Raw genomic sequence first — 47,832 nt, forward strand, 5'->3', positions numbered from 1 at the left:
TTCGTTCATGAGTTTCCGTTCTGATCGCCGTTCTTCCGGCGATGGCCGTCCCTTTAGTGGCGGTCGTCCTTCCGGTGCAGGACGTCCAGGGGGTGCATCTCGCTCCTCCGCTGGAGGCAGGCCATTTCGTGGGCGTTCCGATCGTGATCGTCGTGTCGACCGCGATGGTGGTGCTGAGCGTGATGGCCGATCTCCACGCGGGGATCGCTTTGATCGTGGTAATCGCTTTGATCAAGGAGAACGACCCCAGCGAGAGGGACGCTTTAACAGGGATGGCCGCTTCAATCAGGAGGCCCGCTCGGAGCGCAGTTCCGACGTCGGTGGTCGCTCTCGATTTGATCGTTTTGACCGCAAGGCAGCTCCTGGCCGGCCTGGTCGCGTCGAGCGAAACGGACGCTTTGATCGCAAGGATCGCTTTGAAGGCAAGGAGCGTTTTGATCGCCGCGACCGTGGCCCCAGTGAGCGTGGCCCCGGTGAGCGCTCTTCCTCTGACCGCTTGTCCAGCGACCGTCCCTCACGCGACCGGTTTTCCGGCGATCGTGGTCCCCGCGACCGTTACCCCAGTAATCGTTCTGAGCGTTCCAACCAACGCTTCTCCTCCAGGCCTGAGCGTGGATCGTCATCGAGTTCGGAGCGATTCAGAGGGCGCCAAGGCTTCAGAAGTGGCTCCCGTCGTGGTGGCTGGGCTCGAGACACCTCACCGAATCAGTTTGATCAGGCCCAGCGGCAGGGTGAGGAACTAGCCCATTCCCCCGATGCCCAGGCTGATGACATGCTCTGGGGACGCCATGCCACCCAGGCAGCCCTTGAGGCCGGGCGTCCGATTCACCGGATTTGGTGCACCGCTGAGCTGCGCAGCTCACCGAAATTCCTTCAATTGCTCAGGGATGCCAAGGCCTCTGGTGTGTTGGTCGAGGAGGTCACTTGGGCCCGACTCGGTCAGCTCAGCGGCGGTGCTGTGCATCAGGGCATTGCTCTGCAGACCGCTTCTGCTGAAACGCTTGATCTGCATACCTTGGTGGAGGGTTGCGCTGCCCTTGGTGAGCCGCCTCTGCTGTTGGCCCTGGATGGCCTCACCGATCCCCATAATCTCGGCGCCATTGTCCGTTCCGCTGAAGCCCTCGGTGCCCACGGCGTTGTTTTGCCTCAGCGGCGCAGTGCTGGGCTTACCGGCTCTGTGGCCAAGGTTGCCGCCGGTGCTTTGGAGCATCTACCGGTGGCCAGAGTCGTCAATCTCAACCGCTCTCTGGAAACCCTTAAAGATGCTGGTTATCGCGTGGTTGGCTTGGCGGAAGAAGGTGATGTGACCTTGCCGGAAGCCGATCTGGAGGGGCCGCTTGTGGTGGTCACCGGTTCAGAAGGCAACGGTTTGTCGTTGCTCACACGCCGCCACTGCGACCAGTTGATCCGCATCCCACTGCGGGGCATTACGCCAAGCCTGAATGCCTCTGTGGCGACGGCGATGTGTCTGTATGAAGTCGCTAGACGCGGCTGGATGAAGGATCTCAAGGGCCAGGCACCTTCTCCTCCGATCATTCGCCCCCGCTGCGCTGGTTTGGATTCAGACCCGATCGCCACCCTCAAGACGGACGAGGCCGCTGGAACAGACGAGGCGCTTGAGACTGCTGCTGGATCTGAGACAGTTGTTGGATCTGAGACTGTTGGAGTCTCTGAGATCGCTTTAGAGCCTGAGGCGATTGCTGCTGCTGAGGCTTCGCCTCAGCCTCCTTACGAGGATGCACCTGTTGCATCACCTGAGGTTGCGCTGAATCCTGACGACATCGCACCGGCTCTCGAGGCTGTGTCGCAGCGTCCTTCGGAGGTTGAACTCGAATTCGAGCGAGATGAACAGAGTGCAGCACAGGTGGATGTTGTTCCCTTCCAGGACAGCGTGGAACTCTGATCCTCTGCTCGACTCCCCTGATCAAGTGCAGCCAGGCGTTAGGAAGCAGTGCAGAATGGAACTGTTCTGCTTCCTTCGTTGATGGGCCTCCTGAATAGGCCGCTGCGCAGTTTTGCCAACGGTCTTGGATTGGCTTGGTGGGCTCGGGTTGAGACCCAGGGCCCTGATGTCTCTTATTGGTTCGGACCGTTCGTCACCCGCGCCAGCCTCCAGAAGCAGCTGCCTGCTTTCCTCGAGGATGTGGCCTCTGAGTCACCGTCTGATATCAGCCATACCCTTCTGCGCTGTCGTCGTGGTGAGCCGTTCACCATCAGCGCTGACGACGGCTGATAGCGTCGCAGCTGTGTAGCAGTCCATCACGATGGCGATCGCCGAGTGGCGTCAGCAACTGGTGAGCGGTGAGATGTCGGCCCGTGAACTCACGGACCAACATCTTGCGCGTATCGCCGCCGTTGAACCCAGCCTCAACGCCTATCTCGAGGTGACGGCTGACCGTGCCCGAGCCGATGCCGATCGCATCGACCAGGCCCGCAGTGCCGGTGAGGACCTGCCTCCATTGGCGGGCGTTCCTCTTGCAATTAAGGACAACCTCTGCACCAAAGGGGTTCCGACCACTTGTGCCAGTCGCATGCTTGCTGGCTTCGTGCCCCCTTACGAGTCCACGGTCACTGGCCGACTCTGGGATGCAGGAGCAGTGTTGCTGGGCAAGACCAACCTCGATGAATTCGCCATGGGCGGCTCCACCGAGACCTCAGCGTTCGGCCCTACGGCCAATCCATGGAACGTTGACCACGTGCCGGGCGGCAGTTCAGGCGGGAGTGCCGCTGCCCTCGCTGCGGGTGCGTGCATGGCTTCACTTGGCTCCGATACGGGTGGCTCGATTCGTCAACCCGCCTCCTTCTGTGGCGTCGTCGGTCTCAAGCCCACGTATGGGCGCATTAGTCGTTACGGCCTGGTGGCCTTTGCCAGCTCCCTCGACCAGGTCGGACCGTTCAGCTCCAGCGTCGCCGATACAGCCGCGTTACTGCAGGTGATGGCGGGTTACGACCCTCGTGATTCCACCTCCCTGAAGGTGCCTGTTCCTGATTACAGCGCTGATCTGGAGAAGCCGATTAAGGGCCTGAGGGTTGGCCTTGTGCGTGAGTGTTTCGAGCAGGACGGACTCTCTGCTGAGGTCAAGGCCTCTGTGCTCGCTGCAGCTGAACAGCTTCAGGCCCTCGGAGCCGAATTGGTGGATGTCAGCTGCCCACGCTTTACCGACGGCATCGCCACCTATTACGTCATTGCGCCGTCGGAGGCCTCCGCCAATCTGGCCCGCTACGACGGCGTGAAGTATGGCTTCCGGGCCGAAGATGCTGACAGTCTTGCTGCCATGACATCCCGCAGCCGTGCTGAGGGTTTTGGCAGTGAGGTGCAGCGCCGCATCCTGATTGGCACCTATGCCCTCTCGGCTGGATATGTCGACGCCTATTACAAAAAGGCCCAACAGGTGCGCACCTTGATTCGCCGTGACTTCGACGCTGCGTACCAGACGGTGGATGTTCTGCTGACGCCCACAGCGCCGACCACCTCCTTCCGCAATGGCGCCCACGCTGATGATCCCCTGGCCATGTACCTGGCGGATCTGCTCACCATCCCCGCCAATTTGGCTGGCCTGCCAGCGATCAGCGTGCCTTGCGGTTTCGACAGTGCAGGCCTTCCCATCGGCCTGCAGCTGATCGGGAATGTTCTGGAGGAGTCCCGCCTGCTTCAGGTGGCCCATCAGTACGAGCAGTCAGCCCAGGTGATGGCGACATCTCCGCAGGGGGCTCTGATTCCTGCGTGACCCTGATCTCGACCCATGCCCCCTAGATCTGGGGTCATGTGCTCGGCTGGCACCCTCCATCTTGCGTTGCCTCTTAGGCTGGGGGCATGGCATTCGTCCCTCTCCACAACCACAGTGATTACAGCCTCCTGGATGGGGCATCACAGTTGCCGCAGATGGTGGAGCGGGCCAAGGCCTTGGGGATGCCCGCCTTGGCACTCACCGATCATGGGGTGATGTATGGCGCTGTGGAGCTGTTGAAGCTCTGCAAGGGGGCTGGCATCAAGCCGATCATCGGCAATGAGATGTATGTGGTGAACGGATCGATCGATGATCCGCAGCAGAAGAAGGAGCGTCGCTATCACCTGGTCGTTCTCGCCAAGAACGCCACCGGCTATCGCAATCTGGTCAAACTCACCAGCATCAGTCACCTGCGCGGCATGCGGGGCCGCGGCATCTTTTCCAGGGCTTGCATTGATAAGCACCTGTTGCAGCAGTACAGCGAAGGTTTGATCATCGCCACTGCCTGTCTCGGCGGCGAAATTCCTCAGGCGATTTTGCGGGGTCGTCCGGAAGTGGCCCGGGATGTGGCTCGTTGGTATCAAAGCGTGTTCGGCGACGATTTTTATCTGGAGATACAGGACCACGGCTCTCAGGAAGACCGGATCGTCAATGTGGAGATCGCTCGGATTGCCAAGGAACTGGGAATCGGTCTGATCGCTACCAACGACGCCCACTACCTCACACGTCATGACGTGGAAGCGCACGATGCCCTCTTGTGCGTGCTCACCGGCAAGCTGATCTCCGACGAGAAACGGCTGCGATACACCGGCACGGAGTTCATTCGCAGCGAAGAGGAGATGGGGCGGTTGTTCGCCGATCATCTCGAACCCGAGATCGTCCAGGAAGCGATTGCCACCACATCCCTCGTGGCCGACAAGGTTGAGGACTATGACATCCTGGGCCGCTATCAAATGCCCCGTTTTCCGATACCGGAGGGGCATAGTCCGGTGAGCTACCTCAAAGAGGTGACCGATCAGGGGCTTCGGGATCGTTTGGGTCTTGCTGCCGATGCATCGATCGATGCCGACTACGGCGAACGCCTGACCTACGAGCTCGGAATTATGGAGCAGATGGGCTTCCCCACCTACTTTCTCGTGGTTTGGGACTACATCCGCTTTGCCAGAGAACAGGGGATTCCTGTGGGGCCTGGGCGTGGCTCGGCAGCCGGCTCCTTAGTGGCCTATGCCCTCGGAATCACCAACATCGATCCAGTCAGCAACGGTTTGCTCTTTGAGCGTTTTCTCAATCCAGAGCGCAAGTCGATGCCTGATATCGACACCGACTTCTGCATCGAGCGCCGCGGTGAGGTGATCGATTACGTCACCCGTCGCTACGGCGAAGACAAGGTGGCCCAGATCATCACCTTCAACCGCATGACCTCAAAGGCCGTGCTCAAGGATGTGGCACGCGTGTTGGATATTCCCTATGGCGATGCCGATCGTCTGGCCAAGCTGATCCCTGTGGCCCGCGGCAAGCCAGCCAAGTTGGCGGCAATGATCGGCGATGAATCGCCCAATCCCGATTTCCGCGAGAAGTATCAGAAGGATCCGGTAGTGAAACGATGGGTCGACATGGCAATGCGGATCGAGGGCACCAACAAGACCTTTGGTGTGCATGCCGCAGGTGTGGTGATTGCAGCCGATCCCCTCGACGAATTGGTGCCGTTACAGCGCAACAACGACGGTCAGGTGATCACTCAATACTTCATGGAAGACGTTGAGTCGATGGGGTTGCTCAAGATGGACTTCCTGGGGTTGAAGAACCTCACGATGATCGACAAGACCCTGGAACTGGTGGAATCGAATTTTGGTGAGCGCATCGATCCCGACAAGCTTCCTCCCCAAGACCCCGACACGTTCGCTCTTCTGGCCCGTGGCGACCTGGAGGGCATCTTCCAGCTTGAATCCAGCGGCATGCGCCAGATCGTGCGCGACCTAAGGCCTTCGTCCCTGGAGGACATTTCCTCGATTCTTGCCCTCTATCGACCTGGGCCTCTGGATGCCGGCTTAATCCCCAAGTTCATCAACCGGAAGCACGGGCGTGAGGCGATTGACTTTGCTCATCAGGCCTTGGAGCCGATTCTCCAGGAGACCTACGGGATCATGGTGTATCAGGAGCAGATCATGAAGATCGCTCAGGATCTGGCGGGCTATTCCCTTGGTGAAGCCGACCTACTCCGCCGTGCGATGGGAAAGAAAAAGGTGTCCGAGATGCAGAAGCATCGCGGCATCTTTGTGAAGGGTGCCAGCGAGCGTGGGGTAGCCGAGAAGGTCGCCGACGAACTCTTCGATCAGATGGTTCTGTTTGCTGAGTATTGCTTCAACAAGAGCCATTCCACCGCCTACGGCGCAGTCACTTACCAGACAGCTTTCCTCAAGGCCCACTACCCGGTGGCTTACATGGCGGCTCTGCTCACGGTGAATGCCGGAGCGAGTGACAAGGTGCAGCGCTACATCTCCAATTGCAATGCCATGGGGATTGAAGTGATGCCTCCCGATGTGAATGCTTCAGGCATCGATTTCACCCCAACGGGGCAGCGCATCCTGTTTGGCCTCTCCGCTGTTCGCAATCTTGGCGATGGCGCCATCCGTCATCTGATTGCCAGCCGGGAGGCCGACGGTCCGTTCCAATCCCTGCCTGATCTGTGTGATCGCCTGCCTTCCTCGGTGCTCAATCGTCGCAGCCTCGAATCGCTCATTCACTGCGGCGCTCTTGATGCTCTTGAGCTCAATGCCAACCGTGCGCAGTTGATGGCGGATCTTGATCTGCTGCTTGATTGGGCCTCCTCCAGGGCAAAGGATCGGCAGAGCGGCCAGGGCAATCTGTTTGATTTGATGGCTGCCGCCACCTCGACTGAAGGCGAGACGGGCAACGATCTGAGCCTGGCTCCGAAGGCCTCCCCTGTGCCTGATTACCACCCCACTGAGAAGCTCAGACTTGAGAAGGAACTGGTGGGTTTTTATCTCTCCGATCACCCCCTCAAGCAACTCACCGCCCCGGCCAAACTCCTAGCGCCGATCGGTCTAGGCAGCCTTGAGGAGCAGGCCGACAAGGCCAAGGTGAGTGCGATCGCCATGGTGAGTGAATATCGCCAGGTGACAACGCGAAAGGGAGACCGTATGGCGGTTCTCACCCTGGAAGATCTCACCGGCAGCTGCGAAGCCGTTGTGTTTCCCAAGAGCTACGCCCGTCTTTCAGATCATCTGATGGCGGAAGCACGCTTGCTGGTTTGGGCAGTGGTTGATCGCAGGGATGAACGCGTGCAACTGATCGTCGATGACTGTCGGGCGATCGATGATCTGCATCTTCTCTTGGTTGAGCTTCAACCCGATCAGGCCAGTGATGTGGCTGTGCAGCACAAACTCCGGGAATGTCTGCATGCCCATCGTCCGGAACAGGACGAACTTGGCGTGCGTGTTCCCGTGGTTGCCGCAGTGCGCAACGGGGGCGACGTGCGTTATGTGCGCTTGGGATCCCAATTCTGCGTCAAAAATGCCCAGCTGGCGGCCAGTTACCTTAAGGAACAGGCCTTTGAAGCCAGCACCAAAGCTCTGTTTAGTGGGGCCCCACCCGCCTGATTGTCCTGCCCTGGAATGCCTTAAGGATTTGGCCCTTTAGGTCTTGCTGTTCTGTGCCTTCATCGATGAGCGCAGTCGTTGCAAGTTGGGTTTGATGTGCTCAATGCCCAGCAGACTTCCTGGCTGCGGTTCCCAGCTTGCAGACAGCACTCCATAACTTAAGCCCAGGAGGCCCAACAAGAAGCAGGCGCCAGAGCTGATCAGGGTGACGCCTGGTGGAATATCGAGGATCTGACGACTCACCAGCAGATAGCTGATCACAAACACCGCCATGCCCATCACGGAGGGCACACCCGTCGCAATGGCGACACGACGCGCCATCCGATTCGCCACCGCTTTGGGGATGGGTTCGGATGACGTTTTTGCCGATCCGCGGCCTGTGCTGCCGCTGTTGTCGTCGGCTGACCTGCGGGGTTCAAACGGCAAGGGTTTGCGCTGGTCGACCATGGCAGAAAGCTGGCTGGTGCGGCGAATCAGCCGCGGATGCCCAGTTTGCCAATCAGATTGCTGTAGCGCTGCTCGCTCTTGTCACGCACATAGCTCAGCAGACGCTTGCGGCGACCGATCATCTTGAGCAGACCCTGACGGGAGGAGAAGTCGTGGATGTTCTGCTGCAGGTGGCTGCTGAGCTTCGAGATGCGCTCGGTCAGCATGGCTACCTGAACCTCAGCCGAACCGGTATCGGTGGCGTGGGTCTGGTGCGTGTTGATCAGTTGCTGCTTCTGAGTGGTATCGAGCGACATGCGCGGCGTCTGGCCCTAACAGTGCAAACACCCAATTTACCCCCTCGCCTGCCCCTAAGCCGATGATCGGCTCAGCCAACGCAGGCTTTCGCGCAGCCAGCCATCGGTGTCAGTTGTTGCTGGTGGTTCAGCCCCTGATGCAACGGCGCGCATCGCCCGGCGGATTTCCAAGTCTTCGTAGCCGAGTGTTTCTAGGGTCTGCTGCAACTCCTGGAGGGGGTCCCCCTGAATCGGGAGCGCTTTGAGATCGCTGCGATCCACCAACGACAAGCTGTCTGCGGCTGGTGTTTTCCATTCGCTGAGGCGATCACGCAATTCCACGGCCAGCCGTTCAGCTGTGCGTTTCCCCACACCTTGAGCCTGGCTGAGACGGCGTAGATCCCCATCCACAATCGCCTCCACTAGAGCCTCGGCACCACAGCATTCGAGCAGGGCCAGAGCCATCTGAGGTCCGACACCATTGACGCTGATCAATGTTCGGAAGAGATCCCGCTCGCGTCGCTCAATAAATCCAAACAGACTGCAGCCGTCCTCGCGCTGCACCTGATGGATCCATGCCGTGCAGCGACGTTCACTTTCCAGTTTGATGCGATGTCCAGATGTGAACTGAACCTCGTAACCCACTCCACCGCAGGCGATGACGAGTCCCTGACGCCCACCCTGAGACCAGGTGTCGATGCGATCCCCTTGCAGCCAGCCGATCATGGGGTTGCTCCTGATCTGCCCATGCTGCCTGACCTGTCGAGTCTTTCACCCCTGGTTCTCCGTCTGAGACGGTGGATGCAAAGAGGTTTTGCCTTGATTTGTGTGGTTGTGCTCGGCTTGGGCATGACGGCTTGTACGGGTGTGAATCAGCCTCCTCGCTCTGTTCTGCTGAAAGCTCTGGGTTTGCAGATCGAACTCACCCAGTCCGCCATCGCCAGCTCCCTCGATCTCGATGCAGCGGGTGCCCCTGAAGTCAGCCGGGTCAGGGTGGAGTCACAAGAGGCGATGACATTGGCTGACCATCCGGGTTTGCATCTCAGCGGGCGCTTCGATTGGCGTCTGCCTGGTGACAGGGTGAGAGTCGATAGTCCGTTCGAACTGTTCTTGGAGCGTGGAGAGCGCGGCGAGAGCTGGCGTCTGGCTCAACCGGCTGGCAGCAGTGACGGTGGACACCAGGACTGGCTCACCTTCCCACTGCCGATTGATGCTGGCTGAGCGCAGGGCTGATCAGCCTGGCTGACGGGCGCTGAGGCTGATCAGTGTTGCTCCAAGCACGCAAGCCGCACCGACCACCATGGTGCTCGTGATCGGCTCAGCAAAAAACATCACGCCCCAGAGGGCGGCGAAGACCACCTGCACGTAATTGATCGAGGTGGCTCGCGCCGCCGGCAGCGTTGCCAAGCCTTCCGTGAGCCACACCTGGCCGAGCTGGGTGAACACTCCCACACCCACAAGCCAAAACAATTGCACGCTGCTGGGCCAGATCGCGTCTCCCCAGAGGAACGGAAGCGTGGCCGGTACCGACACCAATGGGAAATAGAACACGATCACCAGCGGGTGTTCGCGCACTGACAATTTTCGGACGCTCACGTAGGCCAGAGCGGTGAGTAAGGCGCCAGCCAAGCCAATTGCCACCGCCACGGCCGGTAAGGCTGCCGTTGATGGGGCCAAGCTCGGTGTGCTTGAGCCTGTTAGTGAGCCCAGCACGGGGCTTCCGATCCATTCAGGCTGAACCACGAGCATGACACCCGCTAAGCCGAGCAGCACCGCGAGGCCGATCCGCCGCCTGATCCGTTCTCCAAGCCAAACCCAGGCGCTGAGAGCGGTCAGTGTGGGGTAGGTGTATTGCAGCAGGGTGGCAGCTGCCAGGGGGAGACGGGCCAGGGCCTCAAAAAAACAGAGCAGTGCCGTGGTGCCTAGGGCGCCACGCAGCAGCAGCAGGCTTCGCTGCTGACCCCAGGGGGAGACCTGGGCTTGTTTCAGCATTACCAGGGTGATCAGGATGCTGATCAATGAGCGAACCAGCACGATCTCTGCGACAGGCAGCTCACCACCGAGTTGCTTCACGCAAACGGTCATCACACTGAACGCCAGCGCGCAAAGAATCAGCAGTGCGCAGGCACGCCATTCTTTCGGCGACTGACTGCCTCGGATTGCATTCAACAGAGGGTGCATCCGTGGCCGTTGTTGATCACGGGCCAACCTTCGCACCGCACGCTGCCGCACCGATGTGCGCAAGGTCTCGCAGAATGGGGCCATGGCGATGCCCCGTCTTCACCCCCGCACCATCGACGCCGTCAAGGAACGGGCCGACATTGTTGATGTGGTCGGTGAGCACGTCGTTCTCAAGAAGAAGGGGCGGGAGTTCGTCGGCATCTGTCCGTTCCATGACGACAGCAAACCGTCGATGACGGTGTCGCCTGCCAAGCAGTTCTATTACTGCTTTTCTTGCGGTGCAGGCGGGAACTCCATCAAGTTTCTGATGGAACTGCAGCGGCAGAGCTTCAGCGACGTTGTGCTCGAGCTGGCACGCAAATATCAGTTGCCTGTGGAGACCGTCGACGGTCCGCAGCAGGAACGTCTGCGGCAGCAGCTCTCACGGCGAGAGAAATTGCATCGGGCCTTGGCTTTGGCTTCGGGCTGGTTCCGCACTCAGTTGCGCAGTGAGGCTGGCCAGGGTGCTCTGCAGTATCTGCGCGAGGGCCGGGGGCTCAGTGAGGCCACTCTTGATGCCTTTGAACTCGGTTATGCCCCGGAACAGTGGGATGGCCTGCTGAAGCACCTCCAGGCGGTCGAAGGCTTGGCCCCGGAACTGCTCGAGGCGGCCGGTCTTGTGGTGCCGCGCAAGGGTGGCAATGGTTTTTATGACCGTTTTCGCCATCGGGTGATGGTGCCGATCCGAGACCGTCAAGGTCGGGTGATCGGTTTCGGTGGTCGCAGTCTGGATGGAGGCGAGCCGAAATACCTCAACTCCCCGGAAACGGAGGTATTCGAGAAGGGTAAGCATCTGTTTGGTCTCGACCGAGCCGCCAACGCCATTCGCAAGGACGACCGGGCTGTTGTCGTGGAAGGCTATTTCGATGTGATCGCTCTTCATGCCGCCGGCATCACCAATGCGGTGGCAGCCCTTGGCACTGCCCTGAGTGGGCAGCAGATCACTCAGCTCTGTCGATGTAGTGACGGTAAGCGCATCGTTCTCAACTTCGACGCCGATGGTGCCGGGGTGCGTGCCGCCAACCGTGCCATTGGTGAGGTGGAACAGTTGGCGCTTCAGGGCCAGCTGGAGTTGCGGGTGCTCCACTTGCCTTCGGGCAAGGATCCCGATGACTACCTCAAGGAGCACGGCTCCGGCGATTACCGCGCCCTCTTGGATCAGGCGCCGCTTTGGCTCGATTGGCAGATCGAGCAGGTGCTTGAAGGCCGCGATCTGGCGAAAGCGGATCAGTTCCAGCAGGGCGTCAGTGCCTTGGTGGCCCTGCTGGGCAAGCTGCCCCAATCAGCGATTCGCACCCATTACCTCCAACGGGTCGCGGAACGACTCAGTGGTGGGCAGGGACGACTGGCATTGCAGCTTGAGGAGGATCTCCGCCAGCAGGTGAAGGGTCAGCGCTGGCATGGTCGATCGGCCCGGTTCGAACAGCCCGGGGAATCCAGCCAACGGGAGCGTTCTGAGGCCGAGATCCTGCGCCTGTATCTCCACTGCCCCTCCTATCGCAGTGTGATTCGGCGGGAACTGCGTCAGCGGGAATTAGAAGATTTCGCGCTGCAACATCACCGTCTGCTCTGGGCCACTCTCACCGATCTGGAGGAAACCAACATCGGCTCCGGCCGGCTTGAGGCCGTCAGTCGTGGTCAGGACAGCGGCGAAGAACTGGCAGACCTCGATTTGCCCCGTCTGCTCACGGATCAGCTTCTGCTTGAGAACAGTGCGTTGGTGTCGCGGCTCACTCCTTTGCTCGAACCGGGTGAACTTCAGCGACTTGCCCTGAGTAACCCGTTGCAGCATCTGCGTGGCACAGCTGCCGTTCTCGAACGTCAGAAAAGTCTGAAGCGTTGTCGCCATCTGCTTGAGGCCTGGGGTGGGCAACGCCTGCAGACGCTTGAACGTTGCATCGCATCGCTGATCGCCCAGGAGCAGGATCAGCCGCAGGCACTGGCCAACATCGATATGGAGCAGCGCATCCACGCCCTGTTTGAAGACCTCAATGCCGACGCTCTGCGCTTCCAGGAGCTCTATTACTGCGAGCGGAAACACATTGCCCACCTCGATGAACAGCGTTGCGCCGGTTATGCCAATCCCAATGAGGTTGTCAAAGACGACGTTCCTCCTGCGGCTTGAGTGCAGCCACGTGTTGTCGGTTGCTTGGTCAGCTCAAGCCCACTAGTGCCTGATTGAGCGCCTGATCATCCATCCGTTCCAGCGCCAGGGCGTGCCAGTCCTGTCGCCAGATCTCAATCCAGGTGTGTAGACGATCTTGAAAATGCGCGGTCAATTCTTGCGGGCCCAGCCCTGCAGCGATCCCATTGCGAAGCACCTCAGCGGCCAGGGCACCGCTTTCCAGGGCTCGGTCGATGCCGTGGCCTTGGTGAGGATCGACCAGGGAGGCAGCGTCTCCGGTGAGCAGTACCCCCGCAGGTGGCTGCAGTTGATCAATGGGATGCAACACCGGAATCGCCATGGTCCTGATCGCCCGAGGGGATGAGGCACTCGCATCGTGCCTTTTGACCGCTCCCTGGCCATCCAGTTGGCAAAGTAGATGGTCGATCCAGAGGCGTGTGCGCTGGATCAGCTCCTTTCCCCGTAAAGCAACGCCGCCTTCGGGTGTCGGCATCGCCGCAACTCCGCAGTTGTAGCCGCCAGGCACAGCAAAGGCCCAGGCATAGGTGGCTTCTCCAGGCCAGCGGTAGTCAATGCGTGAGATCGGCTCGCCTGAGCCACCATCTGAGCGTGCCATGGCCTCGTCTCCCAGATAACAGCGGCTGGCCAAGGCAAGCAGAGGTCGACCCTGCGACAGACGGCAGTGTCGTTGGATCATCGACCCGGCGCCATCGCAGCCCACCACGAGCTCTGCCTTGATCGCAAACTGACCCGTTCGTTGTCCGGCTGGATCGTGAATGCTGCCGCTCACCGTCCAACGCTGCTCATTGGCGTCCCAGTTCAGCCTTTCCCCCTGCCATCCGAATTGCATCGCGAGCTGGTGATCGTTGCAGCGTTGCATCAGCCAGTGGTCAAGGTCGCGGCGGCGAACGGTTTGCATGCATGCTGTTCCCGACAGAATTCCATTGCCGTGCCTATGCCAGCCCCCATGGCTGTTTCTGTTGCTGTACTGCCTGGCTCTGACACTTCCCTGCTCCTTCAGGAAACTCCGTTTCTGCAGTTGTGGTGATTGTGCGTTCAGTCCCAGCTCCTGAATCAAGGTCTGGCTATAGAGGGGCAGGGCATCACCGCAGATCTTGTCGCGGGGGAAATGGGCTCGGTCGATGGCCAGCACATCCAATCCGCTGCCAGCAAGCCCAAGGCCACAGGCGGAACCTGCAGGGCCGAGCCCCACGATCAACACCCTGACCTGACGGTGTTGGCAATCCCCTTGTGATTGCTCCTCGGTTATGGACATGGCGTCAGTGGTTGATCCAAGCGGTTGTGCGTGAGCACGTGCAGGAGCTGCATCGAGTCCTCTGGCAGCTCCTTGCGCTGCAGCATGGCTTCGAGTTCCCGGGCCCGCTGCATCACCATCCCGCAGGCGTCGCGATGGTGATCTGTAGCCAGCTCCTGGAGGTAGACATGAGCACGGGCATCGTCACGGAGGTCACCTGCATCACTGCATCCGAGCCCGAGGCGAAACAGCTCAGCGTTAAACCAGCCCATGGCTGCAAGCATCCCCAGGGCATCGGCGATCAGTTCATCAAACAGGTTGATGCGCATCTCCCCTACCAGGCACTTGCAGGCGATGTGGGTCAGTTCATGTTCCAAGCGCCAGCACATCGACCGTTCGATCCAATCTTCATCACTGAGTTGTCCCGGCACAACAGTGCTTGTGAGGGAGCTGTAGGGCGCCCGGTGCAGGATCAGTACCTGGGAACGTTGATCTCTGCCGAGATCACGAATCAATCCCCAGTGGATCAGGCCTGCTACCGCCTGGGCATGGACGGTGGGCTGGATCGTGGAGCTCGAACACCGATGTGCAAGACAGCGCACGGCGAGAACGAAGTCGTCGTGATCACGGAACTCGAGCACCGGTATCGATCCACAGGGATGGGCGGCCAGACTGATCATCAGTCCTTCTGGATCCTTCAAGCTTGGGGCCATCGCTTGATCGCTGGCGTTGGGGGGCTCTCCTCGCAGCACAAGCCGTTGGTAGGCCTCGCCGTTGGTCGCGTCCGGATGGGGCGTTATCCAGAGCTGGGGCAGAGCCTTGCGCAAGGTCACCCACGACTGATCTGCTGTTGTATTGGCTAGCCATTCGGCCCACCAACGCTCCTGGGCAGAGGGCTTCAATGGCAGAGGTGGCCAGGGCTGATCGAAACCCTGAAAGACGTTGCAGTATGCCTCGATTGACTGCATCACCCTCGCGTCAGCGACTGATGTTGGCTCTCTAGCCATGGTCAGCGGATGTGGTTCAGCTGCCGGAGCCCGATGATGGCTGACACAGCGGCATCGTTCGCTGGCCTGCTCTATTCGGTGTTGTGCGATGACGGCATTTCTCGAAGCGTTCTGGCATGGGGAGGGCATCGGCGATGGCGGTGACCTCGAGGAGGCGCTACAGGCCTATGTGTCCGTTAAGCCCGAAGACGGTGACTGGGAAGCCGCCTGCGCAGAAGAGGGAGCCGAGCCCAGGATTGAACGCTTTTCATCCTTTGATGCCTATCTCGACAATGAGGATCCATTGGAGACGATTGCTGTCAGCGCATCCATGATCAGCGAAGCCCTTGTGCAGCAGTTGCCCTGATGGTGGAGTCGTCCTTCGATTTCACGGCATTTACGGCCGTCAACCATCTCTGGCCCTCCTTTGTGGAGCGTTTGGGGACAACGCGGTCTCAGCAGGCCGTGCGTCAGGCCCTCGATCTACAGAGCATGCACGGCAAGGAAGGAACCGTGCCAGTGCTGTTCATTGAGACCTGTGGAATTGCTCTGGCCAGTTCGGTGCTGCTCAGGGAACAGACCGGCTTGAATGCCCATGGCAATGGAATGGTGCTCATCCTGTCTAAGCGAGCCCAGGAGCTGCAGTTGATCTGGGGCTGACTGGAAGATGCTTGAGCGGTCTGTGCTGGCGTTGGCTTCGCTCCCATCTCTGATCTGGTCGGCAAGGACCATCAAAGAAGGCATCTTTGATGCAACCGGGATGACACTTGGTCAGGACGCTTGCCTCCAGCCAACCCGGCACGATCTCATCGGCCAGGAACACCTTCGCCCGTCGGGTTTCTGCTCTGGAGTGTCGCCATCAAGATCCCCCGGAGCTCTTCCGAAGCCACGGTTGTCTAGGCCTGTTTGTGGTTGATCGGCCGATTGGTGAAATCTTCCGTCGTCATGAACGGATGGTTATGCGCTCAACGGTTGACGTTTCTCCCAGACACTCGCGGCGATGGTGGGTGATGACCTGACGTTTGGCGATTCAGTGTTTTGTAGACAGCACAACAAGGCGGCGGGCCAAGGAAGCCCGCCTATTGTCTTGCTCAAATCTTTGTCAAGTTGAGTTCCTCACGCCACTCCACCAGTGGTCGCTCCCAACCATCCTCCAAGCGGTAGCTGACGACACATTTTGCTTTCAGGCCCATTTCAAACCCACGGCTCAGGGCGTGGAGTAAATCCTCCAATGATTCGTCCTCTTGCAACGTTTGTAGCATCGAGCCAAAGATCAGCAGAACCGCTAGAGGAGAACGATTTTGCGCCAGGTTGAATGCTTGCAAGCCAATTTCTCCTATTCCATCGATGCCAAATCCGGTGAGCACATGCACGATATCGTGTGTCTCTTTAAGCCGGTGAATGATGAACTCTTTGTCGTTGGTGATCGGTGACGGGTCAATCAGATCGTTAGGTGTGATGCCTTGGCTTTTTAGTTGCGTTGCAAAACAGTGGCCCAAGCTTTCTGCCGGCAGCATTTCCAGTGCATCGAGGTTGATGGCCTCCGGTCGCCAGTTGTCCTGGATCATGACCGCAATGCCTGGCTGGCTCGCCATATGGCGCATCATCTGAGCCGCCATTGGGCTGCCCTGAATACTGGCAGCTACGGCATAAACACTTTTCAAGTCATCGGGATGCTGCAGGAATTGCCTCAGGCCAGACAGCATCCGCAACGACCGAATGCGCTCATCGAGATTGAACAGCATGGTTGGGGCGGCAAGATGCACTGAAGTTTTAGCAACCACATCACAGTGGCATTCAAAAAAATATATTATGATAATTTCTCTCGATGCCGATGAAGCCCCGATGTGTTTGGACACGCGGCTTAGTAAACAATGATCGCACAAGATCTAGCGCAGTCTCTTTGTGTTTATGGCCGGCATCACAGCGCTTTCAAGGCTCGTCTCCTGCTGACTTGCTAAAGAATTATGAATCCCTGATGGCTCCCGCTTTTTGTTCATTCTGTCAGGCATAATTGATCTCTAGAATAGAGAGCTGGCGCCACCTTTGCTGAAGGTTGTCGTTTGCAGGTTGATGTGGTGAATGCCTGTGATAGTGACAACAGTGTGGTGCGCAAGTTCCTCTATCCCGATCTGGCTCTGAGCTCGCTGGGTCTGGAGACTGAGTACCATGCCCGATCTGATTGAGCATTGTTTGACCTCATCAATAAAGACCAGATGGTGTAAACCCAGGCGAGTGATCTTCTTGCCCTTTCCTCTTGGTCTCGCGATCGAGTCTTGATGATCGGTGATGCGCCCATGCCACGAGTGCCTCTGCCGGAGTGGGGCTGTGCAGCGATTGCCGATGCTGCAACTTTGAAAGTCACAGGCCGATGCGGTGATCCAAGATTGCCGCCAAGGTTTTGATCATTCCGCCTCCGCTTCTGTCCGGGCCTGGACCAGGGATCTCATGTTCAGGCACATTCCTGAGCCCAAAATGCAGCAGATCGTGCAGGCGATGGTGAGTGGGCATGGATCCATTCAGGCCCGCACCACCGGCACATCGCTCAGTCGGGTTGTGGCGGCGCGCCCTAGTCGCTGACGCCGCATCATCCAGCTCGGTGCCATCCCGCAGGCGGCCCAGCCGACCGTGCCGTTTCCGTAGCGTTGATTCAGTCGGTCGATGGTGTGCATCAACGCCTCCCGTCGGTGTTGCTCCTTGGGGCTGCAGGGAACCAGCAGGTGGTGCTGCAGTTGGTTGGCTGCTTGGAGGTGCTGCATCAGGACGCCGGCTTTCGCCAGCGGCCGATGCGGCTGAAAAATGCGTGTGACCAGCGGAAGTGCTGCCTTCAGTAAAACGGTGGTGTCATTGCTGGGTAAGTCGAGCCTGGTGCTGGCTGCTTTGCTGTAAAACCCCGGACTGAAAGCGCTAGTACGGGTGTAGATCGTGAGGGCAGCGGTGTGTTGTCTCTGTTGGCGTAGTTTTTCAGCCGCGCGCACCACATAGGAGGCGATCGCTTCCCGTAGTTCTTCGATGTTGGTGATCGGTCGGCTGAAGCTTCGACTCACGCAGGTTTCCTGCTTCGGAGCTGGTGCCAGTGCTAGAGGCAGGCACGCTTGGCCTTGCAGTTCTCGCTGCAACCGACAACCCACCACGCCTGCTTTCGCTCGGAGTACGCCGGTGGGCATGTCGCGCAATTCCCTTGCATTGGTGATGCCGCGGCTTCGGCACCAATGGGCCAGCTTCCGGCCGATCCCCCAGACGTCTTCGATCGGGATCGCCTCCAGCCAGGGATCGGGATCGGCGCAGTGCCCCAGATCAAACACGCCGGCATGGGAGGACATTCCTTTGGCGAGATGGTTGGCGAGCTTGGCCTGGCCTTTGCTGCTTCCCAGGCCGATGGCAATCGGTAGCCCCAGGTTGCGTTTGATCTGGGCGCGCAGCAGCCGGGCCCATGCGTTCAGGTCGCCGTTGGCGGGCCTGGTGAGATGGGCGAAGGCTTCATCGATCGAATAGATCTCGAGCTCTTCCGCCTGGACCTCCAGCAAGCTCATGAGACGCTGGCTCATGTCGGCGTAGAGGGCGTAATTAGAGCTGCGCACCACCACATTCAGACGTTGGAGCTCCCGTTGGGCTTGAAAGAAGGGTGTTCCCATCGCGATACCCAGGGCTCGTGCTTCAGCGCTGCGGGCCACGATGCAGCCATCGTTGTTGGAGAGCACCACCACCGGCTTCCCCTGTAGGGCTGGATCAAAGCTCTGCTCGCAGGAGGCATAGAAGTTGTTGGCGTCGATCAATGCGATGGCCTGGGGCATCAGAGTGGGTGGATCACGTGTATGGCTACGCCCCAGATCTGCACATCGATGCAGCGCTGAAGCTCCAGGTTTGGATAGTCCGGATGGGCGGCCTCCAGATGCAGACCATGCCCATCACGCATCAGGCGCTTGAGCGTGAAGGCGCCATCCAGCACGGCTACAACCACTCGGCCCGGCCTGGGCTCGAGGCTGCGGTCCACTACCAGCAGGTCGCCGTCATGGATGCCGGCACCGATCATTGAGTCGCCGCTGACGCGTAAGAAGAACGTGCTGCTGGGGTGGTGAATCAGCTGCTCATTGAGGTCAATCCCGACGTCCACATAGTCGTCGGCTGGGGAGGGAAACCCTGCTGCGACGCGTGCTTCGGCGAGGGGGAGTGTAAGCAGACGGCGCCGGGACCGTAGCGGCAGCGGCGTGTTCGGGAGCTCCAACGCGCGAACCATGCATTTGACCTTAATGGTACAGATGTTCTATCAGGTGGAGTGGTGTGGTCGCGGCCCGGTGGCGGAGGATGCTTGCTCAACAAGGCTTTTCGCGATGGCTGATGCCCCTTATCTCGTTGCTCTGGCGTTGATGGAGCAGAACGGACGCCGTGCCCTGCCGCTGGGAGGACGATCTCTGCCGGCAGATTCCGCCTCTGGTTTGACCGGTGACAGTCCCCATGCGATCGCCCGTGAGCTGGCTCTCGAGTTGCTGCTGCGGGTTTGGCAGCGCAGCGATGAGGGCTCGCTGCAGAGGGCGGCGGGCCCCGTCAGTTTGCTGTTGGTGGAGTTGCCGATGGAGCGTCTCCCGGAGGATCTGCCGGCGCTCAAAGCGGCTTGGCTCAACACAGGTGACACCGTTGCCTTTGAGGAGGGACTGCAGGCGATCGTTGGGCGGGCCTGGACGGTTGCCATCGAGAAGTTTCAGCCACTCACCTTCACGCCTTGGCCGCGATGAGCTCGGCAAGAGCGTCAGCGATCAATGCCTGGTCGCTGCAGTCGAAGTGAACGCCGTCGAGCTGGGATGGGCTAGCGACGGTCTGCACGTTGAAATAGATCACTCCCATCTCCGCTGCTAGCTGGCGATAGAGCTCGGCCACGGCGATCGACTTCTCGTCGGCGCCTTCAAATCCCCAGGCCAAGGACTGGGGAGTGATCTGGATGGCAGGAGGCGTCATCAGGATGATCGCCGGAGCGTGCACGGGCATGGCTCTGGGGCCACAGTCATGGGCTCTGCGGATGTCGTGAATGAGGATCTGCGCCCCTGTGGTGATCTGTTCAGCCGCAAGGTTGAGATAGGCCTTGCAGTCATTGCATCCGAGGGCCAGAACCACCGTATTGAGAGGTTTGTGGCTGTGGAGAGATGTCATCAACGTGCGCCGGCCGCTGCAGCTGTAATCCGCTCCATAGCGCGCTGCACCGATGGGATCGTCCAGCAGCCAGGTGCGGGAATTCAGCCCTTCTTCAATGACATGCCATTGCAGGGCAGGTCGACGCTCGTGGAGATTCTCTGCCAGTTGCTGTGGCCAGCGCAGACCATCGGCAATTCGACCACTGCCATTGGGATTGAATCCCCAGGTGTTGGAATCACCGAAACAGAGGATGCGTCGGTGGTCAGGCAACGGCGGCTCAGCGTCCGTCACGTTCGGCGATGGCTGCATCCAGGGAGATACCCCGTGTTTCTGCAGTCGTGACAAGGCGGTAGGCCGTGAGGCGATCGTTCACGACATGGCAGTGATCGCCGGCGTCGCAGATGCGGAAGCGACCGCCTTGGATGAAGTCAGCGGTGAATCCGGAGGAGGTTCTGAGCATGCGCATGATTGGCTGTCTCCGGTTGGAGTCATCCTCGGACTGACTGGGCCTGCGCGCTTGAGGAGGAATACCTAAAGCAGGCGACGAATTAAGCGATTGCTCTCATTCATCCCTGCGTCACCTTGTTTAGACCGGACGTACCCCTGGAGGTGGAAGTGATGCATTCGTCAGCCATGTCAACGACACCCAGCAGTGGAGAGTCGTCCCCGGCGTGTCGTTGGCCTCCCAGGCCTCGGGTGATTCAGTCGCTCCTTAGCCTGGCCTGGAGACATCCTCGCTCTGAACGTCCCGCCTGGTTGCGGGCTGAGGTAGGCGAGCCTTTAGGTGCAGATGCTCAGCCATTTGGCGAATAATTAAGCATCGTCTCATTAAGCATCGTCATGCTTCAGCCGTTCAAGACCTGCTCGGCTCAGGTGGGTTGTCAAACCGCTTCTTCGCTTGACTTCAACTGCCACTGAAGGGTGGTGGTGCAGTGGTCAGCTGAGATTGACGAGAGCTGGATCCTGGCGGAGGACGGAGCGAGGGGAGTGATGGGCTCAGCCGTGTTGAGCGTGAAGGCAGAGGTGAGAGCTAGCAGGGCTCCGATCAGACCAGATTCAAACGACATCAGTGATTCAGGCTGGTGGAGGCTCTGACCTCCGGATGTCATCAACGTCGCTGTTCTGGTCAACCGATTCGATAATTCAGCTCACAAACTGCTGTGATGCTGGTCACAACCCAGACCCATGGCTGTGGAAGCAAGGCGGAGATTGGCCCGTTCGAGCTGACGTTTTTTACTGTCTACAAGGTGGTGACTGGAGACCACACAGCATGATTCAAAACCATCTTGCTGGAGGCACACCCTCAAACAGCCATCCTCCAGCGTGGTGACATGCATGACGATTCCTGCTGAATGATGGGGTCATCGTGCGAGCTCTGCAGCGATGCGACCAGGGGCATTTTTGCCTAAAGCCGTCCTGCTTTGGTATCGGATATCAGCAACCAAGGCGATGACAAGTGCTGAGACTGGTAGAATGATCAAGGCTATTTTGGTCAGGAATTAAGAGTCAATCCCTAAACTCACCGCTAAGCTTGCGAGGGAATTAACTCTGTCATGGCTGATCACAACTCAAAGCACTTCCAGCTCATCAAGTTGGAAGACTCATGGATGCTGAAGACATCTCATGTAATCAAAGATCAAGACGGTGATTGGCTGCTAAGCAGAACAGAGCTTCAAGAATTGATGGCTTTACTGGAATCGGCCAGTGATGATATTTAGAGATGCTACATGGTGCAGTGTTTGATCACTGCGCTGCTTGAAAGCCATCCAAAGACCAGTGAATGAATGGAGTTGGTCGGGATTGCATATTTCTATTCTGGGCAAATGATAGATACCTGAGCCTCGAATTGCTTAAAGGATCAGGGGGCAAGCGAACTGATGGTTAAGAGGGAGGCATTCAAGTCTTAAACGGTGAAATAAACTCACTCGCCCCCTCTGATCAGAGTGCACACCAGCAGATGCAGCTTCGGATCGATAGGTCACGTTCAAGACAGGGAGCTTGGCTGATGGCTGTTCCCTATTCCGTGGTTAAAAGCAGTAGCAGGCTGATACTCAAGATCAAACCTGGGATTGATCCGGCTCGATCATGGACTTTCAGCTAGGTCTGAATCAAGAGGATTGCTGCACGAAGGCAACGGACTTGGATTGACTCATTTGCTACAGGTAGGGCGTGGGTATGAGGTCAGCCAGGAGGTCAACGTATACATGCAAAGCGAGTGCTCGGATTAAGGTCTCCGAATAGCCGTGAGATTAAACTCAGATGAGCCTCAGTCAATTTGAAGTGGCCGTTGGTGGTATCAGCTCTATCCCCGTACTATCAGCAATTATATTTGGTCTCTACAAAGGCATGGGCGAGAAAAATCTAGTCAGTACGCAGACAAAGAAGAAAACCACTGCGACGACTACTGCGAAAAGCTCGGCGAAGAACACAAAGGGCGATCAAAAGCCGACAGACAAGCCAGATAAGACATCAACTAAGCAAGCAGAGAACACTGCTCAGGCTGAAAAGTCAAAAGTTAAGCAGCCTAATTGAACTGAGAGGCTAAGCCAGCGAAGCCTGATCATTTCTATTCAAACGGAATGGGATGTAAAACAGTCCACAGATGATCGGCTGGTTGAGTTTGATCTGATATTCACTCTTCTCCGTCAGAAAGCATTGCCGAATGAATATTTGTAGGCAAACAGCTTTATCGAACCAATGGATGTGGTTTGACCGAATCGATTTATTGTTGTTAATACGAGCGTAGAAGCCCTAAGTGTTGGCCGAGTAAAGCTTTTGATAGTAACATTTAATGTCTCTCATGATTCCTTTTGGTGAGATGCATAAATGTTGGGAGATCTTTGAATAAGGCCAGTTTTGTGCACGAAGAGCAATAGCCATGGCGAGCCGCTTCTCTCGCCATTCATACATTGATCCCAATGAGTATGAAAATCGCATTCGAGTTCTGAGTCATGGATCACTTTTATACCCTGCATGCATAAGTGACAAAGAACAAACCGTACGGAGCGAGGTTCAGGTGATACAGGGAAGATGCACAAGAAGGGTGCCGGAACGACGTCTTAGACCCGTTACAGAAGTGCTTTGGTCTTTGCCGATAAACGCTCAAAAGATTCAGGGTCCAAAAGATGTGCGCCCATGTAAAATACGTACAGACTTAAATGTGCTGTATTTGACAATGCTTGGTACTTGATAATACGACGGCAAAAAGCTATGTAAACACCAACAGTATTGGATTGTTGATGAGGACTAGCTTCGAGAAGCCATCTCATTCAAATCATGCAGTCCTATGGGAATCCATCAGTCACATACGACTGGTGGGCAGGTAATTCTGGTGTAGCGAAACGATCAGGGTCATTTATTGCGGCACACGCTGCCCATGCCGGCCTCATCATGTTTTGGGCAGGTGCATTTACTCTGTTTGAGCTAGCTCACTACGACCCATCGATTGCTCTTGGTGAGCAAGGTCTCATTTTGCTGCCCCATCTGGCGGGATTAGGTTTTGGCTACGACGGGGTTGGAACACAGCTAGATCAACAGCCCTACATCGCTATTGCAGCCTTTCACCTGGTTTCATCTGCAGTGTTGGGAGCTGCAGGCTTATGGCACACGCTTCGCGCACCCAAAGACTTGGGTGAAGCAGAGGGACGAGCCAAGAAGTTTGACTTTGCCTGGGACGACCCGAAGAAACTCAGCTTCATTCTTGGCCATCACCTAATCTTTCTCGGTTTAGGTGCCATTGCCTTTGTGGAATGGGCCAAGCATCATGGAATTTATGATGCTGCTTTGGGAGCAGTAAGAACGGTTGAACCAAACATTGATTTGGGGATGGTTTGGGGTTATCAGACCAACTTCCTTTCAATTTCCAGTCTTGAAGATGTAATGGGTGGCCATGCGGTATTGGCCTTTGCTTTGACCATCGGTGGTGTATGGCACATCATCAGTTCTCCTTTTGGGCCATTTAAAAAGGTTCTGATTTTCAATGGGGAGTCAATTCTTTCCTATTCATTGGCAGGTCTAGCACTGATGGGTTTTGTAACTGCGATTTGGTGTGCGCAGAACACAACCATCTATCCGGTTGAGCTGTATGGAGAACCTCTGAAACTTCAATTTGCATTCTCACCTTACTTTTCTGATACTGCTCAGATTGCAGGCGATGCACATACGGCACGTGCATGGTTGGCGAATACCCATTTCTACCTAGGCTTCTTCTTTCTTCAAGGCCATTTTTGGCATGCACTACGTGGTATGGGCTTTGACTTCAAAAAAGTTGGTCAAGCACTCGACAACCTAGGGGAGAGTAAAGTTAGCTAATCTATAGTTCGATCCTCTGCCTCGAGCTGTGATCACACTCAGGCGTTATGCTCTGCAGTCCCCCTAGTTGAAGGGGGATTTTTTTGGGTAGCTATAGGATTAAATATCACATAATAACGTGTCGAAAATCATCTCTCTTCGTATCGCATCAAAGCAAAAGTTGGCAGTCTCTGGATAAATTAACATCAAATAGATACCATGATGAAGCTCAAGCAACTGATTTCGATGGGATCCCTGGGTTTGCTTATCGGGGGATGTTCCTTGAACAATCATGCTGATACACAGACAGAGATGTCTAGCAGTCAGTTAATTGATTTGATGCACGATGGTGGATACATTCTTTATATTCGCCATGCTCAAACAACTGAGGACTGGGCTGATCAAGCATCACCACAGTTAGATATTAATGATTGCTCCACTCAGAGAAAGCTCAGTTCAAAAGGGATCAATCAGGCAGAACAGATCGGAGAAGGGATTAAATTCCATGCAATCCCAGTAGAGTCTGTCAAAACAAGTGAATACTGTAGAGCATGGCAGACCGCAGATATTGTATTTGGCCAATATCAGAAAACTGATCAGCTTAATTTCCTGCCTTGTGAGACATGTAATCAAGATCAAATATCTCAATATAAGCAACGAATAGATCCCCTACTCAATCAAACTCCAAGTGTTGGAAAGAATATTGTTTTAGTAGGACATGATGATCCATTTGAAGCCTCAACTGGAATCTATCCTGAGCCAATGGGAGTGACCTATGTCATTAAGCCGATTCCCAATCAACCCCCAAAAATCATTGGCAAGCTTACAGCTGAAGAATGGATGGTTAAATGAATTATAAGAGCACTGCTAACACTTCAAATAAACCACAAATCGTTGACGTTTACCTGTCTTCGGTCACAGCACAAGTGATTAATGAAACTGATCTTCAATGGCTAGAGAGCAACCAATGGGATGACACATCAGATAAGAAACTAGTAGCAAAACTCTTATCAGAGGTTCGTTCTGGATGGATCAAAATTAAAACTAGAACCAAGGTCAAGGACTATTCAAGTTATTACCAATGAATTCCTATTGTCAACTCAAGCCAAACTCACTCGAAAAACCCATAGAACTGTTGTGGATTGATCTACAGCCAAGTCTCAAGCCTTTTAGCAAACGTTTATCTTGCGAACTGGCAACTATTAACCAGATTGTTAGACGCTGGGAGTTTCACCAAGAACCTGACGAATATTGCACAACACAACTGATCGATTCCTATCTACTTGAAGAACTTCGCAAAAACAAAGATGAAAAGCCAATTTTGATTGGCCATGGAATCAGTGGCCTCTTCGCTAGCAATTTTGCCGCTAAATATCCTGATCTAGTTGAAGGGTTGATTCTTATTTCAGTTGACACAAAGGCTTCAAACTATTGGTTTTCTCATTATTATCAAATGAGGAATTTATACGAAAACCTTGGACGCCAACAGGTTATTAATCATTTGGTGCCAATGTTGCTTGGTAGCGACAATCGAGTTGATCATCAAAAGATAAGTAGTTTATTCCTCAACACACTCGACAAGGAATACTGCAAAGGCTCAGTCCTTAAGCCTATTAATATGGAATCGATAAAGATCCCCCAAAATCTACCTGTTCTGGTGCTAGTTGGTGATAAAGACTTTGTTGTTGATCGACAGTCAAAGCAACGCTGGGAAAATCTACTAAAAAGTGGTGACAGATTTGCTTTTATTGAAGATGGTTATCACTTCCCGCAGCTTTTTAAGTCGAAGCAATGTGCATCAGAAATTGAACGATTTCTGATGATGACATGCAATTTATCAATCCCTAACACACTCACCCTTTTACCTGGCTAATGACGGATTCATTTGATTACGATGTCATCATTATTGGTGGTGGCCCAGCGGGGTGTAGTTGTGCATTGTACACATCCAGATCATCGCTGAAGACACTGATCCTCGATAAAAACCCTGGTGCTGGAGCATTAGCAATTACACATAAAATTGCAAACTACCCAGGCGTCAAAACGAGTATTTCAGGTTTAAACCTGCTTGAGATGATGCGTGAGCAGGCTCTTCAATATGGAGCGGAGTACAAGGTTGCTCAGGTCTATGGTGTTCAACTAGATGAGGACTACAAGTCAGTCTTCACTCCAGATGGTGTCTATCGGGGTAAAGTTCTTGTGTTAGCCACTGGAGCAATGGCTCGGGAGAAGACCTTTGAGGGAGAGGAAGCATACCTTGGTAGAGGCATCAGCTACTGCGCAACATGTGATGCTGCCTTTTTCAAGCAACAGGATGTGGCTGTATATGGTTCAAACCAAGAGTCGATTGATGAATCTCTCGTGTTGGCGAAGCTTGTTAAGCAACTCTACTGGATTCAACCTTCTAAACCCTCAAATAAACTAACTAATATCGATACTTTGACTGACAAGGCTAATGTTTCTATTTTAAAACGTACTAGTCTCGTCTCTATTCAAGGTGATTCAGAGGGAATACAGTCTTTAATGTTATACGAGAAATCAAACTCACGCAAATTCGAGCTCAGTATTGATGGTGCTTTTATTTATGCTGACGGGACAAAACCGATTATCGATTTTCTGCATGGCCAAATTCCATTGGATCAATATGGCGGTGTAAAAACAGATGCAGAATTGAAAACAGAGATGGATGGTGTTTGGGCGGTTGGTGATATCCGTAATACACCTTTTAAGCAAGCTGTAGTGGCCAGTTCTGACGGCTGTATAGCGGCTATGTCGATTGATAAATACCTCAATACCAGATCCGAATTCAAGGTCGACTGGGTTCACCGATAATAAAGGTGGGCAGGAATTATTATTCCTGCCCTGATGTATCACAAGGACGATTTTATTTGTCCGACCCAGTTCTGTAGGCGCTCATCTGATAGATCAGGCTCATTATCCTCGTCAATTGGAAGACCACAAAACTTGCCATCAACTACACTTTTAGAGGCATTATATGTATAGCCATCAATATCTACCTTGCCTACTATATTCGCTCCAGCAGCTAGAAATGCTGTATATAGCTCTTCCATAGCATCGCAGAAAAAGTCTGAATACGAAGAGGAATCTCCAAGGCCAACGATGGCTACAGTTTTACCAGCAAAGTCCATATTTGGAATTTCGGTAACATGTTCATCCCACGATGTACCGGAACGTCCTTCATCCGCACCAGTATTCCAAGTTGGTACGCAGCAGATTAATGATTCAGCATTCACAAGTTCGTCTGCGGACCCGAGATCATCCACATCTTTGGCTTCCGAGCCGGGTAGGAGTTCTTTTAGACGGTCAGCGATATCTTCTGTTTTACCAGTGGACGTTGCGAAGAAAATTGTGGGGCTCATGAAAAAGCAATCTGAACACTTTTATATTGAACCGTCATGCGCTTAAGCGCCTTGATCAATGAGCGTTAAGAGGGTGATCTTTTATTCACGCTTTAACCTCATAATTGCTCTCTCGTATCGGCGATGCTATTACTTGAAAGTCGAAAAAATGACAATGCCTCTTCGAGGCCAATAGTCCGGATTAACTGAAGCCAATTGTTGCGTTCCTTTGTATTTGACTCGATATGGTCAATAAACTCCTCGAGAACTGAATTCGACCATAGTGGCATAGGGATCACCTTCTTGGTTCTCATGGAATCAACCCGGTGCATAGCCATTCATAAGGAATTACTTTCAATGCGGTTGTAGTGAATGATTCAATGCTTTGTAACCTCTGCACATGAGCACTCTATAAATTTGTGCTTGGCTTTCCGATTTAGCAGTTGATTTGAATATTAATCGATCATTCTAATATTTATGAGTTGATGATTATTGAGGATCCCAATTTTTCGGTTCTAGATTAATTGGTTTGGCAGGATTGTCGGGTATAGGCTATGTGTATCTGAAATGGCTGATGGCATTTGTAGTTTCTTCTGCTCAATCTATCTTCCCGTGATCTGAGCTCGTTGGTTCCCTATTTTTCTTTTCTTGAGTTTTGGCTACTGATCGAAGTTCCGCGGGCAACTTTCATCGTACCTATCGTTTCAAGTGCAATGGGTTGAAATTCGTTGAACCATCGATCAACGGCTTCTCGCTCTTCTTCTTCGCATCGTGCCAGGAATTCTATAAGGCGTAGATCCATCGTGTTTAAGGGGTCTCTCAATAGGATGCCTTGCCTTGTTGGGGCTTGACGTCTGCTCCATACCAATGCTTGTTTTATTTGATTCTCACATGTGTAGCCAAGTGATTCTTTCACTGCGTCTATACGATCCCTAGTCACCATTCCTCTCTCAAGCCATTGATTCTTTGGTCTCTTGCCGAAATGCAAGCATCTTCATTTGGGCTAATTTTTGGTATGTGTGTTTTTTGATCCGCAAAACTGCCGCTGGCCCAAGTCTTGATGATTTATGTGCTTCGTTGAGAAGTTTTTCGGTGTTCTCGTTAAGCATCACGGTATCCCAGGTGGCAGAGAGGAAGCCATCACCTCTCTGACCCGGGTGACTCAAGGTGTCGACCACCCAAGAGTCTTCATGACTTTATCGGTGATGGAGTCATTGGGCGGAGGATTGGCTCTTCTCCCTCTGCTTATTTGGTTATCTTGTTTGTGACCAATGTTGCACCCGCTCGTTCTAACTGTGCTTCATTGCTGTTCCTAGTCTGCAGGATTGAATGATCGGTGAAGTACTTCGCCGTGGTGGTGATGTAATTTAGCTCGTTCTGCTTGATTGTCGAATTGGCGTGGCATTGATCCTCTCTCTATCATCAGCTCACTTCACTCGGGCTCTTAAGACTCCTTTGTTCCTTTTCTATTTCATCAATCATGTACTTGGCCGCTCATCGGCCGTCGCTTGGACACGCCAATGGAGCATGATCGTATCTCTGCTTGCCCGCATTGAGAAGCCTTACTGTCTTCCCTCTCGGTGCCATCCTCTCTGCATGCATCGGAGCGACTGTAACCTAAGTAGAGAAGTTTTTGTCAGGTTTAATCCTTTCAGTTGGGCTCTTATCTTTTGATCATACCTCCCATTATGAAGATGTATAGATGGCTTGCATCAATCTTTTCCATTGAATAATTACGAGATCCAGCCCTCTGTTTGATTTGTATTTCTACTGGCCCTGGCTGCTTTTTTATCGTCAACCATTAAATCATTGACCCGCAGCATATTTAACACCATGGATGGCTGTTTGGTTCCCCTCCGTTGCATCATCTTGTTTTCGTCTAGCCCTTCTTCGATAAACAATCATTCAGGTTCAGGGCGAGCATCTCTGAACCTGCCTTGGTGAGTGGAGAAGAGTTGCTCGTGCTCTTCTCTGCTTTCCTTGCTGAAGTGATTCGACTGGCGAGTTCGCTGACTCCACTCGCAGTCACGCAAGTTGGCGTCGTGATCTGCTTCTGCTGTTTGATGTTCTGTTGCATCATCGCAGCTTGGCCATGATCGCTTTCAACCCTTCAGCCAGAAGGGTCTGGGTTGTGCTGGTGGAAATGTCCAAGCCCCCACCAGCCCAACAACCATCCACCCGAGGAGTCTGAGGGGAAGCCATCACCCCTCCGTCCCGGATCAACCCAAGGGGACGACCTCCCTTGAGTCCTCTCTACTTTCTTCGGTCAATCAACCGCTTCTCTCCGGAATGAGTCAGCCTGTGGTGATCAGTGGCTCATTCTTGTTGTCACCAATGCTCCTGAGCTGATTGTTCCGCTTCTTTTGGTCATGTTCGCCTACACCTGATCGGCAATGTTGTCAGGGAGGCTCGAGTAAATTTTTCTCAAAACCCGCTTGATTGTTGCTTCTCTTTTCTTCTTTTTCTTCTTCTTGCTTTTGAATCAAGTATGGATCTAGCTTCTCACTTGGAGGGTGTTGGTGCATGCTCCTCCTGACCCTGTCTGTTGCCTTTAGCCTCGGTGATAGGGGCTTCCTGATTGGATTGCTTTGGCTCTGAACAGCTGTTCCAGTAAGAGCAGTCGGGCCAGGTCGTGTGGAAATGTCATCGGTGATAAGGACAGCCTCCATGAGGCCGACTGCTTGAGCTGTTGTGTGAGCCCATCCGCACCACCAATCACAAAGGCAAGACGTTCCGATCCATACCGCTCGAGTTGTGCGGCGAAATTCACAGAATCAAGCCTTTCTCCTTCTTCCGCCAGCATCACTGTGCTTTCATCCGGTTTCAGGGCCTGGCGTATGCACTCCGCCTCCTTCTCCGGGGTGCTGTCCCGTAGTTCGGTCACAGTCAGGCCAGGCAGCCGTTTGAGGTAGATCGAGATCCCTTCCTGAACCCATGCCTTGCGGACCTTCCCCACGGCCAGAATTCGGCATCGGCTTGGGTTCAAGTGTCATCCTCGTCGTCTTCCAATAAGAGTTGTCCGAACGTCACATACAGACTTTCCTCTTCACTGCCTGGAGGAGCGGTTAAGCGGCGAGGACGTGTGTTCTTTCCCTTGTTGGCCTCTCCCCTAGTTCCTTTCGTGACGTCCGCCATGCCTGGTGATTGATCTTGACCACCACGTTCATTGGAGTGGCCCGATTTCGTTTGATCCTGGCGTCTACGCTCTTCATCTTTTTTTTGTTCGGCTTGTTTTAGCCGTGCCATTAGATGGTCAGGAATATTACCGTCATTGCTGACCTTCATCAGCTCATGGAAGAGCAGTTCGGGATCGTCTTCCGTCTCTACACGATGGCGTTTAGGGCTTGATTTGGAGTCTGGCGCAGTCTTTTGCTGTGGTGCGTCAAGTGGTTGCGGCAACTCTCGACCGAGCTGCCGTAATCGTTCCAAGCTACGGGGATCAAAGCTCATCAGCAGCCAAGGGTGTCGCGTGTATTGCGCCCAGTTATGGGATTTGTTCCCTCTGCCGCTGCGCAGAGGGATTTCAGCACGTCTCCACGGACAGGCACGTTGGTGAAATCAGCACCGCTGATCGTGACGTTGATAAACCTTGTATTGAAGGCAAAAGCGTCTTCGAGCACAGCATTGGTGAGGTCAGTGCCTTCAAGCACGGCTGAATCGAGAGTGGCGTCTCGTAGGTTGCTGTTGCTGAAGTCGGCATCCTGCAATTTGGCTCCGTAGAGGCTTGCCCCTTGCAGATTGCTTCCAGAGAGGTTGGCCTCCCTCAGATTGGTGAGGTTGAAGGTCACTCCCTGCATGTCACGATCGGCAAAGTCAGCGCCGATCAACACCTGTTTGGCATAGTCCATCGCGGCTTCAGCAGGAGCCAGCGGCAGGGTGATCACCAGGACTAGTGCGAACAAGGCGGTCAGCAGCTGTCGACACATCGGGGGATGGCATGCACCGGATAAGCCTAGGCCGCTTCCGCATTCAAGAGGCCAGGTTTTGGTACGGTTCGTTTGCGGTTGTTGGCGATCAGGCCATTTGCTTCTTGATTGCCTGTTCGAGTTTGTCGAGACGTTCCTCCCTGGCACCCCAAAGTTCGATGAAGACTGGTGCTATGGAATCGTTCATCACTCCTAAACGTTGCTCCCGATAAATCTGCTTAAAGATCGCATCGACGTCATCGCGATATGGCAGATCAATTGGCCTGATGCCGTCATCCTCCATCTCGACAGGCCATGCATTGGTGATTGGGAGAAAAACCAGTAGGTCCAAGTGCTGGAGTGATTCTCTTGCATGCGGCACCATTGCTTTCACATAGGCATCGTTGATATCGCTAGTTTTGCAGTCGGCAGTGTATTGAGAGTACGCAATATAATCAACTGGGCAACGATCGAAAATGACGCAATCCGTATGCTTTTGGAAGGTATTGATTCGCCCTATGCTGTAATACATTTGGATTCCATTGTCTAGTTTGCTGCATTGATCGCGAAATCGAATCTTGTAGCCCTCGTGATGTAGTACGCGATAAGGCTCTTCTTCTCTGGCGTAATGGGGATGACGGTTCACCCAGTCACGGACAAGGGTGCTTTTGCCCTGGGAGTGAGCACCACTGATCGCAATACGCATCTTGTTGCCCTTACGTGACTTGTTTTTAGCGGAATGATCGCGCGGCCAAGTGATCGCAGCGATTCATTGACATTTGTTGTCAATGGATCTCAATCAACTGGTCCAGCAATCAACAGACTTCATCTCTCTCCTGGGCTAGATCTTTTCACCAGACCAGTATTTCTGTCTGTTCTCCTGGCGTGCTGTTGGTAAGTGCTTGTTCGCAAAAACGGATTCCGCTTCGACAGTTCCGCCTTCTTGATTTTGACTGACCCCTCACCATCTGTCTCGCCACTACACCTGTGTCTGCGTCGTTGCTGGGGAATGGTTCTGGTCAGACTGGATCTGCCTGCAATGCTCTCTCCCCATGACGGTTTGGATCGTGGCCTTTGGGCTGAACGGCGCAGCCGCGATCTGTTAGTTGCACATGGTTGGTGTTGTGTGGATCAGCGCTGGCGTTGTCGTTACGGAGAAATTGATCTGCTCATGCTCAAATCCTCAGGTCAGAAACAGCGGTTGTTAGTCGTTGAAGTTAAAGGTCGAAGACGCTGTGGTCGCGATGCCTGGGGTCTCTCTGCGTTTAATGCCACCAAGCGTCGGAGACTGTTCCGGGCGGTTGACTGTTGGCGACAGGCTCATCCTTGGAGCGATGACTTCTTGCTCGAGCTGATCTTGGCCCTGGTTCCGCTTCCCCCCGCCCATGGTCCCGTCCGCTGGATTCCTCTGATGGACGCCACGCCTGTCCATCCTTCCCCTTGATCCATCAGGCTGGAGACATGAGTTTCTCTGGTCACTCCGCTCGAAAACGCTTTGGTCAGCATTGGCTTCGTGATGCGCGAGTGCTTGATCAAATCCTTGCGGCCTCAGACCTCAGCGCTGAGGACTGGGTGTTAGAGGTCGGCCCTGGTCGTGGCGCTCTGACTGAACGCTTGCTCAGTTCCCCTGCTGCTGCGGTCCACGCAGTGGAGCTTGATCGTGATCTTGTCGCAGGCCTGCGTGAGCGTTTTGGCGATCATTCTCGGTTTTCCCTTTGTCAGGGTGATGTGCTTGATGTCCCGCTCACCTTTGCCAACGGACAGGCGGCCACCAAGGTGGTGGCCAATATCCCCTACAACATCACTGGGCCACTCCTTGAGCGTCTGATCGGGCGCCTCGATCGCCCCTTGAAAACCCCTTACAAACGTTTGGTGCTTCTGATCCAGAAGGAGGTAGCCGAACGCATCCGGGCTCGTCCTGGCGACAGCAGCTTCAGTGCCTTGAGTGTGCGCATGCAATTGCTTGCGCGTTGCACGACGGTTTGCCCTGTCCCCCCGCGCTGTTTCCAGCCACCCCCGAAGGTTCAGTCGGAGGTGATTCAGATCGATCCGTTGCCGGCGGATCAGCAGCCTGAACCTGCTCTAGCCATCCGTGTTGATCGCTTGTTAAAGCAGGCCTTTCAGTCCCGTCGCAAGATGCTTCGCAATACCTTGATTGGGATCTGTCCTCCTGATCAACTCCATGAGCTCGCCAGCGCAGCTGGCTTCAATTTGCAGCAGAGGCCTCAGGAGCTGGCACCGTCTGTCTGGATTGCATTGGCGAGGGGTTTGAATCAGGCCCACACCCCAGCTTGATCGGATGACGGCCTCCGTTCGCGTTACCGCTCCCGCCAAGATCAACTTGCACCTTGAGGTGCTTGGCTTGCGAGACGACGGCTTTCATGAATTGGCGATGGTGATGCAAACCATCGACCTGGTTGATGTCCTCACTTGCGAGAACACCTCTGATGGCCTGATCCACCTCAGTTGTGATGTGGAGGATCTCAGTACGGGACACGACAACCTGATCGTCCGCGCTGCGGAGTGTCTGCGCAGTCGTTCCGGTTTTAACGAACTTGGAGCTGCGATTCATCTCACCAAGCGCATCCCGATTGGTGCGGGTCTGGCTGGTGGATCTAGCAATGGCGCCGCTGCTCTGGTTGCCCTCAATACCCTCTGGGGTCTCGGTCACAGCCGCAAGAGCCTGGAATCCATGTCCGCTGAGCTGGGCTCCGACATGCCCTTTTGCATCGCTGGAGGGACTCAGCTCTGCTTCGGTCGAGGCGAGGTCTTGGAAGCCTGCCCGTCGTCTGTCGCCCCGATGGGTGTCGTGTTGGTGAAGGATCCCAGTGTCAGCGTCTCGACCCCTTGGGCTTACGGCGAATGCAAGCGCCAGCGTGGCGACTCGTATCTCAGCGGTGAGAGCGCTTTCGAACAACGACGTCAGCGATTGAGATATGCAGATTGGCTTAGGCCATTGCGATCTGATCTGCCGCCACCGCTCCAAAACGATCTCCAGATGGTGGTGGCCCCCCAGATTCCTTCCGTTCGCACCGCCCTCGAGCTGCTTTCCTCCCTTCCTGGTCAATTGCGAGTCGCGATGAGCGGTTCCGGACCCAGTTGTTTCGCCCTCTTCGTTGACCGTGATGCGGCCGACAGGGCCCTAGACCACCAGCGTCGAGAGTTTGTCCAAGCCGGATTCGAGGTGTGGACTTGTTCGTTGCAGGCTGAGGGCGTCAAGCTGGCTTTATGAGCAGTCAAGACACCCCAGGGCAGGAGACCAACCACCGCAGCGACGCTTCAACCCCGTCTGCCACGGAAGCGACGACCAAACCGCGAAAGGGTCCCCTCAGCTTTCTCTCTGGTTCCATCACAAGCCTTCTGTTGGCCTGGCTTTGCTTCGGCCTCAGCAAGAACATGGTGCTCTATTTCGCTGCCCACTCCCCCCATCTGAGTTCACCGATTGGTCAGAACATTGCCACCGCTTTGAAGACTCTGCTTACAGGAATGTCTTTCCTGGCAACGTTCAGCTTTGCGTTCATCGGTTTAGGACTGTTTCTCGTGTTTCTTCGCAGTCTTTTCACAGGTGAGCAGGCAGATGCTGCCTAGGGTTTGCCCATTGACCTGTCTGGGCTTTTCCAGGCGTTGATTGGATGACACCCCACGACCTTGGACTTCTGGTGCTTTTGCTCTCACCTGGGTTGTTGCTCTCGGTGTTGTTGCTCACCACCTTTGCCGCTGGGGGCTGATCCAGCACGGGCTGAGATAGCTTGGCGGCTGACGCCGGCATGGCCGGGATATCCGTAACGCTGTGGCAGGCACGCTTCTCTTCAACGCACTCCGTGAAGCCATCGATGAGGAGATGGCCCTCGATCCTCATGTTTGTGTGATGGGCGAGGACGTTGGTCATTACGGAGGCTCCTACAAGGTCACCAAGGACCTCTGTGAGAAATACGGCGAGTTGCGCGTACTCGACACGCCTATTGCTGAGAACAGCTTCACCGGCATGGCTGTTGGTGCTGCGATGACCGGTCTGCGCCCGATCGTCGAAGGCATGAACATGGGCTTCCTGCTGCTGGCGTTCAATCAGATCTCCAACAACATGGGGATGCTGCGTTACACCAGCGGTGGTAACTACACGATTCCGACGGTGGTTCGCGGTCCTGGTGGAGTGGGCCGTCAGCTTGGCGCTGAACATAGTCAGCGGCTTGAGGCTTATTTCCACGCCGTGCCAGGGATCAAGATCGTGGCCTGTAGCACCCCCACGAATGCCAAGGGCCTAATGAAGGCCGCGATTCGTGACAACAATCCGGTGCTCTTCTTTGAGCATGTGCTGCTTTACAACCTCACGGAGGAATTGCCCGAAGGTGACTACATCTGTGCCCTTGATCAGGCCGATCTGGTCAAGGAAGGCACCGACGTGACGATTCTCACCTACTCACGCATGCGCCACCACTGCCTGAAGGCTGTGGAACAGCTTGAGGCTGATGGCATCAGTGTGGAACTGATTGATCTGATCAGTCTCAAGCCTTTTGATATGGAGACGATTGCCCGTTCGATCCGCAAGACCCACAAGGTGATTGTGGTGGAGGAGTGTATGAAGACAGGAGGCATCGGAGCTGAATTGATTGCTCTGATCACGGAGCAGTGCTTTGACGAACTCGATGCTCGCCCGGTGCGTTTGTCGAGCCAGGACATTCCAACCCCTTACAACGGCAACCTGGAAAACCTCACGATCATTCAGCCACACCAGATCGTTGAGGCGGCTCAGACGATCGTGCGCGAGGGGCTCTGATCGATGGCACGTCAGCAGGGCTGGTTCGCCCTCATCCTCGCCCTGGCGATCGCTGCAGGATCCGTTCTGCTCTCCTTCCCGATGGAGCTTGGTCTCGATCTGAGGGGAGGAAGTCAGCTCTTGCTTGAGGTTCAGCCAGCAGGGGAAATCACCAAGATCACTCCCAAAGAACTCGAGTTGGTCAAAGCCGTTCTCGATCTGCGTGTGAACGGACTCGGCGTGGCTGAGTCCACGCTTCAGACCGTTGGAGATGACCAGTTGGTGCTCCAACTTCCTGGTGAAACCGATCCCTCTAGAGCCGCGAAGACACTTGGTGAAACTGCCCTGCTGGAATTCAGGGCGCAGACTCCCGATAGCCAAGAAGAGATGCAGGGCCTGCTCCGCCTGCGCGCACAAGTGCGCAGCATCCTCGAGCTCAAGCAGCAGCGTGAAGAAACCGATCCTGAATCAGCGCTGAATGCTGAAGAACTCGCCAAGGCTCAGAAGGCACTGGGATTGGATGCCTCGGCCGGCAATGAACAGGAGCAACTTGAGCAGTTGCTCAACAAGGTGAATGGGCAGATTGCAGCCCGCTTCGAACCTGCCGCATTCAACGGCAAGTTGCTTGAACGCGCCGGCCGCAGGCTGAATGATCAGACGTCCAATTGGGCCGTCACCCTGACTTTCGATGCTGAGGGTTCACAAGCTTTCGCGGACCTGACCCAATCGATCGCGGGCACTGGCCGGCTCCTGGGAATCTTCTTGGATGGTCGCCCGATCAGTGAAGCCAGCGTCGGACCCAAGTACGAAGTTGCTGGCATCACTGGTGGTAATGCTGAGATCACCGGTAATTTCACCGCTGAAGAAGCTAGGGATCTTGAGGTGAAGCTCAATGGTGGTGCTCTGCCACTGCCTGTGAAGATCCTTCAGGTGCGCACCATTGGTCCGAGCCTTGGTGCTGAAAATGTGCAGCGCAGTCTGCTCGCAGCCCTGTCCGGCCTGGCACTTGTGGCCGTGTTCATGCTGCTGATTTATCGCCTGGCAGGCCTTGTGGCTGTGGTGGCTCTCAGCCTCTATGCCTTATTCAACCTGGCGGTGTATGCGCTGATTCCTGTCACCCTCACGCTTCCTGGTATTGCTGGGTTCATTCTCAGCATCGGCATGGCGGTGGATGCCAACGTGTTGATCTTTGAGCGGATCAAAGACGAGCTTCGCCGTGGCAACACCTTGATTCGTTCGATTGAAACAGGCTTCTCCCAAGCCTTCTCCTCGATCATTGATGGCCACCTCACCACCCTGATCAGCTGTGTGGCCCTGTTCACGCTCGGGACAGGTTTGGTCAAAGGCTTCGCGGCGACTCTTGGTATTGGTGTTGTGCTCAGCCTCTTCACCGCTCTCACCTGCACGCGCACACTCTTGCGCTTCCTGATGAGTTATCAGGGTCTGCGACGACCCACGAACTTTCTGCCCCAGCGGCAGCTGCCCACCCAATCCGTCTGAATCACACGCGTCATGATCGCCCTCAATCTCAGTCGATCCCGTCGCCGTGTCTGGTGGATCTCCCTCCTTCTGGTGGGCTTCAGCATTGCGGGACTCGTGCTCTGCTGGACAAACCCTGCCATCAAGGCACCACTGCGTCCGGGTTTGGATTTCACCGGTGGCACACAGATTCAACTCGAACGCAGTTGTGAGCAAGCCTGCAGTGCATTGCAGGCCAGCGTTGTGGAGAAGGCTCTCATCGCTTCTCCCCTTGATGCTGATGGTGAGACTCCGTCTCCCAATCTCGATAGCGCTCGCGTGCAGCTGCTCGATGGTGGTAAATCGGTAGTCCTGCGTCTTCCCACGCTTACGGCTGGTCAGAGTCAAGCCGTGATCGAGGCCGTTGCCCCTGTTGCCGGTCCCTTCCTTGAGGGCGGTCAGTCCGTTGACACGATTGGTCCCAGTCTCGGCAGTCAGTTGCTGATCAGCAGTCTCACCTCGCTGGGTGTTGCCTTTGCCGGGATCGCTCTCTATATCAGCTTTCGCTATGACGGGCGCTATGCCGTTTTAGCCCTGCTTGCTCTTGCCCATGACGTGGTGATCGTCTCCGGTGTGTTTGCTTGGTTGGGGCTTGCAATCGGTTTGGAGGTGAACAGTTTGTTTGCTGTCGCCTTGCTCACCATCGCCGGCTATTCGGTGAATGACACGGTTGTGGTCTTTGACCGCATCCGTGAAAAACAACGTGAGAACGCCGATCTGCCCATCACAGATCAGGTTGATCGTGCTGTGAGTGCCACGCTCACTCGCACTCTGTACACCAGTGGCACCACGCTTCTGCCCCTTGTGGCCTTGATTTTGTTCGGTGGTTCCACTCTCTACTGGTTCGCCATCGCTTTGGCTCTGGGTGTGATTGTGGGCAGTTGGTCCAGCATTGCTCTGGCCCCCTCACTGCTCACCATCTGGTCCAGGCGTTCGCCCTCAACTGCCAGTGCCTGAGCCCAGCACTCGTTTACGACAGCAGGGTGAACGCTGGTTCCCTCTGCTGCTGCTGTGCCTGGCCTTGCTTGACCTCCGCACGGAATTGCTATTGCTGCGGGATCACGTCACATTCACCAGCATCAGTTTCGCTGTGCGACACCATCTGTTGGCATTTGTTGTGCTTGGCGCGTTGCCTTCGCTCTGGCATCGGTATGGGCCTTCAGCGAAGCGTTAATGCCTTCACTTCAGGTTTATGTCCAACGGTCCATGATCTGACGCACCACCACTAATTCCATTCCCACCTGCAGCACAACGACTAATGGAAGGGCCAAAAGGACCCCTGGAAGTCCAAGCAATGCTCCAAGACTGAGCTGGGCCATCAACGCCACAGTGGGCAATAAATTGACAGTGCGACGCAACAGGATCGGCGTGAGTACAAACGCTTCCAGGTTCTGAAGAACAAGGCGCAGCAACAGCACCTGCAGCATCAACCCTGGTGACACCAGCAAGGCCATCGAGAGCGGCAGCAACGTTGCCGCTGTTGGCCCGATGGTGGGTACAAAGGTGAGAAGGCCGCAGACCAGAGCGCTCAACAGTGCCAGAGGGGCCTTGAGCAGGGTGAGCCCCAACCAGGTGAGCAGAAAAACGCTGGTGGCGGAGAGGGTCATGCCAGCCAGCCAGCCGCCCAGTGCCGTTCGGCATTGATCGAGCACTCGTTTCATCATGGCCCGCCCCGGACGGGGCGTGGCAGCGATCAGCATGCGTCGATGCGAGCCGGGATCCAGCACCATCAACACGGCTAGCAGGCTCATCAGCAGCAGCTGAACCAGGCCATTGGCTGCTCCACCGGCCACGCCAAGGATCTGGCTTCCAAGGGGCTGGATCCGATCCCAGCTGAACTGGGTTGGCAGTCTCTGTTCAAAACTCTGCAGTCGAGGATCGTTGGCCACGATTGATTTGAGCTTGCTGACCACGCTCGGGACCAGTGCTCCCAGTTCTTGCACCTGGACAAACAGTTCCGGCACGAGTAGTTGAAGGACCAGGCTGCCGCCGAGGACCAGCAGCAGCAAGACCACCGCTAAGGCCACAGGGCGTGGCAGCCCAAAGCGCTGCAGCTTCTGGATTGGAACGTCCAGCGCCACCGCTAGCACCACCGCACCAAACAACACCAGCAACACCCAGCGCAGTTCCCAGATCAGCAGGGTCAGCACCACGAGGGTGAGAAGAATGAGGAGGTTCCTGGCGTTCATGGCGGCCCCTTATGTCATCGGGCTGAACGAGCGCCGTTCAGGTTTCCAGCGATCAAGCATGTCGTGAATGACGACCTCTCGGATCAACACCTGAAGCACCACGGTCAGAGGCAGAGCCAGAAGCAGCCCGAGCGGACCGAAGATCACGGTGAACAGAAATTGGGCTGTGAGGGTCAGTCCAGGCAGAAGCTTGACCTGGTGATGCATCACTGAGGGGGTGATCACATAACTCTCGAGGTGTTGGATCACCACATAAAGGCAGAGCACTGCCAGGGATTTCCATGGAGCATCCAACAGGGCCACAGCCATAGGAAAGATGGTGCTCATCGTTGGCCCCAGGTTGGGAATCACATTCAGCAATCCAGCTAGCAGTGCATTCGCCATCACGAGCTTCACGCCAAGCAGAGATAAACCGATGCCTGCCAGGACTGCAACACAGAGCGAGCTAATCAGCAGTCCCACCATCCAACTGCTGAGGGCTTCACCACACTGAAGAAGAATTTCTCTGAACCGTCTTCGATAGAAGGAAGGGATCAAAAGAATGGAGGCTTCTCGGTAGGCGGTGGGCTGGACCGCCACCATCAAACTGACTGCAACGACAAACAGAATCTGGATCAATCCGTTGCCAAGATTTCCTGCTAGTCCGAGTAACTGTCTCAGTCCGCCCCCGAGCCCTGAGGCGAGGGTGGCGCCATCTGGCAGAGCTGTGCCATTGGCCAGAAAGCTGGCGCTCCAGTCACTGGCTCCCTGCAGCCCGTAGACCATTCCGGAGATGGTGTTGATCGTGGCAATCGCCAGTTGTTTGAGCTCAAGGGCTGCAGCCGGTAGCTGAAGTAACAACTGCTGGAACTGACTGATAAACGGTGGCACCAAAATGGCAATGCCAATGCCGAGCACCAGCAACAGACCCAATAGGCAAATCACCAGGGCAAGGTTTCTTGCGATTGGCCAACGTTCGCGAAGGCTGCCCACAAGAGTGCAGAGGGCCATGGCCAGCACGATGCCGGCGAACAAATGGATCAGCACATCCCGCAGGCTCCAAAGCAGCAAACAGGCTGCCGTCAGGGCCGCAAGGCCGATCCATTGAGGGAGTTTCACCCGTTTTCGTTGTCACCTTCAGCATTGTCGCCGGAGTTTTCGGCGTAGCCCAGACCATTGGCGGCGGCGTAACGCTGAGCAAAGCGCATAAAACGCTCGAAGTCTGCTTCGTTTTTCCAGGTGTAGGTGGCTTCGAGGGCGAAGGGCTTGCCGTTGACAAAGCGTCCATTCACCTCACGCGTCACCAGCGATCCCTCCTCATCCACCATCCACATGCCGGAGATGTCGCCGACGGTCTCGGGTGCAAGTGCCTGAGGTTCCTCAAACACGAATTTGGCCTGACCGGTGCGGCCATCGCGGCTGCGGGTCATGCGGATGTCTGGCACGACCGGTTCATTCACACCGCGGAAGAACTGAATGGCTGCATTGTTTTCATCTGCCATGGAGGATCCGCTTACGCCAAACAGGGAGTTTAGGGAGCAATGCTGCCCGATTGCTCTGGCTTCGCTACGACCCGCATTAGGCCCTCTTTCAAGAGGTGATCAGCGGCTTCTTCGGCGCCCATGCCAGTGATATCGATACTGCGTCGTTCATCTGCGCGTTCCAGTTCCCGCTCATAACAGCGGTCGTAGTAGTCGAGCATGGCTCTGCAGGCACCGTGCCAGTCGCGACAGGCGATTGCGCCTAGTGCTTGCTCGGTGCGTTGGGGGCCAAGACGGCGACTGATGCGCTGAGTCGCTGCAGCGAGGGCTTCGCTGCCCTGATCTCCATAGACCGCGACAAGTTGATTCACCCGTTCTTCGGCTGGGCGACGGATCTCCAGCACAACGGCGCTCTTCATCTGTGAGACGAGGTCGTGAGGAATGCGACAACGACCCACCTGGGCACTCTCAGCTTCCAGCCAGATTTCTTCGGCGCCATTGCGGCGATGTTGATCCAAGGCTTCCGCCAGGCGGTTCTCGTACTGCTCCGTCGTCGGTTGATCTGGCAGACCCAGCCCACCAAAGCTGCTGCCACGGTGATGGGCCAGCCCCTCCAAATCCACCACTGCCACGTTGCGTTCAGCTAGGGCTAAGAGCAGGTCCGTTTTGCCGCTGCCGGTGCGTCCTCCCAGCAGTTTTACCGGCCAACTCTGTCCGAATTGTTCAAGAACCCAACGGCGATAGGTCTTGTACCCCCCTTCTAGAACGAGAGCTTCTTGATCCACTAAGCCGGCCAGCCAGGCCACGCTGCTGGAGCGCATCCCACCGCGCCAGCAATAAATTCGTAAGCGCTTCTCTGCTCCAGCCGCTTGTCCGAGAGCTTGCGCCAAGGATGAAAGCGATGGCCCCACCAGTTCCAGACCGAGCTCAATCGCCTGATCCCGACCCTGTTGCTTGTAGGTCGTGCCGACCTTCGCCCTCTGTTCATCAGTGAAGAGAGGGATGTTGATCGACCCTGGCCAGTGTCCCTGAAGGAACTCCGCAGGACTGCGAACATCCACCAGTTGGCCTTGTGCCTGCCTGAAGGTCTCGAAATCTCTTGTGGTGTCGGCGCCCATGCCTGACATAGTGGGCCAACGCCGTGTCTGTGAGAGCCGGCCTTGATCCATGCTGTCCGGACTGTCCTCCACCACCAATCTCAGTGTTGAGCAATTGCTGGAGCGATTCTCCAGTGGTTCTCTGCGACAGCGTCGCTCTCTGATCCCCACGATTGAGAACAGAGCCGACGAACTCGCGGCTTTGGGTACGGCCGTGATGGACGGTTTTGATCCTGAGGGAGATGACTGGGCCGCAGGCTGGCTTCTGCAGGTCTTCCAGCGTCAACAGCCCCAGGCACTGCTGCCCCTTTTGGGCTCTTCCAGTGGTTGGTTTTCTGCACCTTCAGCTGTGGGGATCGATTACAGCCCTCTGCAGAGAGATCTTCTGGCTGAGCAGTTTGAAGATGCTGACCGGTTCACCAGTCGAATCCTGAGGCAGCTGGCTGGCGAGGAGGCCGAGAGACGTGGATATGTGTATTTCAGTGAAGTACCTCCGATGCAGGCGCAGGATCTGATCAGCCTCGATCGGCTTTGGACCGCCTACTCCCAGGGACGCTTCGGCTTTACCGCCCAGGCCCGACTACTGGCTGCTCTTAATGGTCGTTATGACCGTCTTTGGCCCCGAATCGGTTGGAAACAAGAGGGTGTGTGGACCCGTTACCCCGGATCCTTCAATTGGACCATGAGTGCACCTGAAGGCCATATGCCCTTGGTGAATCAGCTGCGAGGTGTGCGCCTCATGGATTCACTGCTGAACCATCCGGCATTGGTGTCGCGTCGTTAACACGTCCAGGTAGTGGCGGCGGGCTGAGCTGCCGTTATGGTCAAAACAGAGAACAGCTCTGCCGATGACGTCGGGCTCCCAGACCGTTGTGTCGTTGACCGATAGGCTGCGCTCCATTGCTGTCGTGCCCACGTTCCGCTGGGCTGACTTCATCCTGCCTTCCACGCTTCAACTCAGCCCCCTGCTTGAGCTCCTGCTGGAGCCCGTTGGTTGTGAGCAGACCGCATGCCGGCTTGAGCTTGGATTGCAGGAAGCCCTCGTGAATGCCGTCCGCCACGGCAATGCGGGAGATACGGGTAAGTGTTTACGGGTTCGTCGCATCCTCACCCCTAACTGGCTGGTCTGGCAGATTCAAGATGAAGGCTCTGGAGTGCCTTTCACCGCCCGCCAAGGGCACCTCCCTTCCCGTCTGGATGCGCCCAAGGGTCGCGGTCTCTTTCTGATTCACCAATGCTTCGACGATGTGCGTTGGAGCCGTCGCGGCAATCGACTTCAACTGGCCTGTCGTCGTCCAGGACGCTCTGCTGCACAGATCAACGATGGGGACAGCCAGGATCCTTCAGTTCCCGCTTGAGCCAGAGCAAACCCTGGGATGTCAGAGCACAGGCATCCGCGTTCGTGCCGCCATTGAGGAGCTGCACCAGTGCCCCTGCTAGCAGTTCAGCTGCTCGCCTGTCCGAGTCTCCCTTGAGCTGATGCCAGTTTCGATCGGTGAGCCTGAGCTGCTCGTGCAGCTCCTGGGCCAGTGGAGCGGCCTGAGGGGGCCATGCGGCTTGGCGTGAAGGCATTGCTGAGGTGATCAACATTCCTATCCTGGAGGCTGATCCGCACGGATGAGACCTTGATGGGGATCAGATCGACTCGAGATCAGCCGAAACGAGTGGCGCGGCATCGCTCTGATTCCATTCGGTTATTGCACGTCTTGTCTGGGTTGGTGCGTCTCAACCAGCAGTTGCAGCGAACATCTCCGCCTCGTGGCGGTTCCTTGCATGAGCGACGTCGACGTCAGCGCTCTGAGCTGGTGAAGCAGTTGGTTCAGGCCGGTGACATCTTCCGCAACTTCAAGCCCATTCACTCAGGTTGGTGGCTCTGGAAGGGATTGCGCTGGGGAGGACCAGGCGTCTTGATCGGATGGTGGTTGGCTCAAGCTGCAAGGGGCTGAGGTCCCACCACCACGAGCGACTTTGGATTTAAACCTGTGTTGTCAATCAGTCCTGTAGTGCACAGCAACGCATCTCCGCTCGCTGTCTTGTCCCGGATCCAGGCCTGATACAAAGCCCTACGACGTTGGTCTTCCGCCAACACAAGCCTGTCAGCAGCAACCTGAGGGCTTTCGCCTGGATAGAGGGGAGTGCGCAAAGAGATGCCGAAGCCGCGGGCCTCGACCTGCACGTTCCCTTCCATCAGCACCACTTCAAACGACCAGCCCTGAAGCCAGCGCAGCTGGAATGGGTTGGTCATTGGATCTTTGGCCCATCTAGGGGAACCTTATGGGCGTGCCAGGCATCCGGTTATTGGCATGTCAGCAAATCCCTATGTCGCGGCAGGTTTGAGAGCGGTCCAAACCCTCGTCATGAAATACGAATCGGCCGCGATCCCGATGAAGCCGGCTTGGTTGAGACGGTCATTGATGTTGTCGCTGACATAGTCCCGGTAGTACGGCTCATGAAAGGCTTTGCGGAAATTGTCCATGGCCAGTTCGAACTGGGGTGAATCCGCGAGTTGGATCGAATCTGCCAGCACGAGCACACCACCTGGTTCGAGCACTCGGAAGCATTGATCGATCACGGCTTGCCTGGCTTCAGAGGGCAGTTCATGCATCAGAAACACACAGGTCACGGCTTGAACACTCCCGTCTGCCAGCGGAATTGCCTCTCCATTGCCCTGTAGGAGCTGAACCAGGTTGCTTCCTCCTTGGTTAAGCCATCGGTTGGCCTGGCGCAGGTAGGCCTGTGAGAGGTCGAGGCCCACTAGAGAAACCTCGGGCAGAGCACCGCGGATCTGATGCAGGGTTCTGCCAGTGCCAGTGCCCACATCCAGGATTTTGAGACTGGCGTTGGGACGGTCGTGAAACGAACGCATGCCTCGCTTGAGGGGACCAATCACGCGCCTGCGCATTGCATCAGCTGCCCCGTTGAAGAGGATGTCCACTTGCAGGTCGTAGAGCTCTGCTGAGTGGTCGCTCAGGTAGCCATCGGTTTGATGGTGGAAGTTTTGGAGGTAGTAATCGGGATAGATCTCTGCATCGTTGAGGTCTGGGAGGTCGCGCACGTTGCGTTCTCGGCGTCGCATCCAGGTGGAAGGCAGATCGAGCCACAGGCGTGGGTAGCGCCTGGCCCAGTCGATCCAGGGCAAATCAAAGAGTTGACTCTTTGGATAGAGGCCCTCTTCGGCTTCGCGCCAGTCAAGGTCTTCAAGGTCAGCCATCGCTTGGCGCAGTTGCATGAGCATGTCTGGAGGCACAGGCTCGGTCTGGGGTGTGACGTCTGGTGCGACCAGTTCCATCAACTTTGTGCTGATTTCTTTGTGCGCCAGGCCTGCGAGGCTTCTGGTCTGCTGCAGTGTGCGATAGGCGATCTCGGTGAGGGTGGGCGTCGCCATCGCTTCAGATTGAAGATGTAGAACCGCCATTCCAGCGGATGGATGGCCTTCGTGGTGGATTTTGGTGCCGGCCTCTTTTGGCTCTCGCTCATCGAGCCTTGGACGCCATCGCAGCGACCCGCTACGAAAGTCTTGAAATTCTGTAGTCGTTGATACAAAATTAGAGCAAGGCTCTTGAGGGGTTCTCGCGATGACTGTTCAAACGTCCCAGCACTCAGACGGTGGCTTGATCCAGCGAGATACGTCTGCTGGTGTTGAGTTTTTGGCTTGGTCACACCAGCACGCCCATGACGTCCATCGGCGTGAGGTGGCCCTCGGGCAAATCCAGGCCCATCCAGATCAGCAGGACGGGGCTAACGCAATCGCACAGCAGCGGGCTTGGGCGCTGCGCCAGGGACATCAACGTCGCCTGCATGACAGTGCGATCACACAGTTACGGAATGACGCCTGAGTTGCAGTGACGTTCTGGCAAGACTCGTCAGCGACAAGTAGGGCTTGTTCCGTCAGACTTTGTAGGAGTTGTGGAAGGTTCAGGCATCATTTGTTTTGGGATGGGAAATAGATTTTTCTCAGCATCATTGAAAACAATGCTGACCTTCTATTTGCTCTCCCTCTGCATCACAACTTACCTTGTACTCGGGGCGGAACCATGAGGCACACTCTCAACAGAGCGCGGTGTTTCAAGCTCCATCCATCTCGAATATCTTGATGGTGAGAGCTCAGTCTGTGAATGGAATGATCTGCGGCGATGACGCCATCGTTGCCGAACTGGAGACGGTCAAGGTCTTGGAAGGCCTGCTTAAGAGAGTCAAACGCCCTCACTCCTCAGAGGAAAGGTGCGATGGTCTCATCACCACTTCCATGCCGAGATCTTCAGGGCTCACAATGGGTGTCTCGCAAAGGGGAAGCGCAGAATCTTGCAGAGCATCGAATTGTTGGTCGGTTAACCCCCCAACAGCGCACCGGCGCCAGTCGCCAAAGTTTCTGCACAGCAGACCATTGACCATTGGCCAAAATCACCTTGTCGACGGAGCAGAAGTTTCGGATTGAGGCGGCTTGCCGAGAACTTGATCAGTGCGACGACATCGATCAAATCAGGGATTTGACCAAGCAACTGTTGATTGAAAACGCGAAGGTGCGCACAGCTGTTCGTCAGGCTCTTGTGCATCGGCAGATCTACTCGTCCGCTAAGCCCCCATCTTTGTAAGAGCTGTCAGCCCCCAGAGGATTAGCAGGGTCGGGAAGATGACGGGGTCGACCATGAAGGATGTTGATTGCGCTGCAGACAGCTTTGGTCGGTCTGTCAGCGCTGTCTTCTTTTCTTCACGAAGCAGAACCGCCTGCTGATTGGAGTGCCACCGTTGGCTCTCGTAGGCAGGCCAACGTCAAGCTCAGCTTGACCTTGATGCCCAATCCAATTGGCCTGTCACGACACGGCTAAAGCCATCGAAGGTCTAGGTACGAAGCACCCGGAGAATGCAGTGCCTTCCTTAGGAAAACTGCTGAGGCTCTTCTGTAAGCAGCTGAGCTGAGCACTCCCGCTCTCGGTCACAGAGGTGCAGTGGCTACAACAGATCGCCACGCATTGAGGGAGATGCAACCTGACTTCGCGGCCCTACTCATCGCAGCTGCCTTCTCCATCGTTGGCTACGCAATTGTGAAAATGGTTCCAGAGGCCTCCCTCTTAGCCGCATTTTTTCTTGTTGGGCTCCTCTCGCTCAATGTCGCGCTTTCCTTTGCCTGAATCTCAGCAAAGCCAATGAAGAGGTGCGCTTCTATCCCTTCAGCCCAGTCGATCCGCAGGATTGAGGATGCTTGGCTGGCTACAGCTAAGGCACCACAAAACCCCGCTTATGGCGGGGCTTTTTGTGGTGTTGTGCCGGGGGATGGATCAGTCCTCACCTCCAATGACTGCCCTGCTTTCCCACGCCTTGGTGTTGTATTGCTTTCAGCCCGCAGGCATCAGGCTCCCCGGCGGTGTGATCAGTAGCCGTAACGGGGCTGCTGCGAATAGCCATAAGCAGGTTGGTGATACACCGGAGCCTGAGGCGCAGGGGCGTAGTTCACCGTCTGATAGCCGTAGCCAGGCTGCT

General features: G+C 55.7%; 51 protein-coding genes. 26 read left to right on the top strand and 25 right to left on the bottom strand.

All coding sequences use genetic code 11. The features are described from left to right. Nucleotides 1–7: 7 nt before the first annotated feature. The 4 genes from rlmB to DXY10_RS07690 all read left to right on the top strand — a co-directional run bounded on the left by rlmB (nt 8) and on the right by DXY10_RS07690 (nt 7,348). The gene (gene rlmB, locus DXY10_RS07675; protein ID WP_115018114.1) at nt 8–1,903 is read left to right on the top strand and encodes a 23S rRNA (guanosine(2251)-2'-O)-methyltransferase RlmB; all 1,896 of its coding nucleotides are present in this window, start codon (nt 8–10) and stop codon (nt 1,901–1,903) included. An 81-nt stretch (nt 1,904–1,984) separates the two neighbouring features. Beyond that, nucleotides 1,985–2,233 carry a DUF1816 domain-containing protein gene (locus DXY10_RS07680; RefSeq protein WP_115018257.1) on the top strand — a complete coding sequence of 83 codons (249 nt, stop codon included), beginning with the start codon at nt 1,985–1,987 and terminating at the stop codon, nt 2,231–2,233. Between the two features lie 31 nt (nt 2,234–2,264). Next, nucleotides 2,265–3,728 carry an Asp-tRNA(Asn)/Glu-tRNA(Gln) amidotransferase subunit GatA gene (gene gatA / locus DXY10_RS07685; RefSeq protein WP_115018116.1) on the top strand — a complete coding sequence of 488 codons (1,464 nt, stop codon included), beginning with the start codon at nt 2,265–2,267 and terminating at the stop codon, nt 3,726–3,728. A gap of 86 nt (nt 3,729–3,814) precedes the next feature. Next, a complete protein-coding gene (locus DXY10_RS07690; RefSeq protein ID WP_115018119.1) occupies nt 3,815–7,348 on the top strand; it encodes a DNA polymerase III subunit alpha in 3,534 nt (1,177 codons plus the stop codon). A gap of 36 nt (nt 7,349–7,384) precedes the next feature. On the opposite strand, the gene DXY10_RS07695 is transcribed toward DXY10_RS07690, so the two are convergent. The 3 genes from DXY10_RS07695 to ruvA are packed head-to-tail and all read right to left on the bottom strand — an operon-like array spanning nt 7,385 to nt 8,796. Then, nucleotides 7,385–7,795, bottom strand: coding sequence for a PAM68 family protein (locus tag DXY10_RS07695; RefSeq protein ID WP_115018122.1), 411 nt, complete (start codon nt 7,793–7,795; stop codon nt 7,385–7,387). A 26-nt stretch (nt 7,796–7,821) separates the two neighbouring features. Further along, nucleotides 7,822–8,091, bottom strand: a complete 270-nt coding sequence (gene rpsO / locus DXY10_RS07700; protein ID WP_115018127.1) for a 30S ribosomal protein S15 — start codon at nt 8,089–8,091, stop codon at nt 7,822–7,824. A 54-nt stretch (nt 8,092–8,145) separates the two neighbouring features. Further along, on the bottom strand, nt 8,146–8,796 hold the full coding sequence (gene ruvA / locus DXY10_RS07705; protein WP_115018129.1) for a Holliday junction branch migration protein RuvA: 651 nt from the start codon (nt 8,794–8,796) through the stop codon (nt 8,146–8,148). Nucleotides 8,797–8,817: 21 nt separating this feature from the next. On the opposite strand from ruvA, the gene DXY10_RS07710 reads away from it, so the two are divergent. Beyond that, nucleotides 8,818–9,291: a hypothetical protein gene (locus tag DXY10_RS07710; RefSeq protein WP_115018132.1), complete on the top strand. Its 474-nt coding sequence runs from the start codon at nt 8,818–8,820 to the stop codon at nt 9,289–9,291. A 12-nt stretch (nt 9,292–9,303) separates the two neighbouring features. Here DXY10_RS07710 and DXY10_RS07715 read toward each other — a convergent pair whose 3' ends face one another. Beyond that, nucleotides 9,304–10,251, bottom strand: a complete 948-nt coding sequence (locus DXY10_RS07715) for a DMT family transporter (RefSeq protein ID WP_115018261.1) — start codon at nt 10,249–10,251, stop codon at nt 9,304–9,306. 82 nt (nt 10,252–10,333) lie between these two features. Between DXY10_RS07715 and dnaG the strand changes: the two genes are divergently transcribed. Continuing rightward, complete coding sequence (gene dnaG / locus DXY10_RS07720) at nt 10,334–12,415, top strand: DNA primase (protein ID WP_115018135.1); 2,082 nt, start codon at nt 10,334–10,336, stop codon at nt 12,413–12,415. A gap of 28 nt (nt 12,416–12,443) precedes the next feature. On the opposite strand, the gene DXY10_RS07725 is transcribed toward dnaG, so the two are convergent. Further along, nucleotides 12,444–13,691, bottom strand: coding sequence for an NAD(P)/FAD-dependent oxidoreductase (locus tag DXY10_RS07725; RefSeq protein ID WP_115018138.1), 1,248 nt, complete (start codon nt 13,689–13,691; stop codon nt 12,444–12,446). Beyond that, nucleotides 13,682–14,677 carry a hypothetical protein gene (locus DXY10_RS07730; protein WP_244282064.1) on the bottom strand — a complete coding sequence of 332 codons (996 nt, stop codon included), beginning with the start codon at nt 14,675–14,677 and terminating at the stop codon, nt 13,682–13,684. Before DXY10_RS07730 ends, DXY10_RS07725 begins: the two co-directional genes overlap by 10 nt. Before the next feature lie 88 nt (nt 14,678–14,765). On the opposite strand from DXY10_RS07730, the gene DXY10_RS07735 reads away from it, so the two are divergent. Both DXY10_RS07735 and DXY10_RS07740 read left to right on the top strand, forming a co-directional pair. Continuing rightward, nucleotides 14,766–15,023 (top strand): hypothetical protein, encoded by a 258-nt coding sequence (locus tag DXY10_RS07735; protein ID WP_115018144.1) that lies wholly within the window; start codon nt 14,766–14,768, stop codon nt 15,021–15,023. After that, entirely contained in the window at nt 15,023–15,316 is a 294-nt protein-coding gene (locus tag DXY10_RS07740; protein ID WP_115018148.1) for a hypothetical protein, read from the top strand. The genes DXY10_RS07735 and DXY10_RS07740 overlap by 1 nt, the downstream gene beginning before the upstream one ends. A gap of 431 nt (nt 15,317–15,747) precedes the next feature. Here the strand turns inward: DXY10_RS07740 and DXY10_RS07745 are convergent, their stop codons facing one another. The 3 genes from DXY10_RS07745 to DXY10_RS07755 form a co-directional block, all read right to left on the bottom strand. After that, nucleotides 15,748–16,515, bottom strand: a complete 768-nt coding sequence (locus DXY10_RS07745) for a Coq4 family protein (RefSeq protein WP_371411134.1) — start codon at nt 16,513–16,515, stop codon at nt 15,748–15,750. Nucleotides 16,516–17,175: 660 nt separating this feature from the next. Continuing rightward, nucleotides 17,176–18,450 (bottom strand): Y-family DNA polymerase, encoded by a 1,275-nt coding sequence (locus DXY10_RS07750; RefSeq protein WP_115018151.1) that lies wholly within the window; start codon nt 18,448–18,450, stop codon nt 17,176–17,178. Beyond that, on the bottom strand, nt 18,450–18,893 hold the full coding sequence (locus DXY10_RS07755; RefSeq protein ID WP_170955744.1) for a LexA family transcriptional regulator: 444 nt from the start codon (nt 18,891–18,893) through the stop codon (nt 18,450–18,452). Before DXY10_RS07755 ends, DXY10_RS07750 begins: the two co-directional genes overlap by 1 nt. A gap of 94 nt (nt 18,894–18,987) precedes the next feature. Between DXY10_RS07755 and DXY10_RS07760 the strand changes: the two genes are divergently transcribed. After that, nucleotides 18,988–19,389, top strand: coding sequence for a hypothetical protein (locus DXY10_RS07760; RefSeq protein WP_115018269.1), 402 nt, complete (start codon nt 18,988–18,990; stop codon nt 19,387–19,389). Here the strand turns inward: DXY10_RS07760 and DXY10_RS07765 are convergent. The 3 genes from DXY10_RS07765 to DXY10_RS07775 all read right to left on the bottom strand — a co-directional run bounded on the left by DXY10_RS07765 (nt 19,370) and on the right by DXY10_RS07775 (nt 20,850). Further along, nucleotides 19,370–20,074 (bottom strand): SGNH/GDSL hydrolase family protein, encoded by a 705-nt coding sequence (locus DXY10_RS07765; RefSeq protein ID WP_244282066.1) that lies wholly within the window; start codon nt 20,072–20,074, stop codon nt 19,370–19,372. The genes DXY10_RS07760 and DXY10_RS07765 overlap by 20 nt on opposite strands. After that, on the bottom strand, nt 20,061–20,243 hold the full coding sequence (locus tag DXY10_RS07770; protein ID WP_170955745.1) for a hypothetical protein: 183 nt from the start codon (nt 20,241–20,243) through the stop codon (nt 20,061–20,063). The genes DXY10_RS07765 and DXY10_RS07770 overlap by 14 nt, the downstream gene beginning before the upstream one ends. Before the next feature lie 421 nt (nt 20,244–20,664). Continuing rightward, nucleotides 20,665–20,850 (bottom strand): hypothetical protein, encoded by a 186-nt coding sequence (locus DXY10_RS07775; protein WP_136989116.1) that lies wholly within the window; start codon nt 20,848–20,850, stop codon nt 20,665–20,667. A gap of 1,192 nt (nt 20,851–22,042) precedes the next feature. Here DXY10_RS07775 and DXY10_RS07785 point away from each other — a divergent pair. From DXY10_RS07785 to DXY10_RS07805, 5 genes are all read left to right on the top strand, one after another. Further along, nucleotides 22,043–22,315 (top strand): hypothetical protein, encoded by a 273-nt coding sequence (locus DXY10_RS07785; RefSeq protein ID WP_115018166.1) that lies wholly within the window; start codon nt 22,043–22,045, stop codon nt 22,313–22,315. A 744-nt stretch (nt 22,316–23,059) separates the two neighbouring features. Then, nucleotides 23,060–24,094, top strand: coding sequence for a chlorophyll a/b binding light-harvesting protein (locus tag DXY10_RS07790; protein ID WP_115018169.1), 1,035 nt, complete (start codon nt 23,060–23,062; stop codon nt 24,092–24,094). 198 nt (nt 24,095–24,292) lie between these two features. Further along, a complete protein-coding gene (locus DXY10_RS07795) occupies nt 24,293–24,925 on the top strand; it encodes a histidine phosphatase family protein (protein WP_115018173.1) in 633 nt (210 codons plus the stop codon). A 283-nt stretch (nt 24,926–25,208) separates the two neighbouring features. Beyond that, the gene (locus DXY10_RS07800; RefSeq protein WP_170955746.1) at nt 25,209–25,946 is read left to right on the top strand and encodes an alpha/beta fold hydrolase; all 738 of its coding nucleotides are present in this window, start codon (nt 25,209–25,211) and stop codon (nt 25,944–25,946) included. Next, the gene (locus DXY10_RS07805; RefSeq protein ID WP_115018179.1) at nt 25,946–26,905 is read left to right on the top strand and encodes an NAD(P)/FAD-dependent oxidoreductase; all 960 of its coding nucleotides are present in this window, start codon (nt 25,946–25,948) and stop codon (nt 26,903–26,905) included. Before DXY10_RS07800 ends, DXY10_RS07805 begins: the two co-directional genes overlap by 1 nt. A gap of 38 nt (nt 26,906–26,943) precedes the next feature. Here the strand turns inward: DXY10_RS07805 and fldA are convergent, their stop codons facing one another. The 6 genes from fldA to DXY10_RS07845 form a co-directional block, all read right to left on the bottom strand. Then, nucleotides 26,944–27,453 (bottom strand): flavodoxin FldA, encoded by a 510-nt coding sequence (gene fldA, locus DXY10_RS07810; protein ID WP_115018182.1) that lies wholly within the window; start codon nt 27,451–27,453, stop codon nt 26,944–26,946. Between the two features lie 2,055 nt (nt 27,454–29,508). Beyond that, the gene (locus DXY10_RS15015; protein ID WP_256359476.1) at nt 29,509–29,634 is read right to left on the bottom strand and encodes a hypothetical protein; all 126 of its coding nucleotides are present in this window, start codon (nt 29,632–29,634) and stop codon (nt 29,509–29,511) included. Between the two features lie 349 nt (nt 29,635–29,983). Then, nucleotides 29,984–30,418, bottom strand: a complete 435-nt coding sequence (locus DXY10_RS07830) for a 23S rRNA (pseudouridine(1915)-N(3))-methyltransferase RlmH (RefSeq protein ID WP_115018194.1) — start codon at nt 30,416–30,418, stop codon at nt 29,984–29,986. Continuing rightward, a complete protein-coding gene (locus DXY10_RS07835) occupies nt 30,415–30,882 on the bottom strand; it encodes a hypothetical protein (protein ID WP_115018197.1) in 468 nt (155 codons plus the stop codon). Before DXY10_RS07835 ends, DXY10_RS07830 begins: the two co-directional genes overlap by 4 nt. After that, nucleotides 30,882–31,358, bottom strand: a complete 477-nt coding sequence (locus DXY10_RS07840) for a pentapeptide repeat-containing protein (protein ID WP_115018199.1) — start codon at nt 31,356–31,358, stop codon at nt 30,882–30,884. Before DXY10_RS07840 ends, DXY10_RS07835 begins: the two co-directional genes overlap by 1 nt. Before the next feature lie 88 nt (nt 31,359–31,446). After that, on the bottom strand, nt 31,447–32,043 hold the full coding sequence (locus DXY10_RS07845) for an AAA family ATPase (RefSeq protein ID WP_115018201.1): 597 nt from the start codon (nt 32,041–32,043) through the stop codon (nt 31,447–31,449). Nucleotides 32,044–32,346: 303 nt separating this feature from the next. Here DXY10_RS07845 and DXY10_RS07850 point away from each other — a divergent pair, with 303 nt between their 5' ends. The 8 genes from DXY10_RS07850 (at nt 32,347) to DXY10_RS07885 (ending at nt 38,782) form a co-directional block, all read left to right on the top strand. Then, nucleotides 32,347–32,781 carry a YraN family protein gene (locus DXY10_RS07850; RefSeq protein ID WP_244282068.1) on the top strand — a complete coding sequence of 145 codons (435 nt, stop codon included), beginning with the start codon at nt 32,347–32,349 and terminating at the stop codon, nt 32,779–32,781. 17 nt (nt 32,782–32,798) lie between these two features. Next, the gene (gene rsmA / locus DXY10_RS07855) at nt 32,799–33,632 is read left to right on the top strand and encodes a 16S rRNA (adenine(1518)-N(6)/adenine(1519)-N(6))-dimethyltransferase RsmA (protein ID WP_115018275.1); all 834 of its coding nucleotides are present in this window, start codon (nt 32,799–32,801) and stop codon (nt 33,630–33,632) included. A 4-nt stretch (nt 33,633–33,636) separates the two neighbouring features. Further along, nucleotides 33,637–34,569 carry a 4-(cytidine 5'-diphospho)-2-C-methyl-D-erythritol kinase gene (ispE, locus tag DXY10_RS07860; protein ID WP_115018202.1) on the top strand — a complete coding sequence of 311 codons (933 nt, stop codon included), beginning with the start codon at nt 33,637–33,639 and terminating at the stop codon, nt 34,567–34,569. Beyond that, on the top strand, nt 34,566–34,925 hold the full coding sequence (locus DXY10_RS07865; RefSeq protein ID WP_115018204.1) for a DUF3082 domain-containing protein: 360 nt from the start codon (nt 34,566–34,568) through the stop codon (nt 34,923–34,925). Before ispE ends, DXY10_RS07865 begins: the two co-directional genes overlap by 4 nt. A gap of 202 nt (nt 34,926–35,127) precedes the next feature. Then, a complete protein-coding gene (locus DXY10_RS07870; protein ID WP_115018207.1) occupies nt 35,128–36,111 on the top strand; it encodes a pyruvate dehydrogenase complex E1 component subunit beta in 984 nt (327 codons plus the stop codon). 3 nt (nt 36,112–36,114) lie between these two features. Continuing rightward, nucleotides 36,115–37,590: a protein translocase subunit SecD gene (gene secD / locus DXY10_RS07875; RefSeq protein WP_115018209.1), complete on the top strand. Its 1,476-nt coding sequence runs from the start codon at nt 36,115–36,117 to the stop codon at nt 37,588–37,590. 12 nt (nt 37,591–37,602) lie between these two features. After that, nucleotides 37,603–38,565 (top strand): protein translocase subunit SecF, encoded by a 963-nt coding sequence (gene secF / locus DXY10_RS07880; protein WP_115018211.1) that lies wholly within the window; start codon nt 37,603–37,605, stop codon nt 38,563–38,565. Continuing rightward, nucleotides 38,558–38,782, top strand: coding sequence for a hypothetical protein (locus tag DXY10_RS07885; RefSeq protein WP_115018213.1), 225 nt, complete (start codon nt 38,558–38,560; stop codon nt 38,780–38,782). The genes secF and DXY10_RS07885 overlap by 8 nt, the downstream gene beginning before the upstream one ends. A 16-nt stretch (nt 38,783–38,798) precedes the next feature. On the opposite strand, the gene DXY10_RS07890 is transcribed toward DXY10_RS07885, so the two are convergent. Genes DXY10_RS07890 through mnmH form a run of 4 tightly spaced genes read right to left on the bottom strand, consistent with a single transcriptional unit; the run spans nt 38,799 to nt 42,384 of the window. Then, a complete protein-coding gene (locus DXY10_RS07890) occupies nt 38,799–39,797 on the bottom strand; it encodes an AI-2E family transporter (RefSeq protein ID WP_115018215.1) in 999 nt (332 codons plus the stop codon). A gap of 9 nt (nt 39,798–39,806) precedes the next feature. After that, nucleotides 39,807–40,895 carry an AI-2E family transporter gene (locus DXY10_RS07895; RefSeq protein WP_115018217.1) on the bottom strand — a complete coding sequence of 363 codons (1,089 nt, stop codon included), beginning with the start codon at nt 40,893–40,895 and terminating at the stop codon, nt 39,807–39,809. Beyond that, complete coding sequence (gene psb28, locus DXY10_RS07900) at nt 40,892–41,278, bottom strand: photosystem II reaction center protein Psb28 (RefSeq protein ID WP_115018219.1); 387 nt, start codon at nt 41,276–41,278, stop codon at nt 40,892–40,894. The genes DXY10_RS07895 and psb28 overlap by 4 nt, the downstream gene beginning before the upstream one ends. 29 nt (nt 41,279–41,307) lie before the next feature. Next, complete coding sequence (gene mnmH, locus DXY10_RS07905) at nt 41,308–42,384, bottom strand: tRNA 2-selenouridine(34) synthase MnmH (protein ID WP_115018277.1); 1,077 nt, start codon at nt 42,382–42,384, stop codon at nt 41,308–41,310. 40 nt (nt 42,385–42,424) lie between these two features. Between mnmH and DXY10_RS07910 the strand changes: the two genes are divergently transcribed. Continuing rightward, nucleotides 42,425–43,138, top strand: a complete 714-nt coding sequence (locus DXY10_RS07910) for a GUN4 domain-containing protein (protein ID WP_115018222.1) — start codon at nt 42,425–42,427, stop codon at nt 43,136–43,138. A gap of 64 nt (nt 43,139–43,202) precedes the next feature. Further along, nucleotides 43,203–43,712, top strand: a complete 510-nt coding sequence (locus tag DXY10_RS07915) for an ATP-binding protein (protein ID WP_115018225.1) — start codon at nt 43,203–43,205, stop codon at nt 43,710–43,712. Here the strand turns inward: DXY10_RS07915 and DXY10_RS07920 are convergent. Next, entirely contained in the window at nt 43,672–43,926 is a 255-nt protein-coding gene (locus tag DXY10_RS07920) for a DUF6439 family protein (RefSeq protein ID WP_115018280.1), read from the bottom strand. The genes DXY10_RS07915 and DXY10_RS07920 overlap by 41 nt on opposite strands. 125 nt (nt 43,927–44,051) lie before the next feature. Between DXY10_RS07920 and DXY10_RS07925 the strand changes: the two genes are divergently transcribed. Then, nucleotides 44,052–44,300, top strand: a complete 249-nt coding sequence (locus tag DXY10_RS07925) for a hypothetical protein (protein ID WP_206749693.1) — start codon at nt 44,052–44,054, stop codon at nt 44,298–44,300. Here DXY10_RS07925 and DXY10_RS07930 read toward each other — a convergent pair. Beyond that, nucleotides 44,282–44,599 (bottom strand): copper-binding protein, encoded by a 318-nt coding sequence (locus DXY10_RS07930; protein ID WP_115018231.1) that lies wholly within the window; start codon nt 44,597–44,599, stop codon nt 44,282–44,284. The genes DXY10_RS07925 and DXY10_RS07930 overlap by 19 nt on opposite strands. Nucleotides 44,600–44,671: 72 nt before the next feature. Then, nucleotides 44,672–45,739: a class I SAM-dependent methyltransferase gene (locus tag DXY10_RS07935; protein WP_115018283.1), complete on the bottom strand. Its 1,068-nt coding sequence runs from the start codon at nt 45,737–45,739 to the stop codon at nt 44,672–44,674. A 190-nt stretch (nt 45,740–45,929) separates the two neighbouring features. Here DXY10_RS07935 and DXY10_RS07940 point away from each other — a divergent pair, with 190 nt between their 5' ends. Next, on the top strand, nt 45,930–46,190 hold the full coding sequence (locus tag DXY10_RS07940; protein ID WP_115018234.1) for a hypothetical protein: 261 nt from the start codon (nt 45,930–45,932) through the stop codon (nt 46,188–46,190). The last annotated feature ends 1,642 nt before the right edge of the window (nt 46,191–47,832 follow it).

The organism is Synechococcus sp. UW140 (assembly GCF_900474295.1).
In the GTDB taxonomy this organism is placed as follows: domain Bacteria; phylum Cyanobacteriota; class Cyanobacteriia; order PCC-6307; family Cyanobiaceae; genus Synechococcus_C.

Excerpts from the sequence above, each read along its gene's own strand:
- rlmB (WP_115018114.1), top strand. The coding sequence starts at position 8 with ATGAGTTTCCGTTCTGATCGCCGTTCTTCCGGCGATGGCCGTCCCTTT.
- DXY10_RS07680 (WP_115018257.1), top strand. The coding sequence starts at position 1,985 with ATGGGCCTCCTGAATAGGCCGCTGCGCAGTTTTGCCAACGGTCTTGGA.
- gatA (WP_115018116.1), top strand. The coding sequence starts at position 2,265 with ATGGCGATCGCCGAGTGGCGTCAGCAACTGGTGAGCGGTGAGATGTCG.
- DXY10_RS07690 (WP_115018119.1), top strand. The coding sequence starts at position 3,815 with ATGGCATTCGTCCCTCTCCACAACCACAGTGATTACAGCCTCCTGGAT.
- DXY10_RS07695 (WP_115018122.1), bottom strand. The coding sequence starts at position 7,795 with ATGGTCGACCAGCGCAAACCCTTGCCGTTTGAACCCCGCAGGTCAGCC.
- rpsO (WP_115018127.1), bottom strand. The coding sequence starts at position 8,091 with ATGTCGCTCGATACCACTCAGAAGCAGCAACTGATCAACACGCACCAG.
- ruvA (WP_115018129.1), bottom strand. The coding sequence starts at position 8,796 with ATGATCGGCTGGCTGCAAGGGGATCGCATCGACACCTGGTCTCAGGGT.
- DXY10_RS07710 (WP_115018132.1), top strand. The coding sequence starts at position 8,818 with ATGCTGCCTGACCTGTCGAGTCTTTCACCCCTGGTTCTCCGTCTGAGA.
- DXY10_RS07715 (WP_115018261.1), bottom strand. The coding sequence starts at position 10,251 with ATGCACCCTCTGTTGAATGCAATCCGAGGCAGTCAGTCGCCGAAAGAA.
- dnaG (WP_115018135.1), top strand. The coding sequence starts at position 10,334 with ATGGCGATGCCCCGTCTTCACCCCCGCACCATCGACGCCGTCAAGGAA.
- DXY10_RS07725 (WP_115018138.1), bottom strand. The coding sequence starts at position 13,691 with ATGTCCATAACCGAGGAGCAATCACAAGGGGATTGCCAACACCGTCAG.
- DXY10_RS07730 (WP_244282064.1), bottom strand. The coding sequence starts at position 14,677 with ATGGCTAGAGAGCCAACATCAGTCGCTGACGCGAGGGTGATGCAGTCA.
- DXY10_RS07735 (WP_115018144.1), top strand. The coding sequence starts at position 14,766 with ATGACGGCATTTCTCGAAGCGTTCTGGCATGGGGAGGGCATCGGCGAT.
- DXY10_RS07740 (WP_115018148.1), top strand. The coding sequence starts at position 15,023 with ATGGTGGAGTCGTCCTTCGATTTCACGGCATTTACGGCCGTCAACCAT.
- DXY10_RS07750 (WP_115018151.1), bottom strand. The coding sequence starts at position 18,450 with ATGCCCCAGGCCATCGCATTGATCGACGCCAACAACTTCTATGCCTCC.
- DXY10_RS07755 (WP_170955744.1), bottom strand. The coding sequence starts at position 18,893 with ATGGTTCGCGCGTTGGAGCTCCCGAACACGCCGCTGCCGCTACGGTCC.
- DXY10_RS07760 (WP_115018269.1), top strand. The coding sequence starts at position 18,988 with ATGGCTGATGCCCCTTATCTCGTTGCTCTGGCGTTGATGGAGCAGAAC.
- DXY10_RS07770 (WP_170955745.1), bottom strand. The coding sequence starts at position 20,243 with ATGCTCAGAACCTCCTCCGGATTCACCGCTGACTTCATCCAAGGCGGT.
- DXY10_RS07775 (WP_136989116.1), bottom strand. The coding sequence starts at position 20,850 with ATGTCGTTTGAATCTGGTCTGATCGGAGCCCTGCTAGCTCTCACCTCT.
- DXY10_RS07785 (WP_115018166.1), top strand. The coding sequence starts at position 22,043 with ATGAGCCTCAGTCAATTTGAAGTGGCCGTTGGTGGTATCAGCTCTATC.
- DXY10_RS07790 (WP_115018169.1), top strand. The coding sequence starts at position 23,060 with ATGCAGTCCTATGGGAATCCATCAGTCACATACGACTGGTGGGCAGGT.
- DXY10_RS07795 (WP_115018173.1), top strand. The coding sequence starts at position 24,293 with ATGATGAAGCTCAAGCAACTGATTTCGATGGGATCCCTGGGTTTGCTT.
- DXY10_RS07805 (WP_115018179.1), top strand. The coding sequence starts at position 25,946 with ATGACGGATTCATTTGATTACGATGTCATCATTATTGGTGGTGGCCCA.
- fldA (WP_115018182.1), bottom strand. The coding sequence starts at position 27,453 with ATGAGCCCCACAATTTTCTTCGCAACGTCCACTGGTAAAACAGAAGAT.
- DXY10_RS15015 (WP_256359476.1), bottom strand. The coding sequence starts at position 29,634 with ATGGCTTCCCCTCAGACTCCTCGGGTGGATGGTTGTTGGGCTGGTGGG.
- DXY10_RS07835 (WP_115018197.1), bottom strand. The coding sequence starts at position 30,882 with ATGAGCTTTGATCCCCGTAGCTTGGAACGATTACGGCAGCTCGGTCGA.
- DXY10_RS07840 (WP_115018199.1), bottom strand. The coding sequence starts at position 31,358 with ATGTGTCGACAGCTGCTGACCGCCTTGTTCGCACTAGTCCTGGTGATC.
- DXY10_RS07845 (WP_115018201.1), bottom strand. The coding sequence starts at position 32,043 with ATGCGTATTGCGATCAGTGGTGCTCACTCCCAGGGCAAAAGCACCCTT.
- DXY10_RS07850 (WP_244282068.1), top strand. The coding sequence starts at position 32,347 with ATGGTTCTGGTCAGACTGGATCTGCCTGCAATGCTCTCTCCCCATGAC.
- rsmA (WP_115018275.1), top strand. The coding sequence starts at position 32,799 with ATGAGTTTCTCTGGTCACTCCGCTCGAAAACGCTTTGGTCAGCATTGG.
- ispE (WP_115018202.1), top strand. The coding sequence starts at position 33,637 with ATGACGGCCTCCGTTCGCGTTACCGCTCCCGCCAAGATCAACTTGCAC.
- DXY10_RS07865 (WP_115018204.1), top strand. The coding sequence starts at position 34,566 with ATGAGCAGTCAAGACACCCCAGGGCAGGAGACCAACCACCGCAGCGAC.
- secD (WP_115018209.1), top strand. The coding sequence starts at position 36,115 with ATGGCACGTCAGCAGGGCTGGTTCGCCCTCATCCTCGCCCTGGCGATC.
- secF (WP_115018211.1), top strand. The coding sequence starts at position 37,603 with ATGATCGCCCTCAATCTCAGTCGATCCCGTCGCCGTGTCTGGTGGATC.
- DXY10_RS07890 (WP_115018215.1), bottom strand. The coding sequence starts at position 39,797 with ATGAACGCCAGGAACCTCCTCATTCTTCTCACCCTCGTGGTGCTGACC.
- psb28 (WP_115018219.1), bottom strand. The coding sequence starts at position 41,278 with ATGGCAGATGAAAACAATGCAGCCATTCAGTTCTTCCGCGGTGTGAAT.
- mnmH (WP_115018277.1), bottom strand. The coding sequence starts at position 42,384 with ATGTCAGGCATGGGCGCCGACACCACAAGAGATTTCGAGACCTTCAGG.
- DXY10_RS07910 (WP_115018222.1), top strand. The coding sequence starts at position 42,425 with ATGCTGTCCGGACTGTCCTCCACCACCAATCTCAGTGTTGAGCAATTG.
- DXY10_RS07915 (WP_115018225.1), top strand. The coding sequence starts at position 43,203 with ATGACGTCGGGCTCCCAGACCGTTGTGTCGTTGACCGATAGGCTGCGC.
- DXY10_RS07920 (WP_115018280.1), bottom strand. The coding sequence starts at position 43,926 with ATGCCTTCACGCCAAGCCGCATGGCCCCCTCAGGCCGCTCCACTGGCC.
- DXY10_RS07930 (WP_115018231.1), bottom strand. The coding sequence starts at position 44,599 with ATGACCAACCCATTCCAGCTGCGCTGGCTTCAGGGCTGGTCGTTTGAA.
- DXY10_RS07935 (WP_115018283.1), bottom strand. The coding sequence starts at position 45,739 with ATGGCGACGCCCACCCTCACCGAGATCGCCTATCGCACACTGCAGCAG.
- DXY10_RS07940 (WP_115018234.1), top strand. The coding sequence starts at position 45,930 with ATGACTGTTCAAACGTCCCAGCACTCAGACGGTGGCTTGATCCAGCGA.